The sequence below is a fragment of the Streptosporangium sp. NPDC051023 genome, from assembly GCF_040689595.1.
GTDB lineage: Bacteria > Actinomycetota > Actinomycetes > Streptosporangiales > Streptosporangiaceae > Streptosporangium.
Genome location: NZ_JBFBCE010000024.1, coordinates 1 through 57,671, shown reverse-complemented (window position 1 = coordinate 57,671; position 57,671 = coordinate 1). Strand labels below are relative to the sequence as shown.

General features: G+C 71.4%; 44 protein-coding genes (1 of these 44 running past the window's edge). 23 read left to right on the top strand and 21 right to left on the bottom strand.

Annotated features, from left to right (window positions below):
• The 3 genes from AB0395_RS17945 to AB0395_RS17935 form a co-directional block, all read right to left on the bottom strand.
• Window positions 1-584 carry the 5' portion of a GNAT family N-acetyltransferase gene (locus AB0395_RS17945; RefSeq protein WP_366281822.1) on the bottom strand. The gene continues 268 nt to the left of window position 1, outside the view, so only the first 584 of its 852 coding nucleotides appear in the window; it begins with the start codon at window positions 582-584; its stop codon lies off the left edge, out of view.
• Entirely contained in the window at window positions 584-1,738 is a 1,155-nt protein-coding gene (gene rffA / locus AB0395_RS17940) for a dTDP-4-amino-4,6-dideoxygalactose transaminase (RefSeq protein ID WP_366281821.1), read from the bottom strand. Before rffA ends, AB0395_RS17945 begins: the two co-directional genes overlap by 1 nt.
• Window positions 1,739-1,830: 92 nt before the next feature.
• Window positions 1,831-2,934, bottom strand: a complete 1,104-nt coding sequence (locus AB0395_RS17935) for an ice-binding family protein (RefSeq protein WP_366281820.1) — start codon at window positions 2,932-2,934, stop codon at window positions 1,831-1,833.
• A gap of 308 nt (window positions 2,935-3,242) precedes the next feature.
• On the opposite strand from AB0395_RS17935, the gene AB0395_RS17930 reads away from it, so the two are divergent.
• The 3 genes from AB0395_RS17930 (at window position 3,243) to AB0395_RS17920 (ending at window position 8,370) form a co-directional block, all read left to right on the top strand.
• Window positions 3,243-4,502 (top strand): nucleotide sugar dehydrogenase, encoded by a 1,260-nt coding sequence (locus tag AB0395_RS17930; protein ID WP_366281819.1) that lies wholly within the window; start codon window positions 3,243-3,245, stop codon window positions 4,500-4,502.
• Window positions 4,503-4,738: 236 nt separating this feature from the next.
• Entirely contained in the window at window positions 4,739-5,431 is a 693-nt protein-coding gene (locus AB0395_RS17925) for a hypothetical protein (RefSeq protein WP_366281817.1), read from the top strand.
• Between the two features lie 11 nt (window positions 5,432-5,442).
• A complete protein-coding gene (locus tag AB0395_RS17920) occupies window positions 5,443-8,370 on the top strand; it encodes an AAA family ATPase (protein ID WP_366281815.1) in 2,928 nt (975 codons plus the stop codon).
• Between the two features lie 44 nt (window positions 8,371-8,414).
• On the opposite strand, the gene AB0395_RS17915 is transcribed toward AB0395_RS17920, so the two are convergent.
• On the bottom strand, window positions 8,415-8,645 hold the full coding sequence (locus AB0395_RS17915) for a DUF397 domain-containing protein (protein WP_366281813.1): 231 nt from the start codon (window positions 8,643-8,645) through the stop codon (window positions 8,415-8,417).
• Between the two features lie 22 nt (window positions 8,646-8,667).
• Entirely contained in the window at window positions 8,668-9,492 is an 825-nt protein-coding gene (locus tag AB0395_RS17910; protein ID WP_366281811.1) for a helix-turn-helix transcriptional regulator, read from the bottom strand.
• A gap of 190 nt (window positions 9,493-9,682) precedes the next feature.
• On the opposite strand from AB0395_RS17910, the gene AB0395_RS17905 reads away from it, so the two are divergent.
• A complete protein-coding gene (locus AB0395_RS17905; protein ID WP_366281809.1) occupies window positions 9,683-10,090 on the top strand; it encodes an ATP-binding protein in 408 nt (135 codons plus the stop codon).
• 137 nt (window positions 10,091-10,227) lie between these two features.
• Window positions 10,228-12,054, top strand: a complete 1,827-nt coding sequence (locus tag AB0395_RS17900; protein ID WP_366281808.1) for a M14 family zinc carboxypeptidase — start codon at window positions 10,228-10,230, stop codon at window positions 12,052-12,054.
• Window positions 12,055-12,143: 89 nt separating this feature from the next.
• Here AB0395_RS17900 and AB0395_RS17895 read toward each other — a convergent pair whose 3' ends face one another.
• Window positions 12,144-12,953: a methyltransferase domain-containing protein gene (locus AB0395_RS17895; RefSeq protein WP_366281807.1), complete on the bottom strand. Its 810-nt coding sequence runs from the start codon at window positions 12,951-12,953 to the stop codon at window positions 12,144-12,146.
• A gap of 187 nt (window positions 12,954-13,140) precedes the next feature.
• On the opposite strand from AB0395_RS17895, the gene AB0395_RS17890 reads away from it, so the two are divergent.
• A complete protein-coding gene (locus tag AB0395_RS17890; protein WP_366281804.1) occupies window positions 13,141-13,707 on the top strand; it encodes a hypothetical protein in 567 nt (188 codons plus the stop codon).
• A 315-nt stretch (window positions 13,708-14,022) separates the two neighbouring features.
• On the opposite strand, the gene AB0395_RS17885 is transcribed toward AB0395_RS17890, so the two are convergent.
• From AB0395_RS17885 to AB0395_RS17865, 5 genes are all read right to left on the bottom strand, one after another.
• Entirely contained in the window at window positions 14,023-15,567 is a 1,545-nt protein-coding gene (locus AB0395_RS17885) for an aldehyde dehydrogenase family protein (protein ID WP_366281803.1), read from the bottom strand.
• Window positions 15,568-15,667: 100 nt separating this feature from the next.
• Window positions 15,668-16,099, bottom strand: a complete 432-nt coding sequence (locus AB0395_RS17880) for a cupin domain-containing protein (RefSeq protein WP_366281802.1) — start codon at window positions 16,097-16,099, stop codon at window positions 15,668-15,670.
• A gap of 36 nt (window positions 16,100-16,135) precedes the next feature.
• Entirely contained in the window at window positions 16,136-16,945 is an 810-nt protein-coding gene (locus AB0395_RS17875) for a carbohydrate ABC transporter permease (RefSeq protein WP_366281800.1), read from the bottom strand.
• The gene (locus AB0395_RS17870; protein ID WP_366281798.1) at window positions 16,942-17,964 is read right to left on the bottom strand and encodes a sugar ABC transporter permease; all 1,023 of its coding nucleotides are present in this window, start codon (window positions 17,962-17,964) and stop codon (window positions 16,942-16,944) included. Before AB0395_RS17870 ends, AB0395_RS17875 begins: the two co-directional genes overlap by 4 nt.
• Window positions 17,961-19,274, bottom strand: coding sequence for a sugar ABC transporter substrate-binding protein (locus AB0395_RS17865; RefSeq protein ID WP_366281797.1), 1,314 nt, complete (start codon window positions 19,272-19,274; stop codon window positions 17,961-17,963). Before AB0395_RS17865 ends, AB0395_RS17870 begins: the two co-directional genes overlap by 4 nt.
• A gap of 133 nt (window positions 19,275-19,407) precedes the next feature.
• Between AB0395_RS17865 and AB0395_RS17860 the strand changes: the two genes are divergently transcribed.
• From AB0395_RS17860 to AB0395_RS17825, 8 genes are all read left to right on the top strand, one after another.
• The gene (locus tag AB0395_RS17860) at window positions 19,408-20,766 is read left to right on the top strand and encodes an SWIM zinc finger family protein (RefSeq protein WP_366281795.1); all 1,359 of its coding nucleotides are present in this window, start codon (window positions 19,408-19,410) and stop codon (window positions 20,764-20,766) included.
• Complete coding sequence (locus AB0395_RS17855; RefSeq protein WP_366281793.1) at window positions 20,763-22,229, top strand: DUF5691 domain-containing protein; 1,467 nt, start codon at window positions 20,763-20,765, stop codon at window positions 22,227-22,229. The genes AB0395_RS17860 and AB0395_RS17855 overlap by 4 nt, the downstream gene beginning before the upstream one ends.
• Window positions 22,226-23,293 carry an AAA family ATPase gene (locus tag AB0395_RS17850; protein WP_366281791.1) on the top strand — a complete coding sequence of 356 codons (1,068 nt, stop codon included), beginning with the start codon at window positions 22,226-22,228 and terminating at the stop codon, window positions 23,291-23,293. The genes AB0395_RS17855 and AB0395_RS17850 overlap by 4 nt, the downstream gene beginning before the upstream one ends.
• Before the next feature lie 132 nt (window positions 23,294-23,425).
• Window positions 23,426-25,882, top strand: a complete 2,457-nt coding sequence (locus AB0395_RS17845; protein ID WP_366281790.1) for a DUF5682 family protein — start codon at window positions 23,426-23,428, stop codon at window positions 25,880-25,882.
• Window positions 25,879-27,066: a VWA domain-containing protein gene (locus AB0395_RS17840; RefSeq protein ID WP_366281788.1), complete on the top strand. Its 1,188-nt coding sequence runs from the start codon at window positions 25,879-25,881 to the stop codon at window positions 27,064-27,066. The genes AB0395_RS17845 and AB0395_RS17840 overlap by 4 nt, the downstream gene beginning before the upstream one ends.
• A gap of 206 nt (window positions 27,067-27,272) precedes the next feature.
• Window positions 27,273-27,623: a YbaB/EbfC family nucleoid-associated protein gene (locus AB0395_RS17835; protein ID WP_366281787.1), complete on the top strand. Its 351-nt coding sequence runs from the start codon at window positions 27,273-27,275 to the stop codon at window positions 27,621-27,623.
• A gap of 5 nt (window positions 27,624-27,628) precedes the next feature.
• Window positions 27,629-27,949: a hypothetical protein gene (locus AB0395_RS17830; RefSeq protein ID WP_366281785.1), complete on the top strand. Its 321-nt coding sequence runs from the start codon at window positions 27,629-27,631 to the stop codon at window positions 27,947-27,949.
• A complete protein-coding gene (locus tag AB0395_RS17825) occupies window positions 27,946-28,908 on the top strand; it encodes a hypothetical protein (protein ID WP_366281783.1) in 963 nt (320 codons plus the stop codon). Before AB0395_RS17830 ends, AB0395_RS17825 begins: the two co-directional genes overlap by 4 nt.
• Window positions 28,909-29,045: 137 nt before the next feature.
• Here the strand turns inward: AB0395_RS17825 and AB0395_RS17820 are convergent, their stop codons facing one another.
• A complete protein-coding gene (locus AB0395_RS17820) occupies window positions 29,046-29,495 on the bottom strand; it encodes a thioesterase family protein (protein WP_366281782.1) in 450 nt (149 codons plus the stop codon).
• Window position 29,496: 1 nt separating this feature from the next.
• Window positions 29,497-30,126: a TetR/AcrR family transcriptional regulator gene (locus AB0395_RS17815; protein ID WP_366281780.1), complete on the bottom strand. Its 630-nt coding sequence runs from the start codon at window positions 30,124-30,126 to the stop codon at window positions 29,497-29,499.
• Window positions 30,127-30,290: 164 nt separating this feature from the next.
• Here AB0395_RS17815 and AB0395_RS17810 point away from each other — a divergent pair, with 164 nt between their 5' ends.
• Window positions 30,291-31,646 (top strand): MFS transporter, encoded by a 1,356-nt coding sequence (locus AB0395_RS17810; RefSeq protein ID WP_366281778.1) that lies wholly within the window; start codon window positions 30,291-30,293, stop codon window positions 31,644-31,646.
• 249 nt (window positions 31,647-31,895) lie between these two features.
• Window positions 31,896-32,900 carry an enolase C-terminal domain-like protein gene (locus AB0395_RS17805; RefSeq protein WP_366281777.1) on the top strand — a complete coding sequence of 335 codons (1,005 nt, stop codon included), beginning with the start codon at window positions 31,896-31,898 and terminating at the stop codon, window positions 32,898-32,900.
• Window positions 32,901-32,963: 63 nt separating this feature from the next.
• Here AB0395_RS17805 and AB0395_RS17800 read toward each other — a convergent pair whose 3' ends face one another.
• A complete protein-coding gene (locus AB0395_RS17800) occupies window positions 32,964-34,541 on the bottom strand; it encodes an LCP family protein (RefSeq protein ID WP_366281775.1) in 1,578 nt (525 codons plus the stop codon).
• A 314-nt stretch (window positions 34,542-34,855) separates the two neighbouring features.
• On the opposite strand from AB0395_RS17800, the gene AB0395_RS17795 reads away from it, so the two are divergent.
• Entirely contained in the window at window positions 34,856-35,812 is a 957-nt protein-coding gene (locus AB0395_RS17795; protein WP_366281773.1) for an alpha/beta hydrolase, read from the top strand.
• Here AB0395_RS17795 and AB0395_RS17790 read toward each other — a convergent pair.
• Window positions 35,785-37,275 (bottom strand): prolyl oligopeptidase family serine peptidase, encoded by a 1,491-nt coding sequence (locus AB0395_RS17790; RefSeq protein WP_366281772.1) that lies wholly within the window; start codon window positions 37,273-37,275, stop codon window positions 35,785-35,787. The two genes, AB0395_RS17795 and AB0395_RS17790, sit on opposite strands and share 28 nt — an antisense overlap.
• Window positions 37,276-37,441: 166 nt before the next feature.
• Between AB0395_RS17790 and AB0395_RS17785 the strand changes: the two genes are divergently transcribed.
• From AB0395_RS17785 to AB0395_RS17765, 5 genes are all read left to right on the top strand, one after another.
• Window positions 37,442-38,569 carry an exonuclease SbcCD subunit D gene (locus AB0395_RS17785; RefSeq protein WP_366281771.1) on the top strand — a complete coding sequence of 376 codons (1,128 nt, stop codon included), beginning with the start codon at window positions 37,442-37,444 and terminating at the stop codon, window positions 38,567-38,569.
• Window positions 38,570-42,628 carry an AAA family ATPase gene (locus tag AB0395_RS17780; protein ID WP_366281769.1) on the top strand — a complete coding sequence of 1,353 codons (4,059 nt, stop codon included), beginning with the start codon at window positions 38,570-38,572 and terminating at the stop codon, window positions 42,626-42,628.
• 197 nt (window positions 42,629-42,825) lie between these two features.
• Entirely contained in the window at window positions 42,826-43,398 is a 573-nt protein-coding gene (locus AB0395_RS17775) for a helix-turn-helix domain-containing protein (protein WP_366281768.1), read from the top strand.
• Between the two features lie 149 nt (window positions 43,399-43,547).
• Window positions 43,548-43,859, top strand: coding sequence for a helix-turn-helix transcriptional regulator (locus AB0395_RS17770; RefSeq protein WP_366281766.1), 312 nt, complete (start codon window positions 43,548-43,550; stop codon window positions 43,857-43,859).
• Window positions 43,856-45,016, top strand: coding sequence for a hypothetical protein (locus tag AB0395_RS17765; RefSeq protein WP_366281764.1), 1,161 nt, complete (start codon window positions 43,856-43,858; stop codon window positions 45,014-45,016). Before AB0395_RS17770 ends, AB0395_RS17765 begins: the two co-directional genes overlap by 4 nt.
• A 123-nt stretch (window positions 45,017-45,139) precedes the next feature.
• Here the strand turns inward: AB0395_RS17765 and AB0395_RS17760 are convergent, their stop codons facing one another.
• The 4 genes from AB0395_RS17760 to AB0395_RS17745 form a co-directional block, all read right to left on the bottom strand.
• Complete coding sequence (locus AB0395_RS17760) at window positions 45,140-46,492, bottom strand: threonine/serine exporter family protein (protein WP_366281763.1); 1,353 nt, start codon at window positions 46,490-46,492, stop codon at window positions 45,140-45,142.
• Between the two features lie 194 nt (window positions 46,493-46,686).
• Window positions 46,687-50,127: a chromosome partitioning protein ParA gene (locus AB0395_RS17755; RefSeq protein WP_366281761.1), complete on the bottom strand. Its 3,441-nt coding sequence runs from the start codon at window positions 50,125-50,127 to the stop codon at window positions 46,687-46,689.
• Between the two features lie 5 nt (window positions 50,128-50,132).
• Window positions 50,133-51,452 (bottom strand): hypothetical protein, encoded by a 1,320-nt coding sequence (locus tag AB0395_RS17750; protein ID WP_366281760.1) that lies wholly within the window; start codon window positions 51,450-51,452, stop codon window positions 50,133-50,135.
• Window positions 51,442-52,659 (bottom strand): hypothetical protein, encoded by a 1,218-nt coding sequence (locus AB0395_RS17745; protein WP_366281759.1) that lies wholly within the window; start codon window positions 52,657-52,659, stop codon window positions 51,442-51,444. Before AB0395_RS17745 ends, AB0395_RS17750 begins: the two co-directional genes overlap by 11 nt.
• 414 nt (window positions 52,660-53,073) lie before the next feature.
• Between AB0395_RS17745 and AB0395_RS17740 the strand changes: the two genes are divergently transcribed.
• Window positions 53,074-53,730, top strand: a complete 657-nt coding sequence (locus AB0395_RS17740; protein ID WP_366281757.1) for a response regulator transcription factor — start codon at window positions 53,074-53,076, stop codon at window positions 53,728-53,730.
• On the opposite strand, the gene AB0395_RS17735 is transcribed toward AB0395_RS17740, so the two are convergent.
• Both AB0395_RS17735 and AB0395_RS17730 read right to left on the bottom strand, forming a co-directional pair.
• A complete protein-coding gene (locus AB0395_RS17735; RefSeq protein WP_366281755.1) occupies window positions 53,690-55,807 on the bottom strand; it encodes a prolyl oligopeptidase family serine peptidase in 2,118 nt (705 codons plus the stop codon). The genes AB0395_RS17740 and AB0395_RS17735 overlap by 41 nt on opposite strands.
• Window positions 55,804-57,537: an ABC transporter ATP-binding protein gene (locus AB0395_RS17730; protein ID WP_366281753.1), complete on the bottom strand. Its 1,734-nt coding sequence runs from the start codon at window positions 57,535-57,537 to the stop codon at window positions 55,804-55,806. The genes AB0395_RS17735 and AB0395_RS17730 overlap by 4 nt, the downstream gene beginning before the upstream one ends.
• Window positions 57,538-57,671: the final 134 nt, after the last annotated feature.

Sequence of the window (57,671 nt, the reverse complement as noted above, 5' to 3'; positions counted from 1 at the left end):
GGGACCACGCCCGCGAGCAGGATCTCCGTCCTGCGCTCGTCCTCCTCGACCGTGGCCAGCCCCAGGAGGCGTGACTCGTCCGGCCCGGCGGCCCGGCCCCGCAGCGCGACGCATCCCCCCTCGGCCACGGATCTCAGCGCCCATTCCCGGTAGCCCGCCAGTGCCGCCGCGGGGTCGAAAAGGGGGTTGGCGAGGTAGTGGTTGCCGTACATGGCGAAGATGCCGGAGATCGACTCCCGTACGGCGGCCTGGTCGGCCGTCTCCTCCGTCCACAGGTCCGGTGACGGCTCAGGCGCGCGTCCCCGCCCCGCGCGCAGCCGCCAGTACGCCAGGGAGTCGGCGAACACGGCGGTCCTGCCGAGCGCGGTCAGCTCGGCGAACCAGCCGACGTGCTCGGCCGGGTAACGGAGCACGATCACGTCCGCGGCCGACCCGCCTACGGCCTCGCGGACCGCGGACAACGACGCCTCCGACATCACGGGAACGGTGAGACGCTCGACCGAGCAGCCGAACCTGGCGGACTCCAGCGGGGACTCCCACGCCTGTACGGCCGCCTCCGACTCGATCACGTCGTGCCACCCCATCAGCGCACCTCGTAGGTCAGGACGGCCTCGGCCACCCGGGTGACGCCGGCCTCGTCGAGGCCCGCGAACAGCGGCAGCCGTACGAGGCGGTCGGCGACCTGCTCGGTGACGGGGCAGCCGCCGGGGGCCGTGCGGCCGTACCTGGTCCCGGCGGGGGCGGTGTGCAGCGGCTGGTAGTGGAACGTCGCCTGCACGCCCCGCTCCGCCAGGTGCGCGACGAACGCCTGCCGGTTGCGCAGGTCGGGCAGCAGCAGGTAGTACAGGTGCGCCGGGTGCGCGCAGCCCTCGGGCAGGACGGGCTGGGACACGCCGTTCTCCGCCGCCCAGTCGGCCAGCCGCTCGTGGTAGGCGTGCCACACGGCGTGCCGCAGGGCCTGGATCCCGTCGAACGACTCCAGCTGCGAGGTGAGCTGCGCGGCCAGGACGTCGGACGGCAGGTAGCTCGACCCGATGTCGACCCACCGGTACTTGTCCACCTGCCCCCGGAAGAAGCGGCTGCGGTCGGTGCCCTTCTCCCGGATGATCTCGGCACGTGTGACCAGGTCCGCGTCGTTGACGAGCAGCGCGCCGCCCTCGCCGCACTGCACGTTCTTCGTCGAGTGGAAACTCTGGGCGGCCATCCGGCCGAAGGAGCCGAGGGGCCTGCCCCGGTAGGAGCCGCCCAGTCCGTGGGCGTTGTCCTCGACGAGGGCCAGGCCGTACCGATCGCAGATCTCGGTGATCGTCTCCATCTCGCAGGCGACCCCCGCGTAGTGGACGATCACCACGGCCTGGGTGCGGTCGGTTATCGCGGCCTCGATCAGCCGCTCGTCCACGTTCAGCGTGTCGGGCCTGCAGTCGACGAACACCGGTACGGCCCCGCGCAGCGCGTAGGCGTTCGCCGTCGACACGAAGGTGAACGACGGCATGATCACCTCGTCGCCGGGACGCAGGTCGAGCAGGAACGCCGACATCTCCAGCGCGTGCGTGCACGAAGTGGTCAGCAGCACGTGCTCCGCCCCGGTCAGCTTCGCCAGGAGCCGGCCGGCCCTGCGGGTGAACGGCCCGTCCCCGCAGGTCGATCCCTGCCGCAGGGCCTGGGCGAGGTAGCCGAGCTCGTTCTCGGACATGTACGTCCGGTTGAAGGGAATGGTCTCCTGTCCGGCTATGGTCATGGCCGCAGTGAATCCGCGGCGAGCGGGAGAGGGGCCCGCCGACACACGCCGTTTGCTCGTCGCGTGTGCGGGTTATTACGCATTCCTTGCGTTCATCCCGAGCGTACGGCCGCTGCGGCGAGCACCTGCTGCGTCAGCGCGGCCGACCTGCTCGGCGCGAAGTAGATCCAGAACTCCAGGTCGGCGGTGCCCCGGCTCACGTAGACGGCGGTGATCTGGTGCGTGCCGACGCTGAGTCCCGTGGTCGTGAACTTGGCGACCCCCGTGAGGTCGGTCAGGGCCGAGCCGAGGGGTGTCGACCCATCCCTGAAGATCACCCGGCCGGTGGGGCTCGGCAGGCCGGTGGCGACGGCCTGCACCGTGGCGGTGAAGACGACGGGCTGCCCGCTCACCGAGGGGTTCTGTGAGGAGGTGAGCGTCGTGGTTGTGCGCGGGAAGTGCCGCTGCGGCACGACCACCCGGGTCGGGGGAAAGACGGTCGGTCCTTCGAGGGTGACCGTGTTGCTGAGCGCCGCGGCGCGGCCGTAGAGGTTGGTGCTCCGCCCGATGGTGATCGAGTTCTGCGCCAGGATGTTCCCCACGAAGGTGGACAACGGCCCCAGGGTCGCCTGGTCGCCGACCTGCCAGAAGACGTTGTCGGCCTTGGCGCCGTTGATGAAGCTGACGCTGCTGGACCGCGCCGTCGTCAGGGCCGAGTCGGCCTGGAAGATGAAGACCGCGTCGTTGTTGCCTCCGCCGTCGAGGATGAGCCTCCCGTTCAGCGTGAAGGTGCCCCCGGACGCCTTGTACACGCCGGTGGTCAGGGTCGTCCCGCCGAGCTCGGCGGCCAGGGTCGCGGTCGGGGTCTGTCCCGCCGCGTTCGCGTAGGCCGCCGCCACGTCGGCCGCGACCTGCTGCGCCTCGCTGTCGCCGAGGTGGACGGTTCCGTTGCGCACCCTGCCCGGCGGGAACCCGGTCAGGGTGGAGCCCGGGCTCACGTCGACGTTTCCGGCGAGGAGGACGAGGTTCGTGCCTGCGATCGCCCTTCCGGCCACGACCGCGCTGTTCACGGCCGTTCCGAGGTCGATCGGGTCCTGCATGGCGCTCAGGGCCTGGGACGTCGCGGCCAGCGAGCCCAGCGTGCCCACGATCAGCAGGACGGGGGCCAGCCAGTACCGGAGGCGTCGGGACAGGCGTGGGTTGTCAGCGTTCGTCATTGATGATCCTTATGCCGGTGACGCCACGTCGGCGATGCCGCCGTCACGAACTCGAGTCCGGGTGGTCAGGGAGACCGGTCCCATGGGCGTGAGTCTGACGAAACGATCAACTTTGCCGGAGGTGGACATCCCGGGTTGACGATGCTCTTGCGGATCCTTTGCGAGCGGCCGGGGAGGGACGCCGCTCCCCGAGCCGTGCCCGGCCGTCAGGGGCGACACGCCCGGTTCGCCGTCGAATCGGCGGTGCGGCGGTCACGGCCTCCTACAGTCGGGGGCGTACCTCATCTCGAAGCGACGGGGGTCCTGACATGGGGGAAAAGCTGGTCGTCGTCGGTCAGGGCTATGTCGGCCTGCCCCTGGCGATGCGGGCGGTCGAGGCAGGGTTCGACGTCGTGGGGATCGACGTGGACGAGTGGCGGGTCAAGCGGCTCGACGCAGGCCAGTCCTACGTCGAGGACATCGGTGACGACCTGCTGGCCGCGGCCCACGACTCGGGCCGTTACCTCGCCAGTACCGACTACGCCGACGCCGAGACGTTCGACGTCTGCGTGATCACGGTCCCGACGCCTCTGCGGGAGGGTGTGCCCGACCTGCGCCACATCGACTCGGCGGGCCGGTCCCTGGCCCCGCTGGTACGGCCGGGCGCCACGGTGATCCTGGAGTCGACCACCTATCCGGGAACCACGGAGGAGTACCTCAGGCCGCTGCTTGAGGAGGGTTCCGGGCTGTGCACGCCGGAGGACTTCTTCCTCGGCTACAGCCCCGAACGGATCGACCCGGGCAACTCCCGTTGGCGGCTCGACAACACGCCGAAGGTGGTCTCCGGGATCGACGACGCCTCGCTGGAGAGGATCAGGGCGTTCTACGAACGGATCGTGCGGGAGGTCGTTCCCGTCTCCTCACTGCAGGTGGCCGAGCTGTGCAAGCTTCTGGAGAACACCTTCAGGCACGTCAACATCGCCCTCGTGAACGAGTTGTCGATCTTCGCAGAGCAGCTCGGCATCGACGTCTGGGAGGCCATCGACGCCGCCTCGACCAAGCCGTTCGGCTACATGCGCTTCACCCCCGGCCCCGGCGTCGGCGGGCACTGCCTGCCGATCGACCCCTCGTACCTGTCGTGGAAGGTCAAGCGCAGCCTGGGGCACAACTTCCGCTTCGTCGAGCTGGCGAACGACATCAACGACCACATGCCGGAGTACGTCGTCCACCGGTTGCTCCTCGGACTGAACCAGCGGAGCAAGCCGATCAGGGGCAGCCGGGTGCTCGTGCTCGGGCTCGCCTACAAGAAGAACGCCGGAGACTGCCGGGAGTCGCCCGCCATCGAGGTGGCCAGGGCCCTGTGCAAGCTGGGGGCCGAGGTGCGGGCCGCCGACCCCCACGTGGACACCTGCCTGCTGCCGCCGGAGATCGAGATCGTCAGGCCGGTCGAGCGGGAGCTGGAGCGGGCGGACGCGGTGGTCGTCCTCACCGACCATGACTGCTTCGACTACGAGCTCGTCCAGCGGGCGAGCGGTTACGTCTTCGACACGCGCAACCGCTGCCGGGGGGTCAACGTCGAGCGGCTATGAGCCGGCGGGGCCGCGGGAGGAGGCGAGAGGCCGGGACCGGAGAGCCGGCCCGGGAGCCGCGGAGCCGTACGGCCTCGCGGCACCCCATCTCGACCTAGCGATCTGTAACAAGTGAAGACAATTTATCGCCAAGATTTGGTCAAGATTTCCAGGATGGTCGGGCTGTGGAAGGGAGGGCATACTCAGAAAACGGGCACAACTATCTTGTTGGCCCGTAAAGCGGAGGTATAACCCTGGTGGAACGGTCAAAGGCCAGGTTGGTTGTGATCTCGACGGCGGTCGTCCCCCTCATGGCGGGCGGGCTGATCGGGTGCGCGAGTCCGGAGTTCACCTACGTCCGCCACGATGACGGGCAGACCTATTTCAAAGTGCCCGTGGCCTGGCGGAAGGTCGACCAGGAGGCACTGGACAGGGCGATGACGGGTCAGGACCCCGAGTCCGCCGCCGCCAGTCTGCGCAGGAAACTCGTCTGGTCGATCGCCTACGACGCGAACACCAGCCCCTCCGCGGGCCACCTCCTCGGCTACGGCACCGGCGACGAGCCGTTTGTCTTCGCCAGGGTCGACAAGCTCCTTCCCGGCCAGCGGGACGCGATCTCGCTGAACGGCATGCGCAACTCGGTCATCCCCGTCACCGAGACCCTCCGGGCGGAGTACGCGCAGCTTCCCGGTTACCCGCTGACCGGGTTCGAACTGCTCGCCGACGAGGTCCTCCAGCCCGGGGACGGGCTGCGCGGGGTGCACGTGCGGTTCAACTACACGGTCAGGGGGGCAGGTCTGCAGACCTTTGATCTCACCTCCTACCTGGCGGGAGACGGCAACCAGATCTCCACCTTGCTGATCCGCTGTTCGGCCGGCTGCTATCGCAGGCGCGCCGCGGAGTTCGACGGGATCGCGCAATCGTTCAAGGTCAAGCGACTCACCGGGTGAGGAGCCCGCATATGACGTCACCCCCGCCGTCCCCGAGCTCGGAGGGCCTGCGCGCGCCCGGCTCCGGCCCGACCGATCCGCATCCCGTCACCCGCAAGCGCATGCCGTTCTGGGACCGGGCCAAGTTCGTCCTCATCCTGACGCTCGTCTATCTCATCCTGGTCTGGAATGAGATGGCCTCTTACGAGGGCATCATCACCGTCCGGGACGCCATGATCAGAATCACCGTCACCGCACCGTGGATCTTCTGGCTGCTGGGAGCGGAGATCCTGCGGCAGCTCCACTTCCTCGCCAGCGAGCGTTCCGCCGGCTACCACCGCTTCTGGACCCTCGGGGTGTTCGGCGGGTTCGAGCGCTGGAGCCACCGCCGCTTCTCCGACTGGAACCGCTTCAGGCTCGCGCGCGCCGTCAAATGGGTGTTCTGGATCGGGGTGCTCGCCCTGGTCCTCGGCGAGGTGCTGAAGACCTCGCCCGCGCTCGCGCTGTTCCAGGCCCCCGCGCTGCTGTGGCAGGCGCTGCCGTACGTGGGGCAGCTCGCCTTCGCGTTCATCTTCGTCGCCTTCCAGTTCCTCGGCCTGTTCTGGCTGCTGTCGCGGGGCGGGGTCGAGACCTACTTCCCCGACGACATCAAGACCCGCTTCACCGACGTCTGGGGGCAGGACCACGTGGTCGAGCGGGTCAAGGAGAACATCGTCTTCCTGGAACGGCCTGACGAGATCGAGGAGCGGGGCGGCTACGTGCCCAGCGGGCTGCTGCTGTGGGGACCGCCGGGCACGGGGAAGACCCTGATGGCCGAGGCCGTCGCGGGGGAGACGGGCAAGCCGTACGTGTTCGTCGATCCCGGCGCGTTCGTCAACATGTTCATGGGCATCGGAATCCTGAAGGTGAAGTCGCTGTTCAGGAAGCTCCGCAAGCTCTCCCTGCGGTACGGAGGCGTGATCGTCTTCTTCGACGAGGCCGACTCGCTCGGGCGCAGGGGCTCGCTGGCCCAGCAGGGGCCAAGGGGCGGTTTCGGCCTCTCCCCACACTCCGGCGGCTGCCATGGCTTCGGCTACCTGACGGAGGACACCAGGTCGCTGCTGGCTGGGAGAGGGGCGCGCGGGCCCGCGGCCGAGGAGCCGGACAGCGGCCGCAGCCGCTTCTACATGGGCGGAAACCTGGGCGGTGGCGGGGACCCGGGAACGCTACAGGCCCTGCTCACCGAGCTGTCCGGCCTGAAGAAGCCGCGCGGCATCGTCAACCGTCACGTCCGCAGGTTGCTCGGCATGCGGCCGAAACCGCCGCCCAGGTACCGGATCCTGGTCATGATGGCGACCAACATGCCCAACTCGCTGGACGAGGCGTTACTGCGGCCCGGCCGCATCGACCGCATCTACAAGGTGGGCTACCCCTCGAAGGCGGGCCGGGTGCGCACCTACCGGGGCTACTTCGACAAGGTCCGCCACGAACTGACCGAGGAGCAGCTGGACAAGCTGGCCACCATCACGCCGTACGCGACCGGCGCCACGATCAAGGACCTGGTGAACGAGTCGCTGATCACCGCGATCCGCGACGGCAGGGAGGTCATCACCTGGGCGGACGTGACCAGGGCGAAGCGGCTCAAGCAGCTCGGGCCGCCGGAGGACGTGGAGTACATCGAGCGCGAGCGGCACGCGGTGGCCGTACACGAGGCCTGTCACGCGGTGGCCGCCTACCGGACCCGCTACCACCTCGAGATCGACATCGCCACGATCGAGAAGGGCGCCGACTATCTCGGCATGGTCGCGAGCATCAAACCCGAGGACCAGTTCACCCGGTGGAAGTCCGAACACGAGGCCGACATCATGGTCTCCCTCGCCTCGCTGGCGGGGGAGCGGATGTTCTTCGCCGAGGACAACTCCTCGGGCGTCTCCGGAGACCTGTACTCCGCCACCTACCTCACCGCGCTGATGGAGGCGCACTGGGGCATGGGACGCGGGGTCACCTCGGTGCCCGCGCTGCAGGAGCTGGAGATCATGGGTGGTAAGTCGATGCCGAAGCCGGGAGGCGGCGGGGGCATCGGCTTCACCAGGCCCCCGGGCGGCGGGCAGACGCCGGGCCCCGACGTGCTGGGCGAGCGCATCGAGTACAACCTGGTCCGCCTGCTCGACGCTACGGAGGACCTGCTGCGGGAGCACCGGCGCGAGGTGCTCTGCCTGGCCCACGCGCTCGAGGTTCACAAGACCCTCAACGGGGAGGACGTGATCGCGGTTCTCGAGCACCGGCAGGGGCCACTGGCCGACGGCTCGATCTACGCCTCGGACGCCTTCTACGCTGAGATCGAGGAATATCACCTGGAGGCCGCTCGGGCGCACCGCGAGCACAGCCGCGTGGAGCGAGAGCTGCCGGTTCCGGCGGCGCAGCCCCGTCTCGAACCCGCGGGGGCGCTCGTCCAGGGGGCGCTCGTGATCGGCGGCGGGTACGGTCACGCTCACGGGCCGCGGGCCGCCGTGTTCGCCCCCGTTTCCGCCGCCGCGCATCCTGGGACGACGGGACCGGAGTTTGTGCGGTGGGGCGAGGACGGCGGGGTTTCCGAGCCTCCGCGGGCCGGTGGGGAGCCCGTCGAAACCCCGGTGCGACGGCGGCGCACGCGTGTTTTGCCGGTGGTCGTGGCCAGCCTGGTCATGCTGGCGGCGTTCACGCTGCTCGGCGTGTACCTGATCGGCGCGAGGGCGGGTGAGGCGGCGGCCACGACCGGCTCAGGGGCACTCCTGGCGGCGCTCGCCGCCGCGGTCGCGGCTCTCGTCGCGGCCGTGGTCGTCCTCATGGTGATAAAGAACGCGCAGGCCGCCCGTGCCGTTGCCGAGGCCCAGCGGGACCGTGCCGTCGAGCGGGCCCAGCTTCTCGCGGCCGCGATGGAGCCGGGAACGGCCATGCGGGTACTCGGCTACGACGGTAACGGCGGCCCGCGGGGCGGCTGAGACCTTTCGGGGGAACCGGGAGACCGGTTCCCCCGAAAGGTGGCTCAGCCGAACTCGCCGTCCTTCACGCCGCCGACGAAGGCGTCCCACTCGCCCTGAGTGAACGCCAGCGCCGGGCCGTCGGGGTTCTTCGAGTCGCGGACGAGGTAGAGCTCGCCGGCGCCGGCCTTGTGCGCGGCCAGAGCCGGGTCACCGGGAACGACCGCGACCTCCACGCAGTCCCCTCCGTTGGTGCTGCGGCTGCTCTTGCGCCATACGACGCTGGACAGATCCATCGATGGTCCTCGTACTCTCTTCCTATGGACTGGAACATCGCCTCGCCATCTGGGCGATGAAGGTGGCCGACGCCTCGGCGCCGAGAGCCAGTGCCGACAGGCTGCCGAACATGAGGGTGTAGCGGCGCACCTCCTCCGGGTCTTCGGGCATGAGCCCGCTCGTGGCCTGCTCGAGGTAGACCAGATCGGGATCCTCGGGCTCGGGGAAGCTGAGCAGGCAGAACTTGCCGTCCATCGCGGCGTGCGCCCCCGAGGAGAAGGGGATGACCCTGATCTCCACGTTCGACAGCTTGCCGAGGTCGACGAGGTGTTCGAGCTGCTCGCGCATCACCGCGCGGCCGCCGATCTGACGCCGGAGTACTGCCTCGTCGAGTAGTGCGACGAGTTGGATCGGGTCACCGGGGCCGTGCAGCAGCTGCTGGCGCGAGATGCGCACGGAGACCTTCTCATCGACCTCGGAGGGGGCCTGGGTCATGGCGGTCGCCTCGATGACGGCGCGTGCGTACGGCTCGGTCTGCATCAGGCCGGGAACGACCAGTGGCTCGTAGGTGCGCACCACCGACGCTTCCGCCTCCAGCCCGATATAGGAGTCGAAGCCAGGTTTCAGCGCCTGCCGGTGCCGGTGCCACCAGCCACGCTGGCGGGCTTCCCTGGCCATCTGGATCAGGGAGTCACGGGCCTCCCCGGTCACGCCGTACACATCGGTGAGGACCGACACGTCTGAGGGTCTCGGACGGGTCAGACCCGTCTCGTATCTCCAGAGTGTGGTGTCGGTGGAGCCGATCCGTTCAGCCACCTCCACCCGCGTCAGTCCGCTGTTCTCTCTCAGGCGGCTCAGCTCCGCCATCAGACGGCGATGCCGCGCCGTTGGACTACGCCGGGGAGCCATGCGCATACCTCCGTCCCAATGGCAACGAAACTGAGGAATCTCAATATGAGCTATTGAAGTCCCTGATAGAACAGTTCACCGTGAGTGAGTGTGCCATCTCAGAGCGCGATGCGCATAGAAATGTGCGTGTCGGGGAGCGGGGCCAACCATGGCGATCGTGCAACGGATCCTTCCACCTCGATCCACGGTGACCCTGCGGGGAGTGCCGGAGTCGGTCTCGGTGGCGAGGCACAGGGTCAGGGGTTTCCTCGGCGAGGGCCATCCGGCCTCGGAGGACGTCGTCCTCCTGGTCAGCGAGGTGGTGACGAACTCGGTGGTCCACTCCGCCTCCGGCGAGGGAGGGAAGGTCGCGATGACCGTGGCGCTCGGCTCCGGCACCGTGCTGGTCGAGGTGTCGGACGCCGGTTCCGGGGCGTCCACGCCGCACGTGCGCAACGACCCGCAGGCGGAGAACGGCAGAGGGATGTTCCTGGTCGACCTCCTCGCGAGCCGGTGGGGGATCAGGGACGGCGCCCGGAGCGGGCGCAGGACGGTCTGGTTCGAGGTCGACTTCTGACCCCGAGGTTGGGCTCTTGGGTTTTGCCCGCATTCGTACACACCCGAAAATTTGGGTCTTTGCGGATCGACATCTTTGCCTGACTCTCAGTGCAGGTGCGTGACAACCCCCCGAGAGCGCGCCTGAGGAGGACACAGGTGAGACGCCGTCTGATCGTGGTACTCGCGGTCCTGGCGCTGTTGAGTCTCGGCATCACCGCTGCGGGCGCGTCCGTCGAACCACCGCCGAACAGCCAGTACAGAGTCCAGGGCCCGAGCAGCTCACAGCAGCGCAGCGCCGTCGCGGCCACCGGAGCCGCGATCGACCAGGTCGACGCGACCTCGGTCGTGGTCACCGCAAGTGAGAGCGAGGTCGCGTCGATCAGGAAGCTGGGCTACACGGTCACGAAGATCCCCAGGTCCTTATCCCGCGAGGCACGGCCCTTCGACTTCCCGCCCGCGGACTCCGGCTATCACAACTACGCCGAGATGACCGCCGAGATCAACCAGATCGTCGCCGCCCATCCCGCGATCGCCAGCAAGAGCAGCTACGGCACCTCCTACGAGGGCCGTGACCTGATCGCCGTAAAGATCAGCGACAACGTCGGCACGGACGAGAACGAGCCCGAGGTGCTGTTCACCCACCACCAGCACGCCAGGGAGCACCTGACCGTCGAGATGGCGCTGTACATTCTCCACCTGCTCACCGACAACTACGGCACGGACAGCAGGATCACCTCCCTGGTGAACTCGCGCGAGATCTGGATCATGCCGGACCTCAACCCCGACGGCGGTGAGTACGACATCGCGGGCGGCTCCTACCGGTCATGGCGCAAGAACCGCCAGCCCAACTCCGGATCCTCCTATGTGGGCACCGACCTGAACCGCAACTGGGCCTACCAGTGGGGCTGCTGCGGTGGCTCGTCCGGCTCCGCCTCCAGCGACACCTACCGCGGCTCGGCGGGGGAGTCGGCACCCGAGGTCAGGGCGGTCGCCAACTGGGTGCGCGGCAGGGTGGTCGGCGGTGTGCAGCAGATCAAGGCGAACATCGACTGGCACACCTACAGCGAGCTGGTCCTGTGGCCGTACGGCTTCACCAACGACGACACCGCCCCCGGTCTGACCCAGGACGACCACGACGCCTTCGCCGCGCTCGGCAGGAACATGGCCTCGACCAACAGCTACACCCCCGAGCAGTCCAGCGACCTCTACATCACGGACGGGTCGATCGACGACTGGATGTGGGGCGCCTACAAGATCTTCAGCTACACCTTCGAGATGTACCCGACCAGCTCCTCCCCGGGGTTCTATCCGCCCGACGAGCAGATCGTCCCGCAGACGACCCGCAACCGGGAGGCGGTGCTTCGCTTCCTGGAGTACGCCGACTGCGTCTACCGGATCATCGGCAAGGAGTCCCAGTACTGCGGCGGCACCGGCAACCCGCCGGTCACCGTCTACTCGGACACCTTCGAGACGGGGACCGGCTGGACCGCCAACCCCGCGGGCACGGACACCGCGACCCTCGGCCAATGGGAGCGCGGAGACCCGGAGACCACGAGCTCCAGCGGGACCAAGCAGCTCGGCACCACGGTCAGCGGCACCAACGACCTGGTCACCGGGCGCCTGGCGGGCTCCTCCGCCGGTGACTACGACGTCGACGGCGGTACGACGAGCATCCAGTCGCCGCCCGTCACCCTGCCCGCGACCGGCACCCTGAGGCTGGGCTTCTCCTGGTACCTCGCCCACGGCTCCAACGCCTCAAGCACCGACTTCCTGCGCGCCAAGGTGGTCGGCTCGACCACGACCCAGGTGTTCCAGCAGCTCGGCGCCGCCGCCAACCGTGACGGTGCCTGGGCCACCGCGAGCGTCGACGTCTCCGCCTTTGCGGGACAGACGGTCCGGATCGTCTTCGAGGCCGCGGACGCCTCGACCGCCTCCCTGGTCGAGGCGGGAATCGACGACGTCAAGATCACTCAGCAGTCCTGACCGCGGTCCCGGCGACCCTTCGGGGGCGTCCCGTGTTGTGCGGGGCGCCCCTTCGGCGTTCCTCTCCGCGGCGGCCGTACGGCGGGGCGTCAGGGGCGGCAGAGCAGCTCGCCGTGCAGGACGGACAGCCAGCCGTCCCGCTCTGCGGCCCAGGTCAGCCAGCCGCCGGACATCCGACGCAGGTCCTCCTCCGTCGTGGCCCCCAAGGCGATCGCCTGGCGGGCCATGTCGGACTTGAGGATCCGCTCGGCCCACATGCCGCCCCACCAGTCCCGGTCCTCGGGCGTCGCGAAACACCAGGCCGAGGCGGAGACGGTGACGTCGGTGAAACCGGCCTTGTGGGCCCATGACAGCAGCTGCCTTCCCGCGTCGGGCTCACCGCCGTTGCCTCTGGCGACCCGCTGGTAGAGAGCCATCCACTCCTGGAGCTCCGGCAGGTGGGGGAACCAGGTGAACGCGGCGTAGTCGCTGTCGCGGACCGCCACGATCCCGCCGGGCTTGCAGACCCTGCGCATCTCCCTCAGGGCCTGGACGGGGTCGCCGACGTGTTGCAGCACCTGGTGGGCGTGGACGACGTCGAAGGTGTCGTCGGGGAAGTCGAGGGTGTGCACGTCGGCGACGGCGAACTCGACGTTGGGCACTCCCCGCCGCTCCGCCTCCGCCCTGGCCAGCGCGAGCGCCTCCGCGGTGACCTCGACGGCGGTGACCACTCCCGGCGAGACCAGGGCGGCCAGCTCCGCGGTGATGGTGCCGGGGCCGCATCCCACGTCCAACAGCGACATTCCGGGCCGCAGGTGCGGCAGGAGGTAGGCCGCCGAGTTCTCCACCGTGCGCCAGCGGTGGGACCGCAGCACGGACTCGTGATGACCGTGGGTGTAGACGGCGTCCTTGGACGTCATGGCTGATCGCTCCTTCGGTCGGCTGGACCAACCGTAGCATTCATCTCATATTTTAAGAGAAATCGTCTCAAAATATGGTCGTTACACATTTCGCATGGTTCAGACACTTGCTGTGACGGGGAAGCGCGCTCACACTCGGGTCCGGTATCGGTGTCCCGGTACCGGTGTCACCGTGGGGGTGGTCCTCGTGACCGAGGAGTTCAGCACTAGTGAGACCTGGCCGATGGAGTGCCTGCGTTGCTGGCACGTCTGGCAGGAGGAGTACCTCGTCCGTCATCTGACCGACGGGCACGGACACGACGTCGTGGTCTGGCTGCGGGCGGGCGCGCTGGTTCAGCCGCCCTGGTCGGGGGTGAGCTGTCCGAGCTGCGGGCACAGCCGCGTGACGGCGTTCCCGCCGGGAAGCCGTTCGAGGCCGGGCGCCGCGTCCGGCCTGCCCACGCCCGCCTCTGTCGCAGGGGCCGTGGCAGGGTCCGTGGTAGGGCCCGGCGCGGGCTCGGTCGCCGGGCATGTCGCGGAACCGGTCGTGGGGGCCGGGGCGGGAGCGGGCGCTCAGGGCACCGCGGAGCGGGCGGCGGTGCGGGAACGGATCGGGACGGACGGTTCGATGTCCGCGCGCTGGGCCGGCAGAGTCCGAGGCAGGGTGATGTCGGGCCTCAACCGGCAGCCCGTCCTGCTCTGCGCCCTGCTCGGGATCGTGTTCCTGCTCGTCACCGGCTTCGAGGTCGCCGAGCGCGTCGTGACGCACCACTAGCGGGCGGCGCGGCCGGAGTCCGTGAGGGACCGCGCCGCAGCACGCGGCCCCTCACGTGTCCCGGCAGGGCTGACGGCCCTCCAGGCGGGTTGACGGTCTCGCGCGGGCCGTACCGGGAGTCTCCGGTACGGCCCGCGGGCCGTCGTACGGGGGGACGGGAGCCGCGCCCGGCTTCCGTGCGGCAGGGCGCCTGCGCGGGAAGCCGACGCCGACCGGTCCGCTCCACGGGGGCGCACCGGCTGCCGGGGCATCCGCCCGTCCTCACCAGGAGGCATCCCGCGATCATGATGGGGAGAACCTCCAGGCACGGCAAAGTCAGAGCCTGAAGTCCAGATCGGGGACGATCTCGGCGACGTCCATCTGGGCCTTCTGCAGCCTGCCCGAGTAGTCCCAGTTCAGTGCCTGCCAGCGGGTGAACTGGTCGAGCACCCACACCCCGGACTGGCGGCTGCCGTTGCCCGACTTGCCGTTCCCGCCGAAAGGCAGGTGGGCCTCCGCACCCGAGGTCGAGTTGTTGACGCTGACCATGCCCGCCCCAATGCCCGCGCGGAACCGGAACGCGGCCTTCGGGTCGGTGGTGTAGATGGAGGACGACAGCCCGTAGCCGGGCCGGTTGGCGAGTCCGACCGCCTCGTCCAGGGTCGCGAATCCCGTCACACCCACGATCGGGCCGAACGTCTCCTCGAGGAACAGTCGGTCGTCGGCGCGCACGCCGTCCACAACCACCGGGTGGTAGTAGAGGCCGCCCTCCCCGGTGAAGTCCCCCCTGGGGTTCTCCCCGGTGATCCTGCCCGTCGGCCCCGAGACGACCGTGTGGTGCGGCTGGATCCAGCCGAGGTACTCCTCGTAGCGGGAGGCGAACTTACGGTCGAGCAGCGGCCCGCACAGCACGTCGCCCGCCGGGTCGCCGATCGCCGCCTCCGCGACGGCCCGCGTGTAGCGGCCGAGGAACTCGTCGTGGACGCTCTCGTGCACGATCACCGTGCCGAGCGAGGTGCAGCGCTGCCCGGCCGTGCCGAACCCGGCGAACAGGGCGCCCTCGACCGCCAGGTCCAGGTCGGCGTCCGGCATGACCACCATCGGGTTCTTGCCGCCGAGCTCCAGGCAGGGCGACTGCAGGTGCCGCCCGCACAGCTCGCCAATCCTCCGGCCGACCTCGGTCGACCCGGTGAACCCCACCTTGTGCACCGTGCCCTCGCCGAGCGCCGCCTCCAGCCCTCGATAGGCTGTCGGCCCGTCGGCAAGGACCAGGTTCAGCACGCCGTCCGGCAGCCCGGCCACCGCGAACAGCCGGTAGAGCGCGTGCGCGGAGGCCGCGGCGTACTCGGCGGGCTTCCACACGACCGCGTTGCCCGCGAGCAGCGCCGGGACCAGGTACCACGAAGGCACCGCGACGGGGAAGTTGCCCGCCGTGATCACCGCGGCGACCCCGACCGGGACCCTGAAGGTGAACAGGTTCTTGTCCGGCATCTCGGACGGGACCGTCTGTCCGTAGAGCCGCCGCCCCTCGCCGAGGAAGAAGTCGCATGTGTCGACGATCTCCCGGACCTCGCCCAGCGCCTCGGCGTACGGCTTGCCGATCTCCCTGGTGACGAGGTGGGCCAGCGCCTCGGCGTTGGCCTCGACCAGTCGTCCGATCGAGGCGATCACCCTGCCCCTGACCGGGGCGGGGACACACGCCCACTCGGCCTGCGCGGCGGCGGCCGTACGGCAGGCGGACGAGAACGTCTCCGCGTCCGCCAACCTGACCCGCGCGACCACCTCGTCCAGGCGCGCCGGGTTGACCGAGTCGTAGGCGTCGCCGACCGTGCCGTCGGACGTCTGCTTCCCCCCGATTACGGAGACGATCTCATCGGTCACCGTTGACCTCCTCGTATGGTTGTGACCGCATTCTTCCCATGCCGGGGAGGGCCGTCACGCCGCGACGCCCAGATCGTGCGAGACGCGGATCACCCGGGGCTCAGATCATGCGGAAGTCGGCGAAGTCGAAGCCGGGGGAGACGACGCAGCTCACGAGCACGCTCTCGTCTCCGGCGGGGCGGGCGGCCTGCCAGGTGCCCGCGGGCACCAGCGCCTGCGGGACCTGACCGGCCTCGACCAGCGGGCCGAGGGTCACCGTGCCGGTCGGCTGGCCCTCGTGGCCGCCGAGGATCAGGGTCAGCGGGCCGCCCCTGTGCCAGAGCCACACCTCGTCCGAGCGGACCACGTGCGGGCGCGACTCCTGCCCCGGCTCCAGCAGGAAGTAGATCCCGGTCGCCGTGGCCCGAGGGCCGCCGTACCCGGGCGGGGTGAGATCGACGGAGGTCCTCCAGGTCTCCCGGTACCAGCCCCCCTCGGGGTGGGGGAGCAGGTCCAGGGCCTCGGCGAGCGGGGGACGGGCAGATGTCGTCATAACGCAGATCCTAGGGAGCGCGCGTCCCCTCAGGGATCATCCCTTGAGCGCGCCGCCGAGAAGACCGGAGACGAACTGCCGCTGGAACAGCAGGAAGACCAGCATCAGCGGGAGGGTCGCCAGGAAGGCACCCAGCATCAGCCCCGCGTGGTCCACGTGGGACAGGCCGATCAGGTGGTTCAGCGCGACCGGGACGGTGAACCGTTCCTCCGAGTTGAGCATCAGCAGCGGCCAGATGAACGCGTTCCACTGGCCCATGAAGGTGAAGATGACCAGCGCGCCGAGCTGGGGTCTCACACAGGGCAGGACGATCCTGTAGAAGATTCGCAAGTCACCCGCGCCGTCGAGACGGCCGCTCTCCAGCAGTTCGTCGGGGAAGTCCAGGAACGCCTGGCGCATCAGGAAGACACCGAAGGAGTTGGCCAGGAACGGCACGATGATCGCCTGGTAGGTGTCGACCCAGCCGATGCTCGCCATCATCTGGAACAGCGGGACCAGCAGCACCTGGAAGGGGATCATCATGGTCGCCAGCACCACGCCGAGCAGTAGCCCGCGCCCTCGGAACCGGTACTTCGCCAGGCCGTACCCGCACATCGCGGAGACCAGCGCACTGAGCGCGGTGTAGACGACCGCCGTCCAGACACTGGTCGCCATGACCCTGGAGAAGTGGACCGTCTCCTCAAGCCCGGCGAGGTTGGCCAGCAGCTCGCCGCCGGGCAGGAACGGAGGAGGAGCGGCGAACAGCTCGCCGCCGTCATGGGTGGCCGCGACGACCATCCAGTAGAACGGGACCACGCTGACCACCGCGCCCGCGGCGGCCAGGAGCCACACCAGGGCCCGCTTCACGACCGCTCCCTTCCGAAGTAGCGGAACTGCAGATGGGAGAGGCCGCCGATGAGCGCGACCACGACCCAGGCGATGGCCGCCGCGTAGCCGAAGTCGAACTGGCGGAACCCCACCTGGTAGAGGTAGAGGATCGGGGTGAGCGTCGCGTCCGAGGGGCCACCGCCGGTCAGCACCAGCGGCTCGTCGAACAGTTGCAGGGTGCCGATCGTCGAGGTGATCGAGCAGAACAGCACCACGGGGCGCAACTGCGGCAGGATCACGCGAAGGAACGTCGTCAGCGGCCCCGCGCCGTCGATCGCCGCCGCCTCGTACTGCTCGCGTCCCACGGCCTGCAGCCCGGCCAGCAGGATGATCGCGTTGTAGCCCGTCCACCGCCAGGTGACCGACGCGATCAGCGCGATCCTGGCCGGGAACGGGTCGTTGAGCCAGTCGATCTGCGCGCCCAGGACCTGGTTGACCGCGCCGCCCTCGGTTCTGAGCAGCACACGGAAGACCACCGCGTAGGCGACCAGGGTCGTCACCGCGGGCAGGAAGTAGGCGGTGCGCAGCGTGGCCCGGAAGCGCAGCCACGACTGGTTGAGCACGTAGGCCAGCACCAGGGCCAGGCCGATCATGATGGGGACCTGGACGAGCAGGATCAGCCCGGCGTTCACGAGCGACCGCAGGAACGACGGGTCGTCCAGCATGCGCGTGTACTGCTCCGCCCCGGCCCAGCGGGTGATCCCGCCGTCCGTCGTCTGCAGGCTCTGCGCGAACGAGGCGGCCAGCGGGTAGGCGAAGAAGACCAGGAACAGCGCCGCCGCCGGTCCCGCGAAGAACCACGGGATCGTACGGCTCCGCCAGAGCGCAAGGGCGGCAGGGCGGAGCGGAACGGGGGTCCCTGGGGTGGCCTGAGACGTCGTGAGGAGTCCAGGCCGGGGCGTCGTGAGGGGGGTCACGCCCGAGGCGTCGTCCTGGAGACTCCCGTCAGAGGCGTCGTCCTGGAGCGTCTCGCCCGGGGCGTCGTTGCGGGACGTCACGGGAAGATGGGGCGCTTGGTCGCGGAGGAGATCCGCTTCGCGGCCTCGTCAAGCGCGGCCTTCGGGTCCTCGCCCTCCAGCAGCACGCCGGAGACGGTCTTCTTCAGCACCTCCCGGGCCTGGGGGTCGTCCCCGGTCAGCTCGACCGGCGGGATGTCACGCACCTCGTCGGCGAACAGGCGGTTGACCCGCTGCCCGCCGAAGTACGGCTGCGACTGGTCGAACAGCGGATCGGTCAGCGCGGGCAGGTAGGCGGGGAACAGCGCCTCCGTCTTCATCATGGAGACCTGGCTGTCCTTGCGGGCGAGCAGCCACTCGACGAACGCCCACGCGGCGTTCTGGTTCCTCGTCTGAGAGGTGATCGCCAGCGCCGAGCCCCCGTTTGCCGAGGTGCGGACCCCGTTGGCGTCGAAGGCGGGCAGCGGGACGACCCCGAACCTTCCCGAAAGCTCGGGCATCTCCGCGGTCAGCGTCCCGGTCCACCAGGCGGCGGTCGGCTGGGTCGCCGCCTTGCCCTCCTTGGTCGCGGTGACCATGCCGTCCCAGCCCTTCTCGTTCTGCGGCAGGTCCTTGTCCCTGAGGGTCTTGAGCAGGGTGAGGGCCCTGACCGCGGCCGGGGTGCTCACCGCGACCTTGCCCTCCTTGAAGTAGCCCTGGCCGAGCTGCTGGAGCAGGGTGGTGAACATGTCGGGGTTGGTGAGGTCGGAGACGAACAGCCGCTTCCCTGTGGCCTGCTTGATCTTCTCGCCTGCCTTGATCGCGTCGTCCCAGGTGATGATGGACCCGGGATCGATCCCGGCCTGCTTGAAGTAGTCGCGGCGGTAGAACAGCGCTACCGGGGCGGAGTCCCACGGGAGGGCGAACAGGCCGTTGCCCGACGTCGCCGCGGCCCATTTGGCCCGGTCGAAGTCCGCTTTGTATTTGCCCGCGACAGCGCTCAGGTCCACCAGGCCGCCGGGGAAGTTCTCGGCGTACCCGGCGATCCTGGCGTCCTCCAGGGTGATCACGTCCGGCAGTCCCGAGCCGGACTTGAGCCCGACCGTGATCTTGTCGTAGGCGTTGTCGTAGCCGATGTCCACCACCTGGACCTTGACTCCCGGGTTGGCCTTCTCGAACTCGGGCGCCATGCGCTGTAGCGCCTTCGCCGCGACGTCCCATGACCAGATCTTGATCTCTCCGGAGAGCTCGCCGCCGGTGCTCTGCGCGATTTTCGGCGTCTCCTTGGTGGGGACACCGCCGGTGGCGCACCCGCTCATCGTGAGCAAGCCCACGAGCGTGACCCCTGCGATGACGTGGACTTTCTTCGTCATGCCGCTCCTCGGCGAACAGTACTATGTCATGTTGTGAATACTGAGTTTTGAATACAGTAGACCGATAGCCGGGTCAGCACCAGACCGTTTTACGAGAGCTTTTTTGTCGGCGGGGTTGGTTAGCGTTCCGTCCGTGATCGAACGGTGGAACCGGGATCAGGTGCTCGCGCTCGCGCCTGACGCCCCCTCGAGGAAAGCGGCCCAAGGGGTCTCCTCGCCCGGCAAGTGGTCGGGCGCGGGCGCCACCGCGGAGGCAGTGTGGGGTGAGTGCGCGGGCAGCGGCTCGAAGCCCTACCGGGCGTGCGTCGACCTGTTGGAGCCCGCCTACCGGTGCAGCTGCCCCAGCAGGAAGTTCCCCTGCAAACACGCCCTCGGCCTACTGCTCCTGTGGTCGGCCGACGGCGTCCCAGCAGCGCACGAACCCGCCGATTGGGCGGCCGAATGGCTCAGCCAGCGCCGGGCCAAAGCCGCGAAACCCGCCCAGGCCGCCACTGCGGCCCGCGAAGGCGGCCCTGGCCAGACCGCCGACCCCCGCAGAGCCGAGCTCAGGGAGCAGCGTGTGACCGCGGGGATGGCCGAGCTTGAGCGCTGGCTTGCCGACCAGGTCAGGCAGGGCGTCGCCGGGACGCGGAGCCCCGACCATTGGGACGGCCTCGTCAAACGCCTGGTCGACGCCCAGGCCCCCGGCGTCGCGGGCACGGTCTCCCGCCTCGGCCCGATCCTGTTCGGCGAGGACTGGCCCGCCCGCCTTCTCCGCGAATACGCCCTGCTGCACCTGCTGGCGGTCGCCCACCGTGGCATGGCCGCCGCGGAGCCGTACGGCGCGGGCCATGACGCGGGCCTGGTCCAGACGGTCCGCGACCGGATCGGGTTCCCGGTCAGCAAGGAGGAGGTGCTCGCGGGGCGAGCGGTCCGCGACGTGTGGGACGTGCTGGGGCGCCGCGACTTCGAGCAGGACAGGCTGATCACCCGCCGGGTCTGGCTCCGCGGCAGGACCACGGGACGGGCGGCCCTCGTGCTCTCCTATGCCCCCGTCGGCCAGGCGCTCGACGCCTCGCTCGTCACCGGCGTGGCTCTCAACGCCGACCTGGTCTTCTATCCCGGCTCCGCCCCGCTCCGCGCCCTGGTCGCCACCCGCCACGACGGTGCCCCCGCCGCCCCCGCCGCCCCCGCCGCCCCAGCCCTTCCCGAGGGGCCGCCGCCGGGATGCGCCCCGCGGGAAGCCCTCGAAGAGGTGGCCGAGGCCCTGGCCGGAGACCCGTGGCTCGACTCGTGGCCCGTCGTGCTCGAAGCGGTGACCCCGGCGAAGAACGGCTCCTGGCTGCTCACCGGCCCGGCGGGAGGCCTGCCGCTGCACCCGTCGGCGGGCGTCCCGTGGCGGCTCGTCGCGGCCTCGGGCGGCCACCCGCTGACCGTCGCCGCCGAATGGACCCCCGAGGGGCTGCGGCCCCTGACGACATGGGACGACAAGGGCAGGGTGATCGTGCTGTGAACGTCTCGCCGAACACTCCGGCGACCGCCCTGCTGGGCGTCTCGTCCGGCTGGGAGGACCTGGTCTCGACCGCGCTCGTCGGCACGGAGCGTCGCCCCCTCTCCACGGGACCCGTGATCCCGGCGGCCCCGGCAGGCCTGGTGGCCTCCACGGCCGAGGCCGAGCTGCTCGAACGCGCCGCCCTGCTGACCGTCAGGGCACGCGCGGGCCTACGGTTGCGCGCGGGCAGGCCGCTCGACGCCGCCCCGGAGGAGGAGCAGCCGGAGGTCTCGCGGGCGGCCTGCGACCGGCTCGCCCGGATCCTGGGCGGCGAGCGGCCGAGGCTGCTCACCGAATGGTTGGAGACCGCGGCGGCGCGCGGCCACCGGATCTCGCCGCACTTGCTGCCCGAGCTGCTTGACCGCGCGATCGGGGACCGGTCGATCCGCCCGCACCTGGGCGTTCTCGCGGGCGGCAGGGGCCGCTGGCTGGCCGGGCTCAACCCCTCCTGGGGCTTCCTGCTCGAGGAGGTCACCCCGGTAGGAGCCGCGGCGCAGGCCTGGGAGCTGGGAACCCCGGGAGACCGCAGGGCGCATCTCGGCGCGCTGCGGGCGGCGGACCCCGCGGCGGCCAGGCACCTGCTCGAGGCGACCTGGGAGAAGGAGACCCCCGAAGACCGGGCGGTCTTCCTCGAGGTCCTGGCGGACCGGCTCTCGCCCGGCGACGAGCCGTTCCTGGAGCGCGCGCTCGACGATCGCCGCCGCGAGGTCCGCAGGCAGGCCGCCGACCTGCTCACCCGGCTTCCCGGCTCCCGCCTCGGGCAGCGGATGGCGGAACGGGCCTCCCGCTGCCTCACCGTCGAGGACGGGAGGATCCAGGTCGTCCCGCCCTCCGTGTGCGACGCCGCCATGGAGCGCGACGGCATCAGGGCCAAGCCGCCCAGGGGCACCGGCGAGCGGAGCTGGTGGCTCCAGCAGGTCGTTTCCCGCGCCCCGCTCGAGACCTGGGCGGGCCTGCTCGGCCACCCGCCGCGCGAGCTGATCCGGATGAAGATCGTCGACTGGGGGCGCGAGGTCGTGGCCGGATGGGTCCGTGCCACCGTGCTCCAGGGCGACCCCGACTGGGCGCGCGCGCTGTTCGCCTGGGATCCGCTCGCCGACCTGCTGGCCGCCCTGCCCAGGGCGGAGCAGGAGAGCGTCGCGGCCGACTTCGTCCGCAGGCACGGCCTCGACGGTCAGCTGATCATGGTTCTCGGCGGCGCCGCCGCCCCCTGGGGGCCCGCACTGGCGGAGGCGGTGCTGGAGAAGATCCTCCAGGTCTCCGGCACCCAGCCGTGGAACCTCGGGGAGCTGACCAGGCTCGCGGGCGAGCGCGTCGACCCCGCGCTGTACGGCATGGCCGAACGCCTCTCGCTCGAACCGCCCATCCAGGAGGTCGCCGCCCTCCTGCGTTTCCGTGACGACATGTTGAAGGAGCTGCAGTGACAACGGTTCTGCGGGCCCACGCCGAAGACCAGTACGCCGAGGAGCTGGCGATCCTGGCCAAGGACGACGACCGGATCCGCCCGCCGGGCTGGAAGCTGTCCCCCTGGGCGGTGACCACCTACGTCCTGGGTGACGGCGATCGGATCACCCCCAAGTACATCGGCCCGAGGCGCATCGTCGAGGTGGCCGTCGCGACTCTCGCGACCGACCGTGCGCTGCTGCTGCTCGGCGTGCCCGGCACCGCGAAGACCTGGCTGTCGGAGCACCTGGCCGCCGCGATCAGCGGTGACTCGACCCTGCTCGTGCAGGGTACGGCGGGCACCGCGGAGGAGGCCGTCCGTTACGGCTGGAACTACGCCAGGCTGCTCGCCGAGGGCCCGTCCAGGGAGGCGCTGACCCCCAGCCCGGTGATGCGGGCGATGGCCGAGGGGCGCGTCGCCAGGATCGAGGAGCTGACCCGCATGCCCTCCGACGTGCAGGACGCGCTGATCACCGTGCTGTCGGAGAAGACGCTGCCGATCCCCGAGCTCAACCAGGAGGTCCAGGCCTCGCGGGGCTTCAACGTCATCGCGACCGCAAACGACCGCGACCGGGGCGTCAACGAGTTGTCCAGCGCGCTGCGCCGCAGGTTCAACACCGTTGTGCTGCCGGTCCCCGCGACCGCGGAGGAGGAGGTGGACATCGTCTCCCGCCGTGTCGGTCAGCTCGGCCGCTCGCTGGAGCTGCCCCCCGCCATGACCGGTCTTGAGGAGATCCGCCGCGTCGTCACGGTTTTCCGCGAGCTGCGCACCGGCGTCACCGAGGACGGCCGCACCAAGGTCAAGTCGCCCAGCGGCACCCTCAGCACCGCCGAGGCCATCTCGGTTCTCACCAATGGCATCGCCCTCGCCGCCCACTTCGGCGACGGGGTGCTGCGCCCCGCCGACGTCGCCGCGGGAATCGTCGGCGCCGTGGTCCAGGACCCGGTCTCCGACCGCGTGGTCTGGCGCGAGTACCTCGAGACCGTCGTCCGCGAGCGCCAGGACTGGCGCGACTTCTACCGGGCCTGCCGTGACGCGGGCTGAGGCGGTGCGCGGGCACGCCCGGACAAGGGGCGAGAAGGCGGACGGTCCCGTGGTGACGAGGGGTGACGTGCCGGGCGGCCGTGTCGTGACGGGGACCGGACCGGCGGGTGTTCCGGCGTCCGGAGGCCGCCCATGACCGTCTCCGTGCTGGGGGTCCGGCACCACGGGCCGGGCTCCGCGCGTTCTCTGAAAGACGAGCTGGAGCGCCTCAGGCCGGACATCGTGCTCATCGAGGGACCGCCGGAGGCCGACGGGCTGGTCGAGCTGGCCAAGGACCCCGGGCTCGAACCCCCGATCGCGCTGCTGGCCCACGTTCCCGGCGAGCCGTCCAGGGCCGCGTTCTGGCCGTTCGCGGTGTTCTCCCCCGAGTGGCAGGCGATCCGTCACGCCGTGGAGGCGGGGGTCCAGGTCCGCTTCTGTGACCTTCCCGCGGTGCACAGCCTCGCCTCCATGCCGAACGAGGGGCCGAACGAGGGGCCGAACGAGGGGCCGAACGAGGGGCCGAACGAGGGACCGGGCGGAGGTTCGGGTGAGGGGCCCGACGGGGGACCGGATGGGGGAATGCCGGCCGTGCGGGTCGATCCGATCGCCGCCCTTGCGGGCGCCGCCGGATACGACGACCCGGAACGCTGGTGGGAAGACGTGGTCGAGCACAGGGGGGACACGCCGTTCCAGGTGATCGCCGAGGCGATGGCCGCGGTCCGCGAGGGACACCTCCCCGATGAGCAGGAGGCCAGGCGCGAGGCCTTCATGCGGCGCACGATCCGCAAGGCGGTCAGGGACGGATTCGGGCGGATCGCCGTCGTCTGCGGTGCCTGGCACGTGCCCGCGCTGACCGGGCCGCAGGACGCGGCGTGGGGAGCGGGCCTGCCCACGGCGAAGGCGGACGACGCGCTGCTGCGCGGACTGCCGAAGGTCAAGGCCGAGATGACGTGGGTGCCGTGGACCTACGGGCGACTGGCCGCCTGGAGCGGATACGGCGCGGGGGTGACGTCACCCGGCTGGTACCACCACCTGTTCGCCGCCCCCGACCGCCCGGTGGAACGCTGGCTGACCTCGGCGGCGGGCGTGCTGCGCGAAGAGGACCTCCCTGTCTCCTCCGCGCACGTCATCGAGGCGGTACGGCTCGCGCAGAGCCTGGCCGTGCTCAGGGGCAGACCCCTGGCCGGGCTGGCCGAGGCCACGGAGGCGGTCAGGGCGGTGCTGTGCGAGGGCGACGACCTGCCGGTCGAGCTGATCCAGCGGCGCATGGTCGTGGGGGAACGGCTCGGCCACGTCCCCGACTCGACCCCGATGGTTCCCCTCCAGCGCCATCTCCGCGAGGAGCAGCGGAGACTGAAGCTCAGGCCGCAGGCGCTGGAGCAGGAGCACGACCTCGACCTGCGCAAGCCCCTCGACCTGGAGCGCAGCAGGCTGCTGCACCGGCTGCGCCTGCTCGGTGTCGACTGGGGAACCCTCCGGGAGAGCAGGGGCAAGGGCACCTTCCGCGAGTCGTGGACGCTCGCCTGGCGGCCCGAGTTCGACATCGACCTGATCGAGGCGAGCGCCTGGGGCACCACCGTCGCCGCCGCGGCGACCGCACGGGTCCGCGACCTGGCCGACGGAGGGACGGCACCCGCCCGGGCCACCCCGGAAGGCGCAGGGGCCCCGGGAGGACCGGGATCCGGAGGACCGGGTGCGGGAAGGCGAGGCCGGGGATCGGGCGGACCCGGTGCCGGGGGCGGCCCCGGCGGAGCGGCTGCCACCGGAGTCTCGCTGGCGACCCTCACGGGGCTGGTCGAGCGGTGCCTGCTCGCTGACCTGCCGGACGCGCTGCCGTACGTGATCGACGCGCTGTCGGCGCGGGCCGCCCTGGACGGCGACGTCACACACCTGATGGCCGCGCTCCCCGCCATGGTGCGCGCCCAGCGCTACGGCGACGTGCGCGGAACCCCCGCGACCGGGCTGGCGGCCATCGTCGACGCCCTGCTCACCAGGATCTGCGTCGGGCTCGGCGGCGCGGTGACCGGGCTCGACGACGACGCCGCCCGTGACCTGCTCGGGCACGTCGACGCGGTGCACGCCGCCGTCGCCCTGCTCCAGGACACCTCCGCGACCCCGGAGGAGGAGACGCCCAGGGGGCGGTGGCTGGCCGCGCTGCGCGGTGTCTCCGGGCGCGCCGACCTGCACGGGGTGATCGAGGGGCGGTTCACCCGGATCCTGCTCGACGCAGGGCACCTCGACGCCGGGCAGGTGGGCGCGCTGATGTCGAAGGCCATGTCGGCGGGTCATCCTCCGGCCCGCGCCGCGGCCTGGATCGAGGGGTTCCTGTCCGGAGGTGGCCTGCTGCTGGTCCACGACGCCCGGCTGCTCGCGCTGGTCGACGAGTGGCTCACCGGGCTCGCCCCGGAGACGTTCGTCGACGTGCTGCCCCTGCTCCGCCGTACGTTCGGCGCCTTCGCCGCGCCCGAGCGGCGCTCGATCGGCTCACGGGTCCGATCGCTCGAAGCGGGACAGGGGCACGCCACCGCCGAGGACGTGGACGAGGAGCGCGCGGCGGCGGCCGTACGCACCGTGCTGGCGATTTTGGGAAGGGCGGAGAAGGCGTGACGGACGAGAGGCTGCGCCGCTGGCGGCTGGTGCTCGGCGGAGACGCGGACGGCACCGGGTGCGCGCTCGGCGGCGGTGACGCGCAGATGGACGGTGCCCTGGCCGCGCTCTACAACAGGGGCGGCGCGGACGGTGCGGGTGGCGGTGCGGGTGGTGCGGGTGGCGGTGAGCGGAGTGCGGGGCTCGGCGCCTCCGCGCCCCGGGTGGCGCGCTGGCTGGGCGACATCCGCTCCTACTTTCCCTCGACCGTCGTCCAGGTCATGCAGAAGGACGCGGTCGAGCGACTGAACCTCACCCGGCTGCTCCTGGAGCCGGAGATGCTGGAGGCGGTCGAGCCGGACGTCCATCTGGTCGGCACGCTCCTCTCCCTCAACCGGGTGATGCCGGAAAAGGCGCGCGAGTCGGCCCGCGTCCTGGTCGGAAAGGTGGTCTCCGAGCTCGAGCGGCGGCTCGTGCAGAAGACGAAGGCGGCCGTGACCGGCGCGCTCGACCGCTCCGCGCGGACCAACCGGCCGAAGCGGGTCGCCGACATCGACTGGGACCGCACGATCCGGGCCAACCTGAAGAACTACCTGCCGGAGCGGAACACCGTCATACCCTCCAGGCTCGTCGGGTACGGCAGGCGCCGGCGAGCGGTCCAGCGCGAGGTCGTGCTCTGCATCGACCAGAGCGGGTCGATGGCCGCCTCCGTCGTCTACTCGAGCGTCTTCGGCGCGGTCCTCGCCTCGATGCGCTCGCTCAAAACCTCGCTGGTGGTCTTCGACACCTCGGTCGTCGACCTGACCGACCAGCTTCACGACCCGGTCGAGCTGCTGTTCGGCACGCAGCTCGGCGGTGGCACCGACATCAACCGGGCCATCGCCTACAGCCAGGGGCTCATCACCCGGCCGACCGATTCGATTTTCATCCTGATCAGCGACCTCTACGAGGGAGGCGTCAGGGAGGAGATGCTCCGCAGGGTCGCCCAGATGACCTCGGCCGGAGTTCAGGTGATCGTGCTGCTCGCGCTCTCCGACGAGGGCGCGCCCTTCTACGACCACGACAACGCCGCGGCCCTCGCCGCACTCGGCGTCCCCGCCTTCGCCTGCACCCCCGACGCCTTCCCCGGCCTGATGGCCGCGGCCATCGAGCGCCGTGACATCGGCCGGTGGGCCGAACGGGAGCTGGAACGCACGGCCACCTGAGCTCGCTCTGGCGAGGATGGCACGGAGGCCCGTCCTTGCCAGAGCGCCCAGGCCTGGAGCGTCGGATATGACCGTTCCGCGAAGACCGCTCCAGCATGTGATCCATGATCGACAGTGAGGGGGTGGGGCCGATACCCTCCGGACGGATCGACCGTTAACCGGGTGGATCGGCGTCGTCTTGTGACAAAGCGGTTCGGGGGTACGGCATGGCCGTTTCTGATGAAAGTGATGCCCGCGGAACGGGCGAGGCCGCCGGCGGACTGGTGAGCGCCGAGGTCGGTGCCGACGGGCTGCTGGAGAGGCTGCGCCTGAACCCGCGCTCCCTGCGGCTGTGCCTGGAGGAGCTGGCCGAGGAGGTCGTCTCCGCCGTGCGGGCGGCGCAACAGGACCGGATCGGCCGGATCGGCGAGCGCCCGGAGGAAGCGGTGGCCCCGGCGGATCTGGGTCCGGAGGTCCTGATGCGGAGGCTGGATGAGATGGAGATCCACGTCGTCCACGATTTCGATCGGCTGACCGCGACGCTCGACGAGACGCTGCGACGACTGGAAGACAGGTAGACGAGATGACGTCCGAAGAGATAACGATCGACGCCGATGGCAGGTACGCCGCCGGACGAGGTTTTCAGACGTTGGCGGATGAGTACGTGCAGTTCGTCGAAGGCCTGCGAGGTCAGCGGGGAGATGAGGCTCCGCTGCCGTATACGGAGTTCTCCGGCCCCTACCTCGAACTCAGGGACGCACTGCTGGGCGAATGCCGGCAGCTCGGCGAGCACCTGCGCCGCACCGGTGACGGCCAGGTCGTCATGGCCGAAAGGAACGTGGCCACCGAGCAGGTCAACACGGCGAACGCTGTGTGGCTGGGTGAAGGCTGGGCTCAGATATGAGCGCCATGACGGACGCCCCGGACGTCGCCGCGGGCTGGTCACTCCTGGGGCTTCCCCCGCTGCCGGCCACCGACGGCCTCGATCGGCACAGCGCCGAGTTGGACGGCGCCGGCGCCTACCAGGATCGGCTCGTCTCCGACGGCGGGCGGGTGCACCGGCTCGCCGACGTCAACCAGGGACAGGCCGCCGACGCGGTGCATGCCTACACGGTCGGCCGCGAGGGCATCCTGCCCCAGGCGGCCGACCTCGGCAACCGCGTCACCGTCACCTCCAGCCTCCTGCGGGTCGCGAAGGAGGTCGTCGGATGGTTCGGCGACCATCTCGCCGAGATCGCCGTCGTCGCGGGGGCCGTCGTGGTCACCGCTCCCGAGCTCCTGCCCCGCCTGCGGAGCATGGCCGGGCGGTTGTTCGCCATGCTCCGCAAGGTCATGGAACACATCGGAAACGTCTTCAAGCGCCTCTCTGCAATTTATCAGAAAAAGAGAGAGAATGACGTTGCTGTCGTTCTGCACAGAAAATGGATTGAGGACTTCCGGCTGAAGAAGGGGCCCAATGCGACGCGGCCCAAATCGATTACCAAAGAAGTAGACGCGGCATGGCGGAAAAAGCATGGCGACGAGATCGACATCTCCAGGGCGGAGTACCACGAGCTACCGCCCTCCCTTCAGGCGGAGAACGGGGCGTCCGCACGGGTGGCGCTCGACATAGTGGATGACGCTATGAAGAGGGGAGTGGATTTGAAAAGCGAAAAATTCATGGAAGATGCCGCTTCGAAAGTGCACGATAAATGGCTCGAGCGGAATCCCTGGGCTCCTGACCACCAGAAGCTGCCATATGGGCAGTTGTCGGCGATTGAGCAGGAAAAGGACCGGGTGGTCGTCCGTGCGGCGCTTGATCACTGGTCGGTGCGCTTGGCCGAGCGGACGAGAGGCGCACGTGATGCTCTGCGCATGACATAGCGATCGTCTGGAGCTCGTCTTCGATCGATGCCTGCCCCTGGGGGCGGCGAGGAGAGAACGTGCGCCAGGTGATGACCGTGGGGTGGGCGGTGGGACGTCCGCGTGTCATCGAAACCCCCGGCCGTTCCCGAGGGGGGCTAATCCCGGGGATCCGGTGTCAGGAGCAGCGGGTGAAGCGACTCGCGCAGGGCCGGGCTGATCGGGCTCGGCCGGAGCGTGGCGAGGTCGAGTTTGACCTGGACGCGGCGGCCCTCGGCGTGCACGACGCCGTGGTCGGCCGACAGCACGCGGAAGCCGTACACCACGCTGGTCGTGCCGACGTGCTCCACCCAGAAGTGCACCGCCGCCGCGCCCACGGTGTTGATCGGCGCGTGGTAGGTGACGGAGAACTCGCGCACCACGAAGAAGATCTCCGCGAAGTGCGGCTGGGTGGGGTCGAAGGCCCAGCCCCGCTCGGCCCAGTAGCCCGCGAGCGCCCGTTCGAGCAGCAGGACGTAACGGGCGTTGTGCACCACGCCCATGGCGTCGAGGTCCTCGAAATGGATCTGGACGGGATGAACGTGTCCGGGTCGCAGGGCGGTCGTCATGTCAGGCCTCCGGGAGGATGCTGGGATCGGTCGCCAGAGCACGGAGCCGGTCGAGCACGGCACGGCGGGCGTACTCGTGACTCTGCTCGTGCTGCAGCAGATGGGTGTGGACGATCACGACCGCGCCGAGCGCCTCGATCTCGAAGGCGAGCTGGTGAGGGTCGGTGCCGGGCCGTAGCTGGCCGAGCTCGACGGCTTTGCCGACAAGCCTGGCCAGCAGGCTCATCCAGCTGTCGATCGCGGTGGCGATGGCGTCGTGGACCGGGCCGGGGCGGTCGTCGAACTCGTTGTCGACGGCGCGGAAGAAGCAGCCGCCCGGCAGCTGCCCCGAGGCGTAGAAGGCCAGGCGGAGCTCGTGCAGGGCCAGCAGCCTGCGCACCCCTGCCGGGGCACGCAGGGCGGGCTCGACGATCTGCTCGATCCACTGCTGCTGGGCGTGCTCCACGATCGCGAGCTGGAGCGCTTGTTTGTCCGGCCAGTGCGCGAAAAGCCCGGACTTGCTGACGCCGAGCGTCTGGGCGAGACGGGCGAGCGACAGGCCCTCGAGTCCCTCGACCGAGGCCAGCCCGACGGCGGCGTCGAGCACCGCCTTACGGGTTCGTTCGCCACGCTGGAGTCGTCCGTCGATCACTTGCCCACCTTAGCAAACAATATGACCGACCGGTCGTGCATATTTCTGAGTTCGCGGTTCCGGACGTCACCCCGGGGTGTGCTGGGAGGGGGAGGGTCCTACGACCAAGGGCTGACCCCCGAGGCCGATGCCCGGCGCTGGGGCGCTCCCATACCGTCCGTTTCATGACTACTACGACGGTTGCCGCCCCTTCCGGGGGGATATTCGCTGAACGCTATCGCGCGCTGACGGTCGGCATGGTGGCGCTGATCGTCCTGGTCGCCTTCGAGGCGCTCGCGGTGGCAACCGCCATGCCGGTCGTGGGACGCGCGCTCGACGGGCTCGCGCTGTACGCCCTGGCCTTCAGCGGGGCGCTGGCCGCCGGGATGGTCGCGACCGTGCTGGGCGGGCGCTGGGCGGACCGGCGCGGACCGGTCGCCCCCCTCTGGACGGGCGTCGTGGCCTTCGCCGCGGGACTGGTGGTCGCGGGGGTCGCGCCCACCATGGACGTGTTCATCCTGGGCCGGTTCGTGCAGGGCTTCGGCGGCGGGATCTTCCAGGTCGCGTTGTACGTACTGGTCTCACGGGTCTACCCGGCGGCCATGCATCCCAAGGTGTTCTCGATCTTCGCCGCGGGCTGGGTCGTGCCATCCATGGTCGGACCGGCGGTCGCGGGCGTCGTGGTCGAGCAACTCGGCTGGCGCTGGGTCTTCCTGGGGGTGCCGATGCTCGTCGTCCCCGCCGCGCTGCTGCTCTGGCGAGGTCTCGCCACGACCCCGGCGGTGGAGGACCAGGTGGAGACGGGCGGGCGCACCTCCATCGTCAGGCGTCTCGGCTGGGCCGTGCTGACGGCCGTCGGCGCCGCGCTCATGCAGTACGGCGGAGCGGCCCGCGGCGCCGGGCTCGTTCTGCTGGCCACCGGGCTGGTCCTGCTGGCCCTGTCACTGCCCAGGCTGCTGCCGCCGGGAACCCTCCGCGCCACACGCGGCCTGCCCTCGGTGATCGCGCTGCGCGGCATCGCCGCGGGCACCGTCCTCGGCGGTGAGGTGTTCCTGCCGCTCATGCTCACGGGGGAGCGCGGCCTGTCACCGGCCGCGGCCGGAATGGTGCTCACCGCGGGCGCGCTGGCCTGGGCGTTCGCCTCGTGGGTCGTTGGGCGCAAGCAGTACGACCGGGTCCTGATCCTGCGCACGGGCCCTGCCCTGATCGCCGTGGGCATCGTGCTGATGGCCCTGACCGTGTTCCCCGGAGTCCCGGTGCCGCTGGCCGCCCTCGGCCAGCTGGTCGTCGGGCTCGGCATCGGAAGCGTCTACCCCACGCTGTCCGTGCTCGTCCTGGAGCTGTCGAACCCCGGGGAGGAGGGCGAGAACAGCGCCTCCATGGGAATCGGGGAGTCGGTCTTCACCGTGGTCACGGTCGCCGTCGTCGGCGCGATCGTCGCCGCCTTCGGCGCCGTCGGCCCGGTGTACCTCGTGTGCTTCGCGCTGACGGCGCTCGTGGCGAGCGCGGGCGTGCTCGTCGGAGGCCGGTTCAGGAGCTGAACGCCTTGACCGGCCCAGTGCTGAGCCCGGGGCCGAGCCCGGTGCCGAGTGCCAAGGCCCGTCCTGGGCCGGGCGCCTGATCTAGCCGGGGGCGGCGGCAGGTCGGGGAGCCCGCGGTCGTGGCACCATGGGAAGAACGCAGAGCGCCTCCGTGTTGGGAGATGAGTCCCGCCTCAGGGCGGGACTCGTTTTTTTCCGAGGTGTTTTCTCACGGTAGTTTTCCCGACCTGTAAGGAATCGAGGGGGTCCATGCCGCGCGTACGTGAGCTTGAGGTGTTCCGGCTGGTCCTGCCCTACGGCAGGCGCCCCGAGGCGATCCTCGTCCGGCTCACCGACTATGGGGGCATGACCGGATGGGGGGAGGTCGTCGATCCCGCCCCGAAGACCTGGAGACTCCTGCAGGAGAGGCTCGGGAACGCGCTGATCGGCGTCGACTGGGAGCACCCCGACGAGCTGGGCGACGTCCCCGGCGGCCCGGCGGCCGACATGGCCTGCTGGGACCTGTGGGCGAGGATGCGCGGGGTGCCGCTCTCCCACGCGCTGGGCGGCAGCCGTACCTCGCTGATGGCCACCGTCAGGATCGGTGCCGAGCGCAACCTGGAGAGTCTGGTCGCGCGGGTGAACCGCTACGTCTGCGCCGGGTACGCCCACGTCACCCTGGACGTCCACCCCGGATGGGACATTGAGCCGTTGCGCGCGGTACGCCAGGCCTATCCCGCGCTCGGCATCGGGGTCGACGCCCGCCGCGGCTACACCGGCGCCGACGCCCTCGAGGCCCTGGACGCCTACACGCTCTCGTCCATCGAGCGTCCGTTCGTCGATCTCGCCGGCCACGCCGACCTGCAGGAACGTGTCGCCGCCCCGGTGCTGCTCGAGGTGTCCTCCGCCGCGGAGCTGGACGAGGCGGTCATCGCCGACTTCGGCAGGGCGCTGCTGCTGCGTCCCGCGGCGCTGGGCTCGCTGCGTGAGGTACGGCGGATGCACGACGTCGCGGCGGCGGCGGGGTGGGAGATCGCCTGCTCGGGAGGGCAGGGCACCGGCCTGGCCAGGGCCGCGACGGTCGCCGCGGCCAGCCTGCCCGGCTGCGGGCTGCCCTGTGACGTGGCCGAGCCCCCGCGCAGCGCGCAGATCGTCACACCGCCGGTCGGCGCCTCGGGGGGTGTCGTCGCCGTGCCGCTCACCCAGCCCGGTCTCGGCCACACCGTCGATGTGAACCGCGTCCGCCGTCTCGCCAAGGAGTCCTACGCGACCTGAGCGCCTCCGGTGACAGGCTGTCGTTCCTTGACGCGGACAAGTCCGCCGGGGAGCGGAGCCGGGTCAGGCGCAGCCCGCGCTGATCTCCTTCGGGGCGGCGGGGTTCGTCGGTTTGGCGTTGGTTTCGGCGTCCGTCCCGGCCTTCCTGGTGGCGGTCGGCGTGGCACTCGGCGTCGCTGCCCGCCCCGTGGCCGCGGAGGTGGGCACAGAGGTGGGCACAGAGGTGGGCGCGGTGGCCTCCGGGGTGGCGGTGGCTCCTGGGGAGGCGGTCGCCGAGACAGTGGCGGTGGGCGTGGCGGTGGCGGCAAGGTGCCGTGAGGAGACGGACGAGGCACGGATGGCCTTGGCGGTGACAGTGCGGATCTTGGCCCAGTCGGGATAGCCGGTGTTGATCAGCGGCGGGACGAACGGGACGCTGGTCACTTTGGCGTTCTTCACCTTCAGGGCCAGCGGGACCAGGTGCTCCAGCATCGGGCGCGGGATATCGGTCCTGAGGAGTTCCTTGGTGGCCAGCGCGATCCGGTTGAACCGGGAGAGCACGGTCGCCGGGTCGGCCTGCTGGAGCAGGGCGCTCAGCACGCAGCGCTGGCGGCCCATCCGGGTGTAGTCGTCACTGTAGGTGCGCGAGCGGGCGAACCACATCGTGTCGGCTCCGCCGAGCCTGCGGGTTCCCGCCTTGACGAGTCCCTCGTTGTACTTGCCGAAGACAACGTCCTGCGGAACGGTCAGCCGCAGGCCGCCGATGGCGTCGATCAGCCGGGCGAGGCCCCACATGTTCACCAGGGCGTACCAGTCGACTCTCAGGCCGAGTGTGTAGCCGACCGTTTCCATGAGGGTCTTGGTGCCCTGTCCCTTGCGCCCGCCGAAGATCTCCGGGTGGGCGTCGGCGTACTCCCAGACCGCGAAGAGCAGGTCCTCGCGTGAGCCGTCCGGGTTGGCGGGCAGCCGGAAACCGTCGGGGAACCGCTTGGCCATCGGGGAGCCCGGTACGAAACGGACGTTCTCCAGGTTGCGCGGCAGTCCCAGCAGCACGGTGTTGCCGGTCTTGACGTCGATGCTGGCCAGGTTGATGCTGTCGGTCCGCACGCCGACCCGGTGGGTGTCGGCGTCACCGCCGAGCAGCAGGATGTTCACCCGGTCCCGGCCAGCCCACGGGTCCGCGCTCTGGGAGGTCTGGGCCTGTGGCGCGGGGGTGGTCGGCGCGGCGCTGAAGACCCGGTCCAGGGTCGACTGCGAGACCGAGGCGTACTGCCCGACCAGGCCGAACGGCAGCACAACCGCGACCGCGAGCACTCCGGCGACGACGCCCGCCACCGCCTGCCTCGGCCCGCGGAGCCTGCCGGGCTTCAGCACCGTGAACGAGTGCACGACCAGTGCGAACCAGGCGAAGCCCAGTACCAGGGAGGCGACCGTGACGCCGGTCAGCCACGACGAGGTGACCAGCTGCCCGGCCAGGTCGCCGAGGTCGGCGGTGAGCAGGACCCACAGCGCGCCGAGCAGCAGCAGGAGATAGACCGACAGCAACACGAGCCCGGTCCTGCGCCATCCGGCCCGCAAATGCGCGGCCCCCGGTACCACGATGGACAGAGCCGTCCATCCGATGACCGCGCCGAGCCCCCGTGGCCCCGATCTGTCCCCCACCTGCTCCCCGATCTCCCACGTGCTTGAGCGCCGCAGGGAGATGGTAGGGCGGATACCAGGGCTTGTGGGCGACGACTGGATGAACAACTCGGAAAGGCAATCCTCCCTTATCCCGACATACCTCCTAGAATGAAATTCTGTTCACGTTTTTTTGCCGAGATGGGGGCTGTGATTGGCGTCCGCCGAGCCCCGCCGGTGAGCGGCGGCGACGACCTTTCCGGTAATTGCCTCGGAGGCCCTTGGTGGGGTCGTTAACCCCACCAAGTGTCCGAAACCCTCTGAGAGAGCGCCTCTTCGGACGTAACCTGACTTCCATGTCCGACGTTCTCGGTCCCGGTTACGAGCTCACGACCCTGCCCATGGCCGACGACCACGAGGGGCCGGTGGTCGCCTCCCTCGTACGGCGGCGCGCCCCCGACCCCACCGGCAGAGCCGTGCTCTACATCCACGGATTCACCGACTACTTCTTTCAGACCCACCTGGCCGACCACTTCGTCGCCCAGGGTGTCGACTTCTATGGCCTCGACCTGCGAAAGTACGGCCGCTCGCTGCTGCCACACCAGACCAGGGCCTTCGTGCGCAGCCTCACCGAGTACTTCCCGGAGATCGACGAGGCGATCAGGATCATCCGCGAGCAGGACGGCCACGACGAGGTCACCCTCAACGGCCACTCGACCGGCGGGCTGGTCTGCGCGCTCTGGGCCGACCGGGTCAGGGGCAGGGGCCTGGTCCAGAGCCTGGTGCTCAACAGCCCCTTCCTCGATCTGAACGTCCCGGCCCCGCTGCGCCTGGCCGCGGACCTGTTCAAGGGGCCGCTGTCCCGGATGTCCCCGCGTGCCGTCCTGCCGGTGGGCATCTCGACCGCTTACGGTGCGAGCCTGCACCGCGACCACCATGGCGAGTGGGATTTCGACCTGGACTGGAAACCGCTCGGCGGGTTCCCCGTCCACGCGGTGTGGCTGGCCGCGATCCGCAGGGCACAGCGGCGCCTCCACGGAGGCCTGCGGGTGGACGTCCCCGTCCTGGTGCTCTGCGCGGAGAAGGGGCTGAAGCTGCGTGACTTCGCCCCCGAGGCCCGGGAGGCGGACGTCGTGCTCGACCCCGGGCAGATCGCCCACTGGGCCACCAGGATCGGCTCGAACGTCACGTGCGTCCGGGTGCCGGGCGGCATGCACGACCTGGTGCTGTCGTCGCAGCCCGCGCGTGAGCGGACGTTCGCCGAGATGGACCGATGGCTCGACTGCTACCAGGGGAAGGCGAAGAGGCTGTAGTAGGCGCCCGCGACCAGCAGCAGTCCGGTGCCGCCGAGCACCCCGCCGATCGCGGCCCGCTGCGGGCGGCTGGGTTCCCAGCCCTCCCGCAGTCCGGAGACGACCGCCGCGGCGGCCGTGACCTCCTGCAGCAGCATGAGCACCGCCAGGATCCTGATGACCAGCCACCCCGCGAGCACCGCGGGCCACGCCCCCGCCTGGTTCACCGAGAACAGCACCAGCAGCGTGATGAAGGCGACAACCGAGACGAGCAGTCCGGCGCCGGTCCACGCCATCCGCCGGAACCGGCGTCTGATCGGCGGCCAGACTCTCGCGTTGGCCTCACCCGGCAGCTGCCTGCCGCGCAGCCGTACCACCATCTCGGCCACCGGGCCGACCACGTATCCCACCGCGGCCAGGCACAACGTCAGCCCGAGGACCGTCGCGCCTGCGTACCACGGGGCGGTCGGCACCTCGCTCGCCTCGTAGCGCTGGACGGGCGTCGCGCCCGCGATGTGCACGGCGGGCCTGGCGGTGCCGGGCAGGCCCCTGACCCAGTTGGAGAGCGTCTCGAGATAGCCGGGGGCGAAGGGGCCGCCGTGCAGGCGCATGCCGTGGTCGGCGCCCTTCAGGTAGCGGATCGTGTAGTCGGCGTTGCCGCCCTCGGTGAGCGCGCCGGTCAGCGCCTTGCTGCTCTCCACGAACGGGATCGACGGGTCGCGCGTGCCGTACAGGGCCAGGACGGGGCGGTGCATCCGGCGCAGCGCGGGCAGACCGTCGTAGCGCAGGAAGTTCATGTGGACCGCGCTCATCGCCCTGATGAGCAGTTCCCGCACCCCGCTGGGCGCGTGCAGCCGGTCGAGCTGCTCGCCGAGCGCCCACGTGACCTGCCGCAGCGGTGAGACGTTGGGCGCGGAGACCAGCACGGTGAACCTGACGTCCTGGCTCTTGGCCGCGGCGATCGGGACCACCCAGCTGCCCTCGCTCACCCCCCACAGGCCGGTTCTGGCGGGGTCGACGTCGGCACGCAGCCTCAGCCTGGCCAGGACGCGCAGGGCGTCGTCGGCCAGCAGACCGAAGTCGCGGTTGCGGAAGTCGTAGCGCACGGTCCGCTTGTCGTAGACGAGCGTGACGATCCCCGCCCTGGCCAGCCACTCGGCCTGGGTGGTGAACTCGCCGCGCGCGCCCGCTCCCGCACCCTGGACGAAGACCAGGGCGGGATGTCTGCCGGGGGTGAGCGGAGCGCGGATCGTGGCGCTCAGGGTGGTGTCCCCGGCGTCGACGGTGAGCTCCTCGACGGAGATCTGCCCGTTCGCGGAGACCGGCCTGGTCTCCGCCGCGGGCTGGGCGGGCAGGGTCTGGAAGAGGGGGTCCACGTTCAGCGGCGGCGGGTCGAACGGGGGCGGCAGGGTGTAGCCCATCGTCGCGAGTGCCAGCAGGACCACTCCCGCCGCCACGCTCAACACGCCTCGGCCAGACCACATGCCGATCCGCTCCCCGATCGTCGTTCGCCTCCGGGATGAACGTATGCAGGTATCGTTCCCTTCGATCTTCAAGCGTACTCACGACCCGTCCCCAAGGTGGAGGGAATGTGAGCAGTGTGGTCACAGTGGCCTCGTTTGCGGCGGAGGCCTGTTAGCTTCAAGTGACATGCGAGTGCTCCATACTTCGGACTGGCATCTGGGCCGTTCGTTCCACCGCGAGAGCCTCTTGGGCGCCCAGGAGGTCTTCATCGACCATCTGATCGAGACGGTCAGGGCGGAACGGGTCGACGTGGTCGTCGTCTCCGGTGACGTCTATGACAGGGCGCTGCCCTCGGTCGACGCGGTCGAGCTGTGCAACCAGGCTCTGCAACGGCTGGTCGCCGAGCGCGTGCGCACCGTGCTGATCAGCGGCAACCATGACTCCGCGCGCAGGCTCGGGTTCGGCGCGGGCCTGATCGACGCGGCGGGCGTCCACCTGCGCACCGATCCCGGGCGGGTCGGCGAGCCCGTGGTCGTCGAGGACGTGGCGTTCTACGGCATCCCCTACCTGGAGCCCGAGCTGGTGCGCGGCCCGTGGGAGCTGCGCGAGCGCACCCACACCGCCGCGATCGAGCACGCCATGTCCCTGATCCGCGCGGACCTTGCGCTCCGGGGGCCCCGCTCCGTCGTTCTCGCCCACGCGTTCGTCACCGGGGGGCAGTCCAGCGAGAGCGAGCGCGACATCAGCGTCGGCGGCGTCGCGAATGTCCCGCTCTCGGCGTTCGACGGCGTCGACTATGTGGCGCTCGGCCACCTGCACGGCCGCCAGCGGATGAGCGAGACCGTGCGTTACTCCGGCTCCCCGATCGCCTACTCCTTCTCCGAGGAACGCCAGGTGAAGGGGTCCTGGCTGGTGGACATCGACTCCGAGGGGCGGGTGAGCGCGGAGTTCGCCGAGGCCCCCGTCCCGCGGCGGATCGCCAGGATCAGCGGCCGCCTCGACGATCTGCTCGGCTCCGCCGATCACGCCCGCTACGAGGACCACTGGCTCCAGGTGACGCTGACCGACCCGGTCAGGCCGAAGGGCGCCATGGAACGCCTCAGATCCCGCTTCGAGCACACCCTCAGCCTCTCCTTCGAGCCCGAGGGCGGCGTCGGGGAGACGGTGGCGCGGCCGAGGCTGGCCGGAAGACCGGAGATCGAGGTGGCGCTCGACTTCGTCCGGGAGGTGCGGGGCGAGGCGGCCGACACCGAGGAGACCCGCCTGCTCCAGGATGCCGTCGAGGCCTGTCGCGTAAAGGAGGCGATGGCGTAGATGCGCCCGCACCGTCTGTGGATCAACGCGTTCGGCTCCTTCCCCGGGGAGGAGGAGGTGGATTTCGAGGCCCTCGCGGAGGCGGGGCTGTTCCTGATCCACGGCCCGACCGGCGCGGGCAAGACCACCGTGCTGGACGCGCTCTGCTACGCCCTGTACGGCAGGGTGCCCGGCAAGCGTGACAGTGCCAAGAGTCTGCGCTGCGATCACGCGCCACCCGGCAGGGGACCGTCCGTGGCGCTGGAGGCCACCATCAGGGGACGGCGGCTGAAGATCAGCCGATCGCCCGCCTGGCAACGCCCCAAGCTCAGGGGAGAGGGCACGACCAGGGAGAATGAGAAGGCGCTCGTCCAGGAGCTCACCCCCTCCGGGGAGTGGATCGGGCTGACCACGCGGGTCGATGAGGCTGGGGATCTGATCGGCACCCTGCTGGGTATGAACGCCGACCAGTTCTTCCAGGTCGCGATGCTGCCGCAGGGAGACTTCGCCAGGTTCCTGCGCGCCGACGGCGAGGACCGCCGCAGGGTCCTGGAACGCCTGTTCTCCGTGAAGGTCTACGCCGCCGCGGAGTCCTGGCTCGCGGACAAGCGGACCGAGGCCCATCGCGAGCAGCAGGCCCTGCGCAAGGAGGTGGACTTCGCCGTCAAACGCCTCGAGGAGGCGGCGGGCCCCGACCTCCTCGCGATCCTGGCCGGTGACGGCGCCGAGGACGCAGCCGGTGAGGCGGAGAACACGGCTGAGAGCACGGCTGAGAGCACAGCTGAGAGCACAGAGAACCCCGAGCACGCCGAGGACGTCACCTCAGCGGCCGCAGGCACACCCGCCGCGGAGCGCACCGGACTCCCGCAGGCGGTCTCCGCCGAGGACGACCCGCTCGGGTGGGCCGCCGAGCTCGAGCGGCTCGCCGCAGAAGCGGCGGCCAGGGTGAGCCAGGACTCCACCGGCGGGCAGGAGGCGGTACGGCAGGCACGCGCCAGACTGGAGCACGGCGCCGCGCTGGCCGATCGGCGCCGCCGCCACGCCGAGGCGCTGACACGCGACCGGGTGCTCGAGGAGACCGCTGAGGAGCGGGCGGATCTGGAGCTCCTCCTCGCGGAGGCGGCCAGAGCGGCCCGGGTGCTGCCCATGATCCAGGCGACCGAGCAGCGGGCCGAGGCCGCGACCAAGGCCCGCAGGTTGGCCGCCGACGCCGTCGCCCGCGCGCTTCCCCTTGTGGAGACCGAGCCGGCCGCCCCCGGCCGGCCGTTCCCGCGGGGCGCGGACGACGCCGTCACCGGCCACCGGTGGGTTTCCCCGGAGCGGCTGGCCGCGATGGCGCGCGACCGCCAGGACGAGATCACCAGGCTGGGGGAGCTGCGCGCGGAGGAACCACGCCTGCTGAGGATCGTCCAGGAGCGTGAGCTGGTCATCCGGGAGATCACCGAGCTGAGCGCCCGCCAGAGTGTGACCGACGCCCGTCTCGCGGTCCTTCCCGGCCTCCGGCACGACGTCGAGACCCGTCTTTCCGCCGCCCGCCTTGACGCGGCCCGCATCCCGGCCGCCGAGTCGATGGAGGAGACCGCGGCCGCCCGCCTGCGAGGCGCGGAACGACGTGACGGCCTGGCCGCCGGGCTGGCCACGGCACGACAGGGCTTGGCGGTCGCGCTGTCCTCGCTGCCCGACTCGCCCGCTGACGTGGATGAGGCCGTGACGCCCGGATCCTCGGAGCCGAAGCCCCGCCTGGACGAGGCCGTGTCCGGGACGATCCCGGCAGCGGACGAGGGGCGGATCCACGGGCTGCTGGTCTCGTGGGAACGGGAACGCGGGCAGGAGCTCGCCGGGCTGGAAGGAATGCGGGGCGACGAGGCCAGGCTCGCCGAGCTGGCGGGGCTGCTCGCCGGGCTCGACGCCGAGCTCACCGCGGCGGCGGAGCGGGAGGAGACGCTCAGGGAGCGGCAGGAGGAGCTGCCCGCCAGGCTCGCCGAGGTTTTGGCCGGATTGGCCGAGGCCAGGGCCAAAGCGGCGGAGATCCCCGAGACGCGGGCGCGGGCGGAAGCCGCGGCCAACCGGCTCGACGCCGCCAGGCGGCGTGACGCCCGCCGAGCCGAGCTGGAGACCGCGAGGTCGGCCCAGGCGGAGGCCGTCGATCTCGCCCAGCGGCTCCGTGACCGCCACCAGGACCTCCGTCAGGCCAGGATCGACGGCATGGCCGCCGAGCTCGCGGCCAAGCTCGTCCCCGGCGAGCCCTGCGCGGTCTGCGGCTCACCGGAGCACCCGGCCCCGGCCGCTCAGGCTCCGCTGGCCCCGACCGCCGAGGACGAACGCGCGGCCCAGAGCGCCTACGACGCTGCCGCCGAGCGGCGCGGAGCCGCGGAGAACACCGTCACGGCCCTGGCCTCCCGCCTGGAGGAGGCCCTCGCCGTCGCGGGAGACCTGACCGCGCAGCAGGCTCAGGAGATCCTCGACGAGGCGAGGCGGGAACTGGCCGGACTGGTCGCCGAGGCGGACGAGGAGACCGCGCTCGCCGAGGAGGCCGACCACGTCGCGGCCGAGCTGGACGAGGTGAGAACCAGGGCGGCTGACACCGCACGGCTGCTGGCGGAGGACCGTGCCCGGCAGGCCGGATGGCGCGCCGAACACGACCGGCTCGGCGCCCGCCTCGACGCGGCCCGCGGCGCCGACGCCACGGTCCAGGCCCGCAGGGACCGCCTGGTGAGGGAGACCGCCCTGCTGAATACGGCGATCGACGCGGCCACCCGCGTCGTCGAACTGGCGGCGGCCCATCGTGAGGCGTCAGAGGGAACCGACATCACCACGGAGCTCGCGGCGCAGGAGCTCCAGGCGGCACGGGCGGCGCTGGCCCTGCTGAGGGAGTCGGCGGGAGCAGAGCCGGGGCTGGCCGCAGAGGTCGGGCTGATCGTGGCCGAGCTTGGCGAGCTTGAGGAGCGCTCGCGCGAGCTCGCGGTCACGCTGGCCGCCCGCCGTACGAGCGAGGAACGGCTGACCGCGGACATCGAGCGGCTGGCCACGCGCATCGATGAGGCACGCGGCGAGGATCCGACCCTCGCCGCCAGGCTGGACCGGTTGGCGGACGAGGCCGGGCTGCTCACGGAAGCGGTCGAGGCCACCCGGCAGGAGCGGGTGACCGCGGCGGAGCTGGCGGCAGCCCAGGCGGCGGCGGGCGCCGCCGCCGTCGAGGCGGGTTTCCTCGGGACGGAGGACGCGCGCGCGGCGGTCCGTCCGCTCGCCGAGCAGGAGGAGAAGGCCGGACGGCTCCGCGAGCTCGAAAGAGAACGCACGGCGGTCGCCGCCGTGCTGTCCGACCCCGAGCTGATCGCCGCCGCGGCCGAGCCGGAGCCCGATCTCGACGTGCTGCGGGCCGAGCGTGACGCCGCCGACGCAGCGCAGGCCGATCTGCTGTCCGCCAGGAGCCAGGCGGAGACCCGGCTCGCCAGGCTGGTCGCGCTCCGCGCCGAGCTGACCGGGTGCCTGGAGCGCTGGCGCCCCGCGCAGCAGCGGCACCGCGTCGCAGACGGCCTCGCGGCCCTGACCGGCGGGACCTCGGGGGACAACCGGTGGAAGATGCGCCTGTCCGCCTACGTGCTCGGCGAGCGTCTGCGCCAGGTGGTCGACTCGGCCAACGCACGGCTCGACCGCATGTCGGGCGGGCGCTACCTCCTCGAACACGACCTTGGCCGTGTCGCGGGCGACCGGAGCCGGTCGGGGGGCGGGCTCGGCCTGCGGGTCCTGGACGGCTGGACCGGAGTCGGCCGCGATCCCGCGACGCTTTCCGGCGGCGAAAGCTTCATCACCTCGCTGGCGCTCGCCCTCGGCCTGGCCGACGTGGTCAGCGCGGAGGCCGGGGGAGTGGAGCTCGGCACGCTCTTCATCGACGAGGGCTTCGGCACCCTCGACGAGGACACCCTCGACAACGTGCTGGACATCCTCGACGGCCTGCGTGACGGCGGCAGGGCCGTCGGCATCGTCAGCCACGTCGCCGAGCTGCGCACCCGGGTCCCCGCGCAGCTGCGCGTCCGCAAGGAACGCAGGGGCTCGACCCTCTCGGTCTCGGCGCCATGACCTCAGGGCGTAACGCCGGGATTGTGACGTGTCGAGGGGGTCACGCGGCGCCCGGCCGCCAGAGGAGCCGCTCAACGCCGGGGAGCGGCTCCTCGGGAACGACGGTCATGGCCGGTACCGTCGGTGGCGGGATAACCTATTCGGAGGAAGACTCCGCTAATTGCGCGGAGGCTGCCTCCGAGCAGCGAGGAGCCAAGGTGACGACCACTCAACGGCCCATGCGCGCCGATGCGCGCCGTAACTACGAGCGGTTGCTCGCCGCCGCCGGGGCGGCCTTCGCCGAGCAGGGCACGGAGGCGTCCCTCGAGGACGTCGCGCGTGCGGCCGAGGTCGGCATCGGCACCCTCTACCGGCACTTCCCCACCCGCAGGGCGCTGCTGGAGGCGGTGCTCCACGACGGTGTCGTCACTCTCGACGTGCGGGCTCGCGAGCTGCTGGAGTCGGACTCCCCCGAGGAGGCGCTCCTGGAGTGGATGCGTCATCTGGTAGTTCACACCACCGCCTACCGGGGTCTGGCCGCGACGCTGATGAGCAGCATCCGCGATCCGGGGTCGGAGCTGTATGTCTCGTGCCAGACGATGCGCAGCAGCAGCGCCAGGTTGCTCGCCGCCGCCCAGCGCGCGGGCGCGATCCGCCACGACGTCACCGACGCCGACCTGATCAAGCTCGTCAACGCGATCGCCTGGGCGGGCGAGCACGGTGACGACGACGCCGAGCGCCTCCTCGGCCTGATGATGGACGGCCTGCGGGTGAGGTACGAACGATCGTGAAGACCGGTTCGTCGGCGGGCGTGCCTGTTCTCCGGTGACGAGGCGGTGAGGGCCGGGTTTCCCGGAAGCCCGGCGTGAGGGCCGGATCTTTCGAGTTCCGCGGTCCCCTCCCTCTTTCCGATGAAAGTCTATATAGGTAGAGTTTCAGTGTGACCAGGACCAGGCGCCCCTCTCCCCAGACCGTCGCGGTGCTGCGCGCCCTGGCCGCGGATCCGTCCGCGTGGCGCTACGGCTACGAGCTCGGCCGCCAGGTCGGCCTCAAGGCGGGTTCGCTGTATCCGATCCTGATCCGCCTGGCCGACCGGGAAATGCTCGAAACCTCCTGGGAGCCCGATCCGCCGCAGGGGCGCCCGCCCAGGCATCTGTACCGGCTCACCGGTGCGGGACGCCTGCTGGCGGCCGAGGTCACGCCGGAGCCGGACGGGATCGGCGCCCAGGGCGAACCACGGAGTGCCTGGTGAGCCGCCCGCGCCGACGAGGCGCGGCGGAAACGCTCCTGGCCCTGGCGACGTGGATCCTGCCCGCGCGCCGCCACGACTGGGGCCTCGCCATGCGCGCGGAGTTCCTCGGGCTCGAAGGAGGTCGCGACCGCACGCGCTTCGCGCTCGGTTGCGTCCGGACGGCGCTGCTGCAGGCGGTGACGCGACGCGCCGTCGGACATCTGACGGGAACGGCCGCCGCCGTCGCGCTGGTGCTGGCCGGTGGGATCGCCTCCCCTGTCGTCGAAGCGGAAGTTCTCTCACTGGTGCTGGTCATGGCGTCGCTGGCCTGGCTGGCGGGCAGGCCAGGCCTGTTCGGCCCGACAGGGCGCTCCAGGGCGGCGCTGTTGACACGGGCCTGCGGCTATGTCGTGGCGGGCACGTACCTGCTGGTGACCGTCGTGGACAACCGGGGCCCTCAGATCCTGGAGCCGGGAGCGGGCGTGCCGCTCGGCATGGTCACTTTCGCGCTCTACGCCGCTGTGCTGCTGGCCATGACCGCTCGTGACTCCGCCGCCGGCCCGGTCTGCCTGGCTTCCGGCGCCGGCGCGGGCCTCGTGGCGGGCCCGGCGTGCTTCATGCTCGTGCCCTTCGAGCGCGTCCTGCCGCCGCTCGCCGACAGCCTGCCGGGACACGGCCTGTGGCTGGCGGCGATCGTCGTGGGAGCGCCGGGGGCGGCGATGCTGACGACCGCTCTGCGCACCGGCAGCGTCAGGCAGGCCGTCGTGGCCGCGCTGTACGGCGGCGCGGTCTGCGCCGCGCTGGTCTCCCTGCTGGGTTACGGGGCCTTCCTGCTCTTTCCCGATCGGATGCCGGGCATCGTCCCCCTCAATGCGGGCTCGCCCGCCGTCCGGCACGCCCTGGACCGCTTAGAAGCGGGCGACGAGTACGTGGCGGGTCTGATCTGGGGCAGCCTGCTCGTCGCCGTGCTCGGTGCCCTGGTCCGCCGGGCCGTACGGACCAGGACCGTCGTCCTGCGGGCGGCGACCCTCTGCGTGGCCGCCCTCGCCCCGCTCTGCGCCGCGGCCGCAGACACGTCCGCGGCGGTCCTCGCCGTGGCCGCCGCGATCGTCCTCGGAATGCTCACCCTCGCCACCACCTGGCCCGCAGGCGCGCCGGCCCCGCGTCTGAGCCCGTGACCCAGCGGCCTCGGCCGCCCTCCCGCCAGCCCTTTCGCCGACACCGGTGGGGACCGGCGGCGTGCGGGAACTCGCCCATCGAGCATCGGGCGTCTCTGACGCGCCGCCGGCATGCCGTACCGGTCAGTATCCGCGGGTACGGCGGGCCGCGGGGCGGCTGATGAACGGCCCGCGGACGCGGCGGGCACCCTGCCGTCTGACCCGCTTGGTCAGGTCGGAACCGGTGACCGCGCGCAGGATCTCCGAACCGAGGATGACCCCCGCGCCCAGGGCGAGAGCGGTCGAGAGAGCCTGGAGCAGACTCTCCTGGCCCGCGCTCCGGTGGCCGAGACTGACTTCGAGCATGCCCCGGTAGAGCGCGGTTCCCGGCAGCAGCGAGCCGATCGCCGGAATCGTGATCACCATCGAGGGCACCCGGGCACGCAGGGCGTACGCACTGCCGAACAGCCCGACGACCGCCGCGGAGATGGCCGTTGCCAGGATGATCGGGACCTGCCAGATGTGCAACTGCACGAAGACCACCCAGACCGCCGCGCCGCCGGCCGCCGCCGGGATCAGGTGACGGGGCGGCACGAGCAGGGCGACGGCGAACGACAGCGTCACCCCGACCGCGCCGAGCAGCTGCTCGGGCCTGATCAGCAACGGCGCGGCGGGCACGTCCTCCACGGTCAGCGGCACACCGAGGCGGACGGCCGCGTACAGCGTGATGCCGATACCCGAGACGATCGCGGCCAGGATGAAGAAGATCTCGAACAGCCTGCCGGTCGCCGTGACGTACTCGCCCGCGATGCCGTCCTGCACGCAGGCCACCATCGGGCGCCCCGGCAGCAGCGCGACGACGGCGCCGACCACCACGGCCTCCGCCCGCACCGGCGCGCCGATCGAGACCATCAGCACGGCTACCAGTGAGCCGAGTATCGCCGCGACCGCGAGCTGGAAGAACTCCGCCACCCCGCGCCTGGCCAGCCAGGCGCCGGCGCGGTCGCCGAGCACGGTCGCGGCGAACGCGGCCACCGCGACCAGCACGCCACCGCCGACCAGGATGCTCGCGGAGGAGGCGATGAGCGCGAGCGACGTGATCAGGAACCAGTCGGGGTAGACCCGCACCCGCCGGGTGATCTTCCGCAGCCGGGCCTCGGCCTCCTCGAGCGGCACCGTCCCGCCCGAGGTCTCCCTGACCATCTCGTGGACCGCGATCAGCCGGTCGTAGTCGGGCAGCCTGCGCCGTACCCGGCGTTCCGCGGTGACGGGGACGCTTCCGTCAGAGGGGACGTGCGACAGCGTGATGGCCGACAGGTTGACGTCCGCCTCGCAGTGCGGAACGCCGTAGGCGTTGGTGATCCTGCGCATGGTGCCGGCGACCGTCTCGGTGGCCTCGCCGCTGCCGAGCAGCAGCTCGCCCACGCGCAGCGCCAGCGCCATGGCCCGGTAGAGGTCGTGCTTGGCGGGTGTCCGACCCAGTGGCGACGCCGACACCGATCTCCCTGACCTTCCCGACCTCTACCGGCCCGCGCTACCGCCGGTCCGCACTTCCTGCCGACTGCCGAGATTATCCCTTCACCGGCTGTTCCCCCACCGACGGCCCGCTCACCGCGGCGGCCTGCGACGGAGGTTCACCCCACTCGCCGCACGGGTTCACCCGCATCACCACGGGGGTTCGTCGCGCGGGTTCACCTGCTCACCGCCGAGGCGAGCGCGCGCACGCGCTCCGTGTGGTCGTCATGACCGATGATCACCGGCGGCTCGTTGTACGGCATGGCGTCAGAGGAGCGGCGCAGCTTGATGTACTGTCCGCAGGCGTCGACCGCGTACGGCTCCATGTCGTCCTGGAGCGCGCCGATCACCGTGATCCCGTAGGTCTCGCCGATCCTGCGGAACAGCGCGACGGCCTCCCTGCGGTGCTCCTTGCCCAGGTTGCGGCCCAGCTCGTCCAGGACGAGACACAGATGGCCGCCGCCGGACGATGCGATCGCCGCCGCGCAGACCAGCTTGACCGCCTTCTCGTCCATCAGCGCCGTGTTCGCCCGCCGGTTGTACGGTACGAAGCCCTGGCCCTCCCCCCTGCGCCACTTGGGGGTGACCCGCCACGCCCAGCGCTGCTCCGGGTCGGCCGGCGCGGGCGGCACCGGGAACTCCAGCGCCGCGCCGTAGCCGCCGTAGGAGGTGTCCAGCTTGTCGAACTCCTCGGCGACCCGGGTGAGCCGCGCCTTGATCGCCGCGCTCAGCGCGGCCCGGTGCACGGCGGTCGACTGCGCGGCCTCCTCGGCGCCCTTCGCCGCGGCCGTCAGGTCCCGCTGCCTGGTGGCGAGCTGGGTCTCGATCTGGCGGCGCTGGTGGCGTTCGTATTCCTCCTGGCCGCGAAGGTAGGACGCCAGCGCCGCGCAGATGCCGGGGAACGTCGCCTGTTCGCGGGCGGTCCGCCCCGCGCCGGGCTCGGCCCGCTGCCGGACCAGGAACCCCAGCTCCTCGGGCATCTCGTCGTCCTCACCGGGGAAGGTGTCGCGCAGCGCCTCGTCCAGGCGGCGCTCCGCCGCCCGCCACCACTCCTCGGCCGTCAGCGGAAGCTCCTGCTCAGCCAGTGCCGCCAGCCACTGCCCGGCTCCCTCGGTCGTTCCGCCCCAGTCGGCGGCCAGCGCGTCCATCCCGAGCGCCTGCCGCTCCGCCGCGATCCTGGCCGCCTGCTCCGCGGCCTGGTCGCGCTCCGTCTCGTGTCTCGCCCTGCGCCCCTCAAGGCGCTCGATCTCCATGTTCCTGGTCCTGGAACGGAAGTCGAGCGTGCTCGCCCGCCGCTCCGCCTCTCCCACCTTCGGCCCGACCTCCGCCAGCGCCTCGGTGAGCTCGGTGAGCGTCACGCGCCGCTCGGCCATGCGCCGCTCGATGTCGGCCAGCCGCACGGCCGCCCTGGCCCCCTCCAGTCTCCGCCCTGCCTCGGTCACCCCGTCCTCCGCGGCCCGCACCGCCGCCGCGGCCGTCTCCTGGGCGTCCCGCGCCCGGTGCAGCCGCAGCTCGGCGGCCTTGATCCGGGCCTCCCTGCCGGTCGCGACCGCCTCGAACGCCCCGACGACGGTGACGCCCGCCGCACTGACCAACACCGATCCCGGCAGCGCGGCCAGCGCCTCCGCCGCGGACGCCAGGTCGGCCGCGTCCACGATCACGGCGTGTTCCCCCGGCCATCCCCGGGCGCCCAGGACAGCCGCGACCGCCTGACCCGTCCGGCCCGGAGCGGTCTCCTCGTCGCGGGCCTGCTCGGCCACGTCGAGTGCGTCGAGCAGGCCGGTCGCCCCCACGCCCGCCGTGGCGAGCGCGTTGAGCTGGGCCGCCGCGGGACCGCCCTCCGCGTCGTCAAGCGCCGACCTGGCTCCCTCGACCTCGCGATCGGCCACGCCCAGCGCCTTGAGCGCCTCGTTGAGGCCGAGCCTGGCCTGGGCCAGCTCGGTCTCCGCGGTCCGTACGTCGCGGCCGTCCGCCAGCCGCCGCTGCTCCTCGAGACCGGGAATCTGCCCGCGCAGCTCGTCGACCGAGTTCTCCGCGACCGCACGGTCGGTGTCCAGCTTGGCCGCGCGCGCCTGCAGGGCGGCCAGCTCCTTGCGCGCCTGCGCCAGGCCGCGCTCCAGGGTGTCGTCCTTCAGGGTGGCGATCTCCGCCTTGACCTCGGCGACGGCCTCGGCCGCCTGCTCGCCAGACGCGCGCACTCGCTCCAGGTCGGCGGCGAACGCCTCGTCGCGCCTGGCGGCGTCGGCCAGCCTGCGCGCCAGGCGCCCGCGCCAGCAGCGCAGCCCCTCCGCCAGCCGTACCCTGGCCCGGTCACGCCGGTCGAAGGTCTCGAGCAGCGCCCGGGACTCGCCCTCGAACTCTCTGAGCAGCTCGACGGCCCGCGCCGCCCGCACCCGCTTGGCGTGCTCGTCGCGCCTGGCGTCCCGTTCCTGGTCCAGCTCGGTGTCCAGGCCGGTCAACGCGGCGATCGCCTCGAAGACCCGCTCAGGGGAGATCTCGTTGAGCGGCTGTGACAGCAGGTTCGTGGCGACCTTGCTCCGCACCGAGGTGGACAGGAACGAGACGCACCTGACCCGGTCGCCGTACAGGAACCTGGTCAGGTCACGCGCGACCACGTCCCTGCGCCCCGCGGAACGCGGGAGCGTCGCCCACAGCTGGTCCGCCCGCGTCACCCGCTCGGCCTCCGAGGCGGCGGAGGCGACGCACACCCCCTGGGTCCAGCGGATCTCCAGGTGCGGAGCCTCCTGGTTGACCCGCAGCCACACGGTCACCGCGTCGTCGAGCGTCTCGCCCGCCGCGTTCTGCGCGGTCGCGTCGGCGGCTTCCCGGGAGGTGCCCGCCACCGGGTTCCTCGCGGCTCCGTGTGCGGCTCCGTGCGCGGCGCCGGTGGTCGTGCCTGTTGTGGTGCCGGTTGTAGTGCCGGTTGTGGTGCCCTTCGGGGTGCCCGCTCCCGCGAAGACGCCCACGATGTATCCGTGGTCGGCACTGGCCCATGTCCTGCCGCCGCCGCCCGCGGCGAGCTCGGCGTTGAACAGCAGCTCGGAGACCGCCTTCGCGCCCGAGGCGAAACGCCACTGCTCGTCGCCGAGCAACGCGGTGATCATCGCGATGAACGAGGACTTGCCCGCGCCGTTCGAGTCCTTCGGCCCCGCGCCCGCGACCACGATCAGCGTGCCGGGCACGGTCGGCACCGGGTGGGTCGACAGCCTGGAGATGTTGACGGCCTGCACGGCGATCAGCACGCGGTCGCCGACCACGTTCTCGCTCGGCGCCGCGGCCCGGACCTCGACGGGCACCAGGCTGGCCTGGCTCCCGTGCTTCGCCTTCTCGGCGTCCACGCCCTCGGTCGTCCCGGCCGTCTGGCTTCCGTGCGTGTGCTTCGCCGTCTCGGTGCCCACGCCTTCGGTCGTCCCGGCCGTCTGGTTCCCGTGTGCGCGTTTCGCCTTCTCGGTGTCCGCGCCCACCCCGCCGGTCTGGTTTCCGGGCGTGAGCCTCGACGTCTCGACATCCCCGGCGGCGCTCGCCCGGCTCGTCCCGCCTGCCCCGCGCGCCCGGCTCCTCCCGCTGTCTCGCGAGCTCTCGGCGGACTGGTCCGGCTGCTCGGTCACCCCTGTCATTCCTTTCATCGGCGATTAGCTCTCACGGCCGCCGCCAGCGGGGTGTGCGGTCCCGCGGCGAGGATCAGCTCTTCCTGCAGGCGGCGTCTGGCCCGTGGGGTCAGCCGGTGGAACTGCGGTCCCGGAACATAACCCCCGGCCTCCTCTCCCGCCTTGACCTGGACGAGCAGGCCCGCATGGCGCAGCGTCCTCAGCGCCGCGTCCAGCTCGCCGACCGGCAGTCTGGTGTGCCTGCGCAGTTCGTCGGCCTGGGCGGGGAACGGCGACAGCCAGCTGTCGGCGGGCAGCAGGCCCTCCGCGCGGGGAATCGCCACCGAGTGGACCAGCACCAGCACCAGCACCGCGCGCTCGGCCTCTCCCAGGGGGGTGCCGGTCCGCGCGGCCGTCTCGTCGGCGTAGCCCGAGGTCCACGCCTCACGGTCCTGGACGAGGGTGCGGCCTCGCCGCCGCAGCATCTCCGCGAGCGTACGGCGCGGCGCCGGGTCGCGCAGCGCGGGAAACCGCGCCTCGTGCACCGGCTCGGCCGCGTGCTCGACCACCATGAAGGCCGCCACGATCTCGGCCCTGCGCCGCTCGTCGAACGGACCGAGCAGATCCTCGTCCACCCCGTCGGGGACGGCGACGCTCGCGGCCCCCTCGGCGGAGAGGTCCACGTCGCCGCCCGCGTCCTCGAGGCTCTCGCCGTCCGTGCCGTCTCCGCCGTCTCCGCCGTCTCCGCCGCCCGCGTGGTCGCCGTCGTCCCGGCCGTCCGCGGCCGTCTCCCGGCTCTCCACGGCCTCCCCGATGCTCTCCGGGACGGGTAGGACGTCCAGCCCGGGGGAGGCGTCGTCCCCCGAGGGGAGACGCCGTACCAGCTCTCTGAGCTGGGCGTGGGAGTCGGCGGGCCAGCAGGCGCAGCGGGGGCCGAGCCGTACGATCCCGGGGCCGACCTCGAGCCAGGCCGAGTCGTGCAGGCGGCGCAGCGCGCCGACCGCCCAGTTGCGCATGAGGTCGTCGCCGCGCCCGATCAGCGCCCGGTAGGCGGACAGCACGTCCTCGACCGGCGCGGGGGTCCCGGGCCAGGGGTCGGCGGTCAGGTCGGTCCAGCAACACTTCAGCGCCGCGGCCAGCACCCGCCTCGTCTCGCCCGACCGCTCGACGTTCACCGGTGCGACCTGGTATTCCTCCAGGAGGGACGGGGTCGCCCCGTCGGGCCAGGCGGGCAGTGCCGTGCCGGTCCCGTCGCCGCGGCCGAGCCGTGTCATCCCCGGAGGCGCGGGCTCGCCCGCCCCGAGCGCGAGGGGGCCGGTGGCCCTGGCCCGCGCGTGCGCCAGCTCAGGCGTCATGCCCCGTCCTTTCCAGGTGGCCGTGCGACAGCCAGGCCGGTTCGGCGTCCGGGTCCGCGGTGAGGGCGTCGGACCAGCGCAGCCGGTAGGGGGACTCGGGCCGCAGGTCGGCCGAGACGAGGTCGGCCAGCAGGCGGCGCGCCGAGACCCACTCGCCGTCCGCGGTGAGCAGCTCCTCGAGACGGGCGCTCGTGCGCCCCGCGAGCGCGGCCTCCGCGACGGAGGCGAGATGGTCGAGGCCGCCGCCACCGGGCTCATAGGAGTCGGCGGGGCCGGGATCGGGCAGCGCGGAACGCGGCGGCGTCGGCTGGGCCGGAGCGGGGCGGGGACTCTCGTCCACGGCCCTGACGATCGCCGCGGGGTCGTGCCACGGCGCCGGGGCGTCGAAGACGAACCCGTCGAGCACGGCGGCCAGCCGCTCCCTGGTCGCCGTCTGGGCGAAGGTCCGCCAGGTCTCCGCGGGCAGCAGGGTGAGGTTCCTGGTCGTGCCCGCGGAGTCGGCGAGGCGTCCCGCGGCGCGGCGGGAGGCGTCGCTGTAGGAGTAGATCGACGCGCGCAGCTCGGTGCAGGTCCGGTCGAGGTCGGGCCAGCGGGTGAGGATCGTGGCGTGCAGGCTCTGAGCCCTGCGGGCGATCTCCTCGGTACCCCAGAGCTTCGGAGCCTGCTCGCGCAGCTCCTCGATGGTGCCACTGGTCAGTGTGATCAGCTCGAGCGCCCACAGCCTGAAGGCCCGCGACAGGTTCTGCGCGCTGAGGCGCGCCTCCTCCATGGTCGTGCGCGGGTCGGCGACGTTGAGGTCCTCGAGGGCGAGCAGCCGGTGCATCTCCGACTGGCCGCCGTCGTCCATCATCCGCCGGATGAACATCAGCCCGACCACGCTGGTGAACGACGCGCGGTAGCGGAGCTGATTGGGCTTGGGGAACACCTCACGGATCGCGCCGAGCCCCTTGAGCACCCGCAGCCGGTTCTCGAACTGGTCCAGCGGGTAGGCCCGGCAGATGTGACGCATCTGTTCGTGTGTCAGCCACTCCTCACCCGCCTCGGCGAACGCCGCGAACAGCGTCTCGGCGATGTCGACCAGCGCGGGCTCGTCCACCACGGCGCCGCTGTCGCGCGCGAGCGCGGCGAACATCCGGCGGTAGGTGGCGAGCACGGCCTCCTCGGAGAGGGCCGAGTCGAGCGTGATCTCGTGGTTCGTCTCTGGCACGCGCCCTACCGTAAGGCTTACGCCCGACAATCACGGACCTGACGCCGCGCGGTGGCGCGTCCGAGCAGGTTGTCGCCGACATGTCACGGCGGGTCCAGGAAGCTGATCGTACGGCCCGCGAGGGGCCCACCGGTAAGGGCGCCGGACGATCACCGAGACCGGGGCGGTTCAGGAGCTCCGGTGAAACGTTTCACCAGAGCCGCGTCGCTCGCCGTGCACCGTCCTTCTGGTCGTTCGTATTCATGTCCCCGGGGGAGGCTTAATCCGCTCCTGTGGGGTACTCGTCTGGGTCATCCGGCTGACAAATGATTTCTGTGGGTAGCACAATGATTTCTGCGGGTAGCAGCCGGATTAACAGGGACACGACCGGATTAACAGGGACACGAGTACGCCGCCGAAAAGGGGACACGACCCGTGATAAGCGTCCTGATCGCCGAGGACATGCACCTCGTTCGTGGAGCGATGGTCGCCTTGCTTTCCGCCGAGCACGACATCAAAGTGATCGAGGAAGTCGGCCACGGTGACGACGTGGTGCCCTCCTGCCTTCGCGCCAGGCCCGACGTCGCCCTCATCGACATCGGGCTGCCCGGCACGGACGGCCTGGCCGCGGCCTTCGAGCTGAGCCGCAAGCTGCCCGCCTGCAAGACGGTCATGCTGACAGGTCTGGCGACGCCTGCGGCGCTGCGGCGGGCACTGGACGCAGGGGCGCGCGGGTTCGTCGTCAAGGATGCGCCCGCGGGGGAGCTCGCCGCCTGCGTGCGCCGGGTGGCGAGCGGCGAACGGGTCATCGACGCGGAGCTGGCCGTCGCCGCGCTCCACGCGAAGGAGAACCCGCTCACCGCGCGCGAGCTCGAGGTGCTCAAGGTCGCGGCCGAGGGCGAGCCGGTCAACGAGATCGCCAAGAGGCTTTTCCTCTCCTGTGGCACGGTCCGCAACTACCTGTCGCGGATTCTCGCCAAGATGGGGGCCAGGACCAGGGTCGAGGCGGTCACGATCGCCCAGGAGGCGGGCTGGCTGTGGCCCGAGGACATCAGGAAGATCGGTCTGATCCGTTACCGGAAGCGCATCTGACCCCGGATTCGTTACCGGAGGCGGGTCTGATCCCGGGGCCCGGCGCTCCTGGGCGATCGGCCAGATGAGAGCCCGGCACACCTGGACGATTCGCCAGCCCGGTGTGCCCGGCCAGAAAGGCCAGCATGTCGGCAGCCAGGCCGACCGACCGGCTGACCGCCCTGGACCCGTGTCCGACGTCGCCCTCGTGGCGCAGCACGATCGGTCGGGACCCCGAGGTCGCCCGCTGCAGCGCCGCGCACATCTTGCGGGCGTGCATGGGGTCGACCCGGGAGTCGCCGCCGAACGTGGCCAGCAGCGTCGCCGGATAGTCGACCCCGTCCTCGACCCGGTGATAGGGGGAGTAGCCCAGCAGCCAGCCGAGTTGCTCGGGGTCCTCGGCCGAGCCGTACTCGGAGCGCCACGAGGGGCCGAGCCCCGAGCGTTCGTAGCGGACCATGTCGAGCAGCGGAGCGGAGCAGACCGCGGCGGCGAACAACTCGGGGCGCTGTGTCAGCGCGGCGCCGACCAGCAGGCCGCCATTCGACTCGCCGCAGGCGCCCAGCTGCGCGGCCGTCGTCCAGCCCTCCGCGATGAGGTGCTCCGCCGCGGCTGCGAAGTCGTCGAAGACGTTCTGCTTGCGGCCGAGCATGCCCGCCCTGTGCCACTCCACGCCCTCCTCGCCACCGCCCCGCAGCTGGGCGAGCGCGAAGACCCCGCCCGCCTCGACCCAGGGCAGAACGTAACTGGAGTACGACGGGGTCAGCGGGCGCCCGAATCCGCCGTAGCCGTACAGGATCGTCGGCCTGGGCCCCGCGCCCGGACGGGCGAGCACGACCATTCGCACCGATGTGCCGTCCGCCGAGGTGTAGACGAGCCGGTGGGCCTCGAGCTCCGGCACCTCGACGGCACCCGGCGCCGCGGCCCAGAGCGAGGTGTGTCCCGTGCGCACGTCGTAGCGGTGCACGCTCCCGGGGGTGACGCTGTCGGTGTAGGTGAACCAGACCTCGTGGCCCCCCTCGGGACGGGTGGACATCCGCCCCGCCGAGCCGAGGCCGGGCAACGGGACCCGGCCGAGCCGCTCGCCGGTCGCCAGGTCGTGGACGCTGATCTCACTGGTCGCGTGCCGGGTCCAGCCGACCAGTAACGCCGGCCCCTCGGCGATCGCGAAGTCACCGATCACCGCCTCGGGATCCGGGCCGACCAGCTCGGTCCAGCCGTCCGGCTCCGGATGCCGCGGGTCGGCGACGCATAGGCGGCCCCGGGGCGCGCCCAGGGTGGTCAGCAGGTACAGGCGTCCGTCGGGGCCGACGGCGGGTACCGTGACCGTGCCCGTTCCCTCCTGGACCACCCGTAGCTCGGGCTCTTCCGCGGGCGCGGCGGACAGGTCGGCCAGCCACAGGTCGTTGCCGCAGGAGGCCGCCGCGGAGACCGTCAGCCAGCGGCCGTCCCCGCTGATCCCCAGGCCGTAGGACCGCTCGTCGCCGCAGATCACAGTGTCGTCCTCCGCGGGCATGCCGAGCCGGTGCAGGCAGACCCTGCGGGCGCGGACGTAGAAGAACGCCTTCCCGCCGGGCAGCCACGCCACCGGTGAGTAGCGGCAGCGGTCGATCGGCCCTTCGACGACCTCCCCGGTTCCGACGTCCATGACGTAGAGGCGTGAGTGCTCGTCACCGCTCCTGGACAGCTGGTAGGCCAGCAGGCGGCCCTCCATGTCCGGCTGCCAGTGGTCGAGCGTGGTCAGGCCACCGGGATCGAGCGCCCCCGGGTCGATCAACGCCCGCTCCGCCTCCCCGGGGGCGGCGGTGTGCAGGACGGGGTGCTCCTGCGCGGCCGTACGGCGCACGGAGAAGCGGCGCTCGCCGCGCCAGAGCGGCGGCCCGACCATTCCCGCCCCGGTGAGCCCGGCGACTCTGGCGTACCACCCGTCGCGTCCGGCCAGCGTCGCGGCGTGGCCGCGCCACAGCTCGTCCTGGGCCGCCAGCCAGCTCCGCGTCCCCGGACTCTCCTCATCCTCGAGCCACCGATAGGGGTCGGGTACGGCACGGCCGCCGAAGTGGTCGACGACCGGCTCCCGCTCGGCGGGCGGATAGATCATGGGACCAGCTCCTGTGTGTCCGACGGGTTCCAGTGGCCTGCCAGGTCCGCGTACGGCGGGCACGAGGCAAGCAGTTCCTCGTGCCCGCCGAACTGGACGCTTGTGCCGTCCATGACGAGGATCCGCCGTGCCCGTCTCGCCGAGGTCAGCCGGTGGGCGATGACCAGCAGCGTGCCGCCCCTGCGGGCGAACGCCTCCTCGGCCTTCGCCTCCGCGGCCGGATCCAGATGGCAGGTCGCCTCGTCGAGGATCACCAGGCGGGCCGGGGTCAGGTAGGCGCGGGCCAGGGCGACCAGCTGCCGCTCGCCGGGCGATAACAGTCCCGCGTGGATCTCGGCTGAGTAGCCGCCGAGCCGCGTGACCAGGGCGGTCAGGCCGACCACCGCCACCGCCTCCTCGACGGCATCCCGCTGCGCCTCGGCCAGGTAGGTCAGGTTCTCCAGGAGCGTGCCCCTGAAGACGTACGCCTCCTGGGGGATCAGCACCCGGCTCGCCGGATCGAGCCGTTCCGCGGGGACGCCACCGACCAGGACCCGTCCCGCGCCGGGGCGCAGCACTCCGGTGACGAGCGCGGCCAGCGTCGATTTGCCGATGCCGCTCGGGCCGACGACCGCGACGTGGTCGCCCTCGGGAACCGACAGGTCGAGACCGGAGATCACCGGCTCGGCGTGCGGCCCGTAGGCGAACGTCACGCCGCGCAGCTCGATCCCGGCGTCTCGTGGCGTGCTCCGCCCGGCCGCGGGGCGGGGCGGTCCGCCGGACCGCAGGACGCGTTCGAGCGCCACCCGCAGCTTGACCCCGCTCATCCCAAGCCCCTGTACGAGGTTGCCTAACGCGGGGGCGAGCGACTGGGTGACGTAGACCAGGGCGCCCAGGATCACCCCCGCCCCGGCTCCGTTGCGCACCAGCCAGGGGGTGCCCGCCAGAATCAGCAGCACCGGCAGCCAGGCGCCGACCGCGAGCGACGCGGTGCGCAGCGCGGTCACCCCGGCGAGCGAGCGCCCCGTCTGCGCCTGTCGCGTCACCTGGGCGCCGACCACGGCGGCCACCCGCTGCTCCGCCCGGCACGCCGTGATGTCGCGCAGCCCGCCCGCCATGGCGGCGAGCGACTCGGCGGTGCGCTCGTCCGCGAGGATGAAGTCCCGCTGCCGCCTGGCCAGCGCGGGCAGCGACAGCAGGAAGAGACACAGGCCCGCGAAGAACGGCGGCAGGACCAGCACGAGCACCTCGGGGGCGAGGGCACTCAGGCCGAGCACGACGCTCACCACGGTGAAGGCGAAGGACCTGACCACCGTGATGACCGAGGCGAGGGCGTCGCGGGCCAGCTCGACCTGAAGGTTGGACCGGGCGACCGCCGCGGTCGCCCGGCTGTGCCCCGCCGCGCCCGACTGACGCAGCGCGCTGCCGACGACGTGATCGAGCAACTCCTCGCGGAACGGCTCCACGATCGCGCCGACGGTGAGCACCACCTGGCGCGCACCGGCCGCCGCGACCAGCCAGGCACCGCACAGGAGGGCGAGCCAGGCGAAGCCGACGCCGGGCCTGCCCGCCGCGAAACCCTCATCGATCGCCCGCGCGACGGCCAGGCCGACCAGGAGCGCGGGCGCGGTCTCCGCGACGGACCAGGCGCAGAGTCCGAGCAGCAGGCGGCGGTCGCGCAGCAGCGCCCTGCGGACGGGACCGCGGCCCCGGATGCCGCCCCGCCGAGGGGTATGACGACGGCCCTTCACGAGGCACCCATCTGAAGCGGCATGTCTCCCCGGACAGGTCCGCCCGCTGCGGGCGAGGCGCTCGCCCCCCGCGGGACGTCCGCCGCGCACCAAGGGTCCGGGGGCGACCAGCGGTAAGCCCGGGAACGGGGCCC

Bases quoted from the DNA above. Each gene is read 5' to 3' on its own strand.
- AB0395_RS17820 (WP_366281782.1), bottom strand. From the start codon at position 29,495: ATGACGACCGCCCTGCGACCCGGACACGTTCATCCCGTCCAGATCCAT.
- AB0395_RS17910 (WP_366281811.1), bottom strand. From the start codon at position 9,492: ATGGCGGAGCTGAGCCGCCTGAGAGAGAACAGCGGACTGACGCGGGTG.
- AB0395_RS17915 (WP_366281813.1), bottom strand. From the start codon at position 8,645: ATGGATCTGTCCAGCGTCGTATGGCGCAAGAGCAGCCGCAGCACCAAC.
- AB0395_RS17825 (WP_366281783.1), top strand. From the start codon at position 27,946: ATGAGCGCCATGACGGACGCCCCGGACGTCGCCGCGGGCTGGTCACTC.
- AB0395_RS17930 (WP_366281819.1), top strand. From the start codon at position 3,243: ATGGGGGAAAAGCTGGTCGTCGTCGGTCAGGGCTATGTCGGCCTGCCC.
- AB0395_RS17830 (WP_366281785.1), top strand. From the start codon at position 27,629: ATGACGTCCGAAGAGATAACGATCGACGCCGATGGCAGGTACGCCGCC.
- AB0395_RS17895 (WP_366281807.1), bottom strand. From the start codon at position 12,953: ATGACGTCCAAGGACGCCGTCTACACCCACGGTCATCACGAGTCCGTG.
- AB0395_RS17905 (WP_366281809.1), top strand. From the start codon at position 9,683: ATGGCGATCGTGCAACGGATCCTTCCACCTCGATCCACGGTGACCCTG.
- AB0395_RS17750 (WP_366281760.1), bottom strand. From the start codon at position 51,452: ATGACGCCTGAGCTGGCGCACGCGCGGGCCAGGGCCACCGGCCCCCTC.
- AB0395_RS17935 (WP_366281820.1), bottom strand. From the start codon at position 2,934: ATGACGAACGCTGACAACCCACGCCTGTCCCGACGCCTCCGGTACTGG.
- AB0395_RS17805 (WP_366281777.1), top strand. From the start codon at position 31,896: ATGCCGCGCGTACGTGAGCTTGAGGTGTTCCGGCTGGTCCTGCCCTAC.
- AB0395_RS17795 (WP_366281773.1), top strand. From the start codon at position 34,856: ATGTCCGACGTTCTCGGTCCCGGTTACGAGCTCACGACCCTGCCCATG.
- AB0395_RS17780 (WP_366281769.1), top strand. From the start codon at position 38,570: ATGCGCCCGCACCGTCTGTGGATCAACGCGTTCGGCTCCTTCCCCGGG.
- rffA (WP_366281821.1), bottom strand. From the start codon at position 1,738: ATGACCATAGCCGGACAGGAGACCATTCCCTTCAACCGGACGTACATG.
- AB0395_RS17920 (WP_366281815.1), top strand. From the start codon at position 5,443: ATGACGTCACCCCCGCCGTCCCCGAGCTCGGAGGGCCTGCGCGCGCCC.
- AB0395_RS17735 (WP_366281755.1), bottom strand. From the start codon at position 55,807: ATGATCTATCCGCCCGCCGAGCGGGAGCCGGTCGTCGACCACTTCGGC.
- AB0395_RS17790 (WP_366281772.1), bottom strand. From the start codon at position 37,275: ATGTGGTCTGGCCGAGGCGTGTTGAGCGTGGCGGCGGGAGTGGTCCTG.
- AB0395_RS17880 (WP_366281802.1), bottom strand. From the start codon at position 16,099: ATGACGACATCTGCCCGTCCCCCGCTCGCCGAGGCCCTGGACCTGCTC.
- AB0395_RS17755 (WP_366281761.1), bottom strand. From the start codon at position 50,127: ATGACAGGGGTGACCGAGCAGCCGGACCAGTCCGCCGAGAGCTCGCGA.
- AB0395_RS17785 (WP_366281771.1), top strand. From the start codon at position 37,442: ATGCGAGTGCTCCATACTTCGGACTGGCATCTGGGCCGTTCGTTCCAC.
- AB0395_RS17835 (WP_366281787.1), top strand. From the start codon at position 27,273: ATGGCCGTTTCTGATGAAAGTGATGCCCGCGGAACGGGCGAGGCCGCC.
- AB0395_RS17845 (WP_366281790.1), top strand. From the start codon at position 23,426: ATGACCGTCTCCGTGCTGGGGGTCCGGCACCACGGGCCGGGCTCCGCG.
- AB0395_RS17865 (WP_366281797.1), bottom strand. From the start codon at position 19,274: ATGACGAAGAAAGTCCACGTCATCGCAGGGGTCACGCTCGTGGGCTTG.
- AB0395_RS17810 (WP_366281778.1), top strand. From the start codon at position 30,291: ATGACTACTACGACGGTTGCCGCCCCTTCCGGGGGGATATTCGCTGAA.